Consider the following 44,303-nt stretch of genomic DNA (forward strand, 5'->3'; position numbering starts at 1 on the left):
AGGGCATTGTGCATGCTTTCGGCTGTTTTGTGAAAATGTACCTGCTGAAACGAGGCTTTCTGGACGGTAAGCAGGGCTTTCTGATCGCGCTGCTGTCAGCCCACTCCACCTTTGTGAAATACGCGGATTTGTGGGCCCGGGATAACGACCCACATTACAAACGTTAAAACTATTCGGTGGGATTGGCGCGCCAGCTATTGATCTGCGCCACCACCATGTTGATATCAATCCGCGCCATATCTTCCTGATCCGCTTTTTCTTGCGCCTCTGGCGGGCAGAAGGCGAGATGGCGTCCTGTTGAATTAAGTGGTCGCCAGCGCAGTGGTGTCGCCGAACGTTTCGCCGGGAAAAAGCCCACCGTCGGCACATCAATCGCTGCCGCAATATGCAGCGGCCCGGTGGAACCGGCAACAAACAGTTGGGCACAGGCCAGTGAACAGGCGAAATCCACCAGGCCGTCGTTTTTGTCGTACACCACTGCCCGTCCGCCAAGCTGTTCTACCTGCTGTTGCAACTCCCTCGCTTGCGCTTCTTCACCCGGGCCGGCAGTCAGTATCACTTCATGTTCGCCATCCAGGCCCTGGATCAGTGTGGCGTATTGTTTCAGCGACAGATTATTGGCCGAGCCACCGCTACCGGCGTGGATATAAATCCACGGCAACTTGCCATCCAGTTGCAACTGCTCAGCCAGTTTGCTGCGCTGCGCTTTGATCTGTTCATCACTGAAGCTGAGATACGGCGCAGAAGGTTCAACAATTGGCTGGTCAATATCGCGCAAAAATGCCCGTACCAGATCCAGATTGTACTCATATTCCGGCTTGGCCGATTGCGAACGCTTCTGCTTGATACGGTGGTTGTAAAAGATTTGCGCCAGTTTAGTCGCCGGTGCCAGCCGGTAGGGAATGCCTGCTCTCCAGACCAACATGGCGTTATAGCTGGTAGAGAACAGATTAATTGATGCGTCAAACTGGGCTGCTTTCAGGTTGGCTACTAACGCACGCTGATCCGGCTTACTGCCCTGTTTGGTCGGGTCGATCATCACCTCGTCTATCCAGGGGCATAACTCGGCCAGGGCAACGGTATATTTGGGGACTAAGGCGGTGATGCGACAATCCGGCAGCGAGGCCTTCAGCATCGCAAAGCTGGGCCAGGCCAGCATAAAATCACCAATCTTATCGTTGCGGATAACCAATATATTTTTCATCGTGCTTCCTGGTTAAGGGCATTGTTGCCAATGATACCCACATCAATAGGTAATTGTGAGCCTTTTTGTTACTATTGAACAAGATATAACGCAAGTGGGCCAATTATAGTGAGTAAGAAACGTCTATCCCGGGTGATCTATCCCGGCACTTTTGATCCTATTACCAACGGACATCTGGATATGATCGAGCGTGCCGCCGATATGTTTGACGAAGTGATCATCGCGGTCGCCGCCAGCCCGAGCAAAAACACTATGTTTACCCTGGAAGAACGGGTCTATTTTACTCAGCAGGTGACCAAACATCTGCCTAATGTCAGCTCAAAAGGCTTCAGTGGTCTGATGGTGGATTTTGCCCGTCAGGAGCAGGCCAATGTGCTGATCCGCGGCCTGCGTACCACGGTCGACTTCGAGTATGAATTTGGCCTGACCAACATGTACCGGCGCTTGATGCCCGGCCTGGAAAGCGTCTTTCTGACCCCGGCGGAGGAGTATGCCTTTATCTCCTCCACTATCGTCCGTGAAGTAGCGATCCATGGCGGTGACGTGAGCAATTTTGTCCCGGAAGTGGTCGCGGAAGCGTTAAAGGCCAAAGCCAAGGTCTAAACCTGACACGCCGAACAGAAGAAGGTATTCCGCTGGCCGATTTTCTGTGCCTGGATCGGTTCGCCGCAATTTGGACAGGGCTGACCCGCCTTTCCGTATACCTGCAGTTCCTGAGCAAAGTAGCCTGGCTTACCGTCGGCCTGGGCAAAATCTTTCAGCGTGGTGCCGCCCTGCATAATCGCGGTGGCCAGCACGGCTTTGATTTCGTCCACCAGCTTATGCCACTCGGCAGTCTTTAGTTTCCCCGCCGGACGGGTCGGATTAACGCCGGCACTGAACAGCGCTTCATTGGCGTAAATATTGCCAACGCCCACCACCACTTTATTGTCCATGACAAACTGTTTAATCGCGACCCGTTTACCATTGGCCTGCTGACTCAGATAGTCGGCATTGAACTGCTCAGTCAGCGGTTCCGGCCCCATGTTGCCGAGTAACGGATGCGGCTGACCAGGCTCACACCACAGCCAGGCACCAAAGCGGCGTGGATCGTTGTAGCGCAGCACTTTGCCGTTGGCCAGTTTCAGATCCACATGATCGTGTTTACCCGGCGCAATATCGCCATCCAGTACCCTGAGCGATCCCGACATACCTAAATGCACCAACGCGGCTCCCTGCGAGGTTTCTATCAGCAGATACTTTGCCCGGCGGGAGATCTGCTCTATCACCTGTCCCTCCAGTTGTTTCAGCTCTGGCGGGATCGGCCAGCGTAGTTTGGGAGTACGAACCGTCAATTGCTGGACGGTCTGGCCAATCAGATGCGGCGAAATGCCCATTCGGCTTACTTCAACTTCCGGCAATTCAGGCATAGCAGGGTTCCTTACAACAAACGAGACGAGATGTTAGTGACAGTATACTAGTTAAAGGGGGTTTACTCAGGCATCAGGTAGCCCGCATCGACCGACACCGCAATCCAGCGCTGCTGCCAGTTGCTCATCAGCCAGAACTGCGGAGTTTGGTACAGGGTGATCCGTTGCGGCTCTTCCAGATCCTGATACCAGACTTCAATGGTTTGTGGTTGGTTCAATTTAGGAGACAGTGTCTGGTAGGTCGCCTCATCCACTTCGGTGCCGACAATCTGCTGCCAGCGCCCGGCCAGTTCTTCGGGGGCAATCTGGGTAGCCACACTACTGCGCCAGCGACCCTGGTTTTTCTCTAATGACCACTGTTGAAAGTGCAGCGCCTGCAGCTCTGCATTGGGGTTGAGCAAGCTGGGATAGGCACTGGTTACCGGCTCCGACAGGAAATTTTGCAACACGGTCGGTAGGTTGATTAGTGCGATGAAAGCGATCGTGGCGACGATCAGGACATTATTCCAACGCCGGCGGCGGTTCGGTTGGGCTGACATTACAGCGTCCTTTCAGTTAGTTAGCTAACTGAAGTATAAGGGATAAATCCATCAGTAGCGAGACGGCGACCACCTCAGGCGAGTCGGGCTACGACAACTACCTGGCTACTGTTTGCCAATCACTATGCCCAGATAAAGAAAAACCCGGCTAACAAGCCGGGTTTTATACAATCGTCATTTACACAATTGCTGAAGCGGGATTCAATTACTTGATTTTCGCTTCTTTGTACATAACGTGCTGGCGAACTACAGGATCAAACTTTTTGATCTCGAATTTACCTGGCATGTTACGTTTGTTTTTATCAGTTGTGTAGAAGTGACCAGTACCTGCTGAAGATACCAGACGGATTTTCTCACGAATGCCTTTAGCCATTGCCTAATTCCTCTTAAACGTTTTCGCCACGTGCACGGACATCAGCAAGAACAGCATCGATGCCTTTCTTGTCGATAATACGCATGCCTTTAGCAGATAGACGTAGTTTAACAAAACGTTTTTCGCTCTCTACCCAGAAACGATGAGTTTGTAGGTTCGGCAGAAAACGACGCTTAGTAGCATTTCGTGCGTGTGAACGGTTGTTACCCGTTACTGGACGCTTACCAGTTACTTGGCATACTCGGGACATGAATGTCTTCTCCAAATCGTTTCAGCTCGATATCAACCTTGGTGGCCGAACCTCTCTATTTCTAATCAGAAGTTTGAGGTTAAAAACCGTTATGGAAAATCCATACAAGGCTATCAAAGGTCGCGCATTATACTAACTTGACATGCATTGCTCAAGACCCGAACAGATCCTTTTTACAGGATTTGGTGATCTTTTTTTAAGCAGAGCTGAGTGTAAGTTCAAAAATGTGGACGGATTGTAGCAGAAACTGGCGGGTGAACAACCAAAAAGTTTGCCGTAACAGCATGGCTTTTCTGCTCAACTTGACTTACAAAAATTAGTGCCTGCCGGATCCTGCGCGAATAAAAGTGCAAAAATGGCCATTAGCTTGGCTTAACTCCTTGTAAGCCAAGCGTTTTAACTTCGCTCTTTTGCATTTTGTGCCACGGCAGTTAACTATATTCTTCTCCCGCGGCAAAGCCGTCGCCGCGCTAACCGCTACAGCCAGCCACGCTCCGCAAACGACACCACTTCCCCATCACCGACAACAAAATGATCCAATATCCGAATATCGACCAGTGCCAGCGCGTCCACCAGCCGGCGGGTGATCCTTCGGTCAGCCTGACTCGGCTCTGCCACTCCGCTGGGGTGATTGTGCGCCAGGATCAGGGCTGCCGCATTATAATGCAGCGCACGCTTGACCACCTCTCGCGGATAGACCGAGGCAGCGTCCAGGGTACCTTCAAACAGCACTTCGTCTTCAATCACCCGATGCTGATTGTCGAGAAACAATAAATAGAAGGCTTCCCGCTGCCTGTCCCGTAACATACCGGACAGGTACAGCTTAGTGTGCTCCGGGCTGGTCAGGGCATCACCGCGCTGTAAAGTCTCACTCAGGTAACGGCGGGTCATTTCCAGCACTGCCTGCAACTGAACGTATTTGGCCTGCCCCAACCCCTTATGACTGCAGAACTGCTGCTCACTGCTGGCAAACAGCTGGCGCAAAGAACCAAACTGTTTTAACAGGCGGTCGGCCAGCTCCAGCACATTCATACCCTGCGTACCGGTGCGCAGAAAGATCGCCAGCAATTCCGCATTGGTCAGTGACTGCGGCCCGTGCGACAGTAGTTTTTCTCTCGGCATCGACTCCCGCGGTATCGATTTCATAGTTGCTCTTCTCTGGTCGCTAAGATTTAACCAAGCAAGTTAGCATCTTGCGCCAGTCAGCTATATCGCTGTTTATCCGCTAAGCCGAGTGGCGATATAGAATGCGAGCTCAAAAGCTAGCGGATGTAACTAAGGTGTCGTTTGCCAATGGTGCCACGGGCGTGACCCGACATCCGCTTCACCGGCGGGAATCTTTGAACCACCGCCCTGCCATGCTATCTTAGCCGCAGTAAATTTGAGGGAAAACAACATGCAAACATTGGCTGGAAAAAACATCCTGCTCGGCATCAGCGGCGGAATTGCGGCTTATAAATGTGCGGAGCTGACCCGTCGTCTGATTGAACGAGGCGCTCAGGTACAGGTAGTAATGACCGACGCGGCGAAAGAGTTTATTACCCCGTTAACCATGCAGGCCGTCTCCGGCCGGCCGGTGTCAGTCAGCCTGCTCGATCCTGCCGCCGAAGCGTCCATGGGCCATATCGAGCTGGCCAAATGGGCCGACCTGGTACTGCTGGCTCCCGCCACCGCCGATCTTATCGCGCGCATGGCCGCTGGTATGGGGAATGATTTGCTCACTACCCTGCTGCTGGCCACCGATGCCCCCATCGCGGCAGCGCCGGCAATGAACCAGCAGATGTACTGCAGCCAGGCCACTCAAGAAAACCTGGCCACACTGGCCCGTCGTGGCACTATGCTCTGGGGCCCGGCAGCCGGAGAGCAGGCCTGTGGCGATGTCGGCCCGGGGCGCATGCTGGAGCCGATGGAACTGGTGCAGCAAGTTGAACAGTTTTTTGCCCCTAAACTGCTGGAAGGCCTCACGGTGCTGCTGACTGCAGGGCCTACCCGCGAAGCGATCGACCCGGTACGTTACATCAGCAATCACAGCTCCGGAAAAATGGGTTTTGCCCTGGCACAGGCCGCCCGCCAGCTCGGTGCTGACGTCACCCTGGTCGCCGGTCCTGTCTCGCTGCCGACTCCGGCAGGCGTTAACCGCATTGATGTGCAGAGTGCCCAGGATATGTATCAGGCGGTGATGGCGAATGCCGGACAGCACCAGGTATTTATCGCCTGCGCCGCGGTCGCCGATTATCGCCCGGCCGATATTGCCGAGCAGAAAATCAAGAAAACCGATGACACAGACGCTATGACCGTCACTATGGTGAAAAACCCGGATATCGTCGCCTCGGTGGCCGCGATGGCAAATCAGCGGCCGTTTACCGTCGGCTTTGCCGCCGAAACCCAGGACGTTGCCCACTATGCCAAAGGCAAGCTGGCGAAAAAGAATCTGGATATGATCTGTGCCAATGATGTTTCTGTTGCGGGACAAGGATTTAACAGCGATCAAAATGCCGTGACTGTCTACTGGAAAGATGGTGAGCAATCACTTACTCTAGCTTCCAAGCATGAATTGGCGCTGCAGATTATGACTCTAATTGCAAAACGGCAGCACCAGCAGGCTTAACACTAAAAATTGTCTATTCAGCATTCCTTAAAAAAACTTAAAAACACAAGGAACTCATTCATGGCCGGCACAAGAAAAACCAATCGTCGTGAAGAAATATTACAGGCTCTGGCACAAATGCTGGAGTCGAACGAGGGAACGTCCCGTATCACTACCGCTAAACTGGCCAAACAGGTCGGCGTCTCCGAAGCGGCGCTTTATCGCCACTTCCCGAGCAAAGCACGGATGTTTGAAGGCTTGATCGAATTTATCGAAGAGTCTTTAATGTCGCGCATTAACCGTATTCTGGATGAAGAGAAAGACACCCTGAGCCGTATCCGGCTGGTGTTGCAACTGATCCTGGCATTTTCAGAGCGCAACCCGGGACTGACCCGCATTTTGTCCGGTCATGCGCTAATGTTTGAAAATGAGCGGTTACGTGAACGGATTAACCAGCTGTTCGAGCGTATCGAAACGTCCTTGCGCCAGATACTGCGCGAGCGTAAGTTGCGCGAAGGCAAATCATTCCCGGTTGATGAAACCATCCTGGCGGCACAGCTGCTGGGCCAGGTGGAGGGTAGCCTGAACCGGTTTGTCCGTTCCGATTTTAAATATCAACCTACGGCTAACTTCGACCAGTACTGGGCTCTGTTGAGTGCCCAAATTGAATAATTACTATGAGCAACAAAATCGGTAAACCTGAATTTTCTGTCCGCCTGCTTCACCCGAAATACTGGGGAGTCTGGTTTGGCTTTGGCCTGCTGGCTGCCCTGGTCAATCTGCTGCCCTATGCGGCGTTGTTCCGGCTGGGGCGTGGCCTGGGCAAACTGGGCATGCGGCTGGGTAAATCCCGGGTAAAAATCGCCCGGCGTAACCTTGAGCTGGCATTTCCGGACATGCCGCAGCAGGAAATTGACCACCTGGTGGAAGAGAACTTCAAAAATACCGGCATGGCGCTGATCGAAACCGGCATTACCTGGTTCTGGCCCACCTGGCGTTTTCGCCGCATCCTGATCGATAAAGATACCCGCGCATTGCGTCAGCAGTTAGACAACCAGCGCGGCGTGTTACTCTGCTGCGTCCACGCCCTTAACCTGGAAATCACCGCCCGCGCTTTTGCGGTACTGGGCACCCCAGGTTATGGCGCATACCGTCCACACAGCAATCCGGCCTATGAGTTTGTCCAGTATCGTGGCCGGACCCGCAACGGTAACAAACTGATCTACAGGACGGATCTTAAACAGATGATCCGGGTTCTGCGCCAGGGTCATCCGCTGTTTTATCTGCCAGATCAGGATTACGGCCACAACAAATCGGTATTTGTACCGTTTTTTGCCGTCGAGCAAGCCTGTACTACCACAGGTACCAGTATTCTCGCTTACACCAGTAAATGTGCTATTGTGCCCGGCTCGGGCTTTCGCAACCACGACGGAAAGTATGAAATCATGGCCGACAAAGCCATTGATGACCACTATCCTAAAAAAGACGAAGTGGCCGCTGCAGCCTACATGAACAAGTACGTGGAAGAGATCATTCTGCGCGCACCGGAACAGTGGATGTGGCTGCATAAACGCTTTAAATCTCTGCCCGATAAATCACTCACCAACTCTCGCTATCAGTAATAAAGGTGTGGCGTTCAATGAGCGACAAATCCAACAGCACAGATCAGTATCTGCACAATCCGACCTTTGAATGGTCTTTTCTCCACCCGAAACATTGGGGAACCTGGCTCGGAATTATCTTCGCAGCCCTGTTTGCATTTATTCCCTACCGCTGGCGCGACGCCCTGGCCCGTAAGCTATCGGTGTTTATCGTGCGTAAAAATGGCCGGGTGGTGCGCCGTGCCCGGGTCAACCTGGAATACTGTTTCCCGGAAAAGTCGCCACAGGAGCGCCAGCAGATCCTGGAAGAAACCTTTGTTAAAGCCGCCCAGTACATGCTCGGCTACTCTGAGTTTCTGGTTCGCTCGACCAAGCACAACCAGAATCGCGGTGTCATGCTGGGCGAAGAGAACCTGCTTCCACTGCTGGATGCCGGTGAAAAAGTGATCATCCTGGCGCCGCATGCCTGGGCGGTGGATTATCCCGCGGTGATGCTGGCAGCCAAGGGTTATAAAGTGACCACCATAATGAAGCCGCAACGCAATCCGATCGGTGACTGGCTGATGCACGTGCAGCGAATGCAATACGGCGGCCGTATTTTTGCCCGCGAGGCCGGCGTGAAACCTTTCGTCCGCTCAATTAAAGACGGCTATCTTGGTTACTGGTTACCCGATGAAGATTTCGGCGCCCAGAACTCGGTATTTGTACCCTTCTTTGCCACTGAAAAAGCCACCTTAAAAGGGTTTGGCAAAATGGCCCGCTTGTCCCGCGCTAAAGTGGTGCCTGTGCTACCGGCTTATAATGATAAAACCGGTAAATATGAGGTGCATATCCTGCCGGCGCTGGAAAACTTCCCGACCGGTGATGAAGAAGCCGACGCCCGGGCGATGAACCAGGCCATCGAGCAGCTGGTACGGCCAAGGCCTGAACAGTACATGTGGAACCTGTCGCTGTTGAAAACCCGCCGGGATGGCTCGGCCATTTACGACAACTCCCATAAAGGTGATCAGAGCTAAACCGGACAGCCTAAAAACAACAGCCCAGCAATTTGCTGGGCTTGTTCTTTCTGCAGTTAATATCGACGGTTAGATGCCGTACTCGGCGCGGTAGGCTTTTACCGCCGCCAGGTTTTGCTCATCGTCGCCGCGTTCTTCCAGGTAGCTGACCAGATCGGACAGGCTGATGATGGAAATTACCGCACAGCCAAAATCACGCTCCACTTCCTGGATGGCAGACAGTTCGCCCTTACCTTTTTCCTGGCGGTCAATCGCCACCAGTACACCGGCCAGATCGGCACCGTTGGCCTGGATGATTTGCATCGATTCGCGAATCGCAGTACCTGCAGTGATCACGTCGTCCACCAGCATGATACGGCCTTCTAACGGACTGCCCACCAGATTGCCACCTTCACCGTGATCTTTGGCTTCTTTGCGGTTGAAGCAGTATGGGGTGTCGATGTCATGGTGATCGGCCAGCGCCACTGCCGTGGTCGCGGCGATAGGAATACCTTTGTAAGCCGGACCAAACAACACGTCAAACTGCAGACCAGAGTCCGCCAGTGCCGCAGCGTAAAAACGACCTAAACGGGCCAGATCACGTCCGGTATTAAACAAGCCAGCGTTGAAGAAATACGGGCTTTTTCGACCGGATTTCAAAGTAAATTCACCAAATTTCAGGACTTGTTTTTCTAAGGCAAACTCAATAAATTCGCGCTGGTAGGCTTTCATCACACTCTCTCTTTAACTTACCCGGCCTCATTGCACCGGAGAAAACAGTTGGGTTAACTTACTGCTGCGCAAGGAGTAACCCTGCGCAGGCAAAAAAATAGCTCCCTGCAAAGGAGCTATTGATTAATCACGAATCCGCTAACGCAGATTTTTGCGCAGCGACGATATCGGTAATGCCCTGTTTGGCGACATCCAACAGTGCCAGCAATTGATCGTGTGAGAAGGGTTCGCCTTCGGCGGTCCCCTGCACTTCGATCATGCGACCGTCTTCAGTCATGACCACATTCATATCAGTATCGGCGGCTGAATCTTCCACATATTCCAGGTCACACAGCACATCGTCACCAAGCAGACCAACTGACACGGCGGCAACATGGCCTTTCATCGGGTTAGCTTTCAGCTTGCCGCTATTCAACAGGTACTGGAACGCATCGGCCATCGCCACGCTGGCACCGGTAATCGACGCGGTACGCGTGCCGCCATCGGCCTGAATCACGTCGCAATCGACAGTGATCATGATTTCACCCATGGCTTCCAGATCCACTACCGCACGCAGACTGCGGGCGATCAGGCGCTGAATTTCCATCGTCCGGCCGCCCTGTTTACCATTGCTGGCCTCGCGGCGGGTACGGGAGTGGGTCGCTCGCGGTAACATACCGTATTCTGCCGTCACCCAGCCTTTGCCCTGGCCTTTCAGCCAGCGAGGCACGTTCTCTTCGATAGAGGCATTACACAGCACTTTAGTGTTACCGAACTCAACCAGCACGGAACCTTCAGCATAGGCAGTGTATTGACGGGTGATTTTTATAGGACGAACTTGATTCGCCTGACGATCGTTAGGACGCATTGACAACTACCTTCAGCAATTGGGGACAGATCAGATTGGGGCGGCATTATAACGGATAATCGAATCAGGCGAAAGCAAGCGGCTGAGAGATGGGTTACTCGTAATGACGATGCCATTGGTTATGAGGGAAAGCTTGTGATCCATCTAAAATGCTGCCAATTGCCAACTTTGCTACTTAACCAGCTTGCGATTAATATACCTGCTTCAATGCGCTATAAATTATCCAGCGGACACATAACAAATATTTATCGAACAAAAACAATGAATTGGTGTCCATAGTTATTCAATTGCTTACCTATACATCCCAAGGTCTCATTTTTATGAATGCTGTAAAACGACAGCTCGGTCCCATTTATCCAATAGTTGCCGGCAGTCTGGTTATTCTGGCGCTATTTACGCTATCCCGTCTTGGACTATCTCTGTGGCATGCTGATCGAGTCAGTGATGCCAATGGCTGGCTAAGCGTATTTTTGAGTGGCCTGCGCATTGATATTGCCTCCATCTGTTATCTGTTCATTCTGCCATCGCTACTTTCCAGCCTGCTGTCCGGGGAACATCTGCTCGGTCGCTGCTGGCATCTGTTACTTCGGGTATGGATTACCTCCGGGCTTTGGTTAGTGGTTTTTATGGAAGTCGCCACACCGCCGTTTATTATCGAATACGATTTGCGACCAAACCGTCTGTTCATTGAATATCTCACCTACCCGCAGGAAGTATTCAGCATGCTCTGGGGTGGCTACAAGCTGGAATTGCTGATCGGCAATCTGGTGAGCTTAGCGACGCTAATATTAGGCTGGAAGTGGAGCCGTTCGCTGGTCATTGGGCTCAGTTATCCCAAATGGTATTGGCGCCCCCTGATTGCCCTGCTTGTGGTTGCACTTGGGGTTATGGGCGCACGTTCTACGTTCGGTCACCGGCCGCTAAACCCCGCGATGGTGGCGTTTTCCAGCGATCCGTTGATTAATGACCTGACGCTTAACTCATCTTATTCGGTCATTTTTGCCGCTAAACAGATGAAAAGTGAAGCCAGCGCGTTTCAGTATTATCCGCCGATGGATAAACAGGAGATTATTGAGCAAATACGTGCCTCAATGAACGTCGCGCCGTCAGATTATGTCACCGAGCAGCAACCAAGCCTGGCAAGGCACACTGCCAGCTATCAGGGCAAAGCGAAAAATATCGTCATCCTGCTGCTTGAAAGTCACGGCGCCCGGTATGTGAAAAGTTTAGGGGGGCAGGATCTGTCACCTAATCTGGACAGCTTGATGCAGCAAGGTTGGGCCTTTACCCGAATGTATGCCACCGGCACCCGCTCAGTGCGGGGGATAGAAGCGGTCACCACCGGCTTTTCTCCTACACCGGCCCGCTCCGTGGTAAAACTGGGTAGAAGTCAGCATAATTTCTTTACCATTGCAGGGTTACTGGATCGCAACCAATACCACACCCAGTTCATCTATGGTGGCGAGAGCCATTTTGACAATATGAAGAGCTTCTTTCTGGGCAATGGTTTCAAAGATATCCAGGATTTACCCAAGTTCAGTAATCCAAGCTTTGTCGGCTCTTGGGGCGCATCCGACCAGGACCTGTTCAACAAGGCTGATGAACAGTTTTCTATGCTCTCAGAAAGTGAACAGCCGTTCTTTAGCCTGGTGTTTACTTCTTCAAACCACAGCCCATTTGAATATCCGGACAATGTCATCACACCGTTTAACCAACCGAAGCAAACGGTAGAAAATGCGATTAAGTACGCGGACTTCGCCTTGGGTGAATTTGTCGCCAAAGCCAAACGCTCGCGCTACTGGGATAATACTGTGTTCGCCGTTATCGCCGACCACGATGCTCGCGCTTATGGCACCCTGCCCGTGCCGATAGGCCACTTCAAGATCCCGGCTATTATTTTTGGTGGCGGAATCCAGCCTCGCATGGACGATCGCCTGGTCAGTCAAATCGACCTGGCACCAACCCTGCTCTCGCTGGCAGGTATCGACAGCATCAACCCTATGATAGGACATGATCTCACCCAGCCGTTATCAATAGACAAGCAGCGTGCAATGATGCAGAGAGACAAAAATTTCGGCTGGATGACGGCTGACAATCAAGTCGTGGTGATACGGCCGGAACAAGGTATCAGCAGCTATCGCTACGACGAAAAGAGCGATTCGCTGACTGATGCACAGCTTGATCCTGACATCATTAAACGCGCGCACGCTAATGCCATGTGGGGCAGTTTAGCCTTCGAACAGAACTACTACCGAGCAGAACCGACAGATCCGCTCATTTCCAAATCAGCACAACCCAATTAAGTATTAAGGTAACACTATGAAACCAGGTCGAACCGGCATTACCCGCATTGTTTATGCCACAGGCTATTCATTCAAAGGCTTACGGGCCGCATGGCAACACGAAGCGGCATTTCGCCAGGAGATTGTCTTAACCGCTATCATGACAGCCATTTCATTCTTGCTGCCGGTCACAGCCGTCGAGCAACTGCTGATGATAGGCAGCTTAGTGCCGGTGATTCTGGCTGAACTGATGAACTCCGCCATTGAAGCCGTGGTCGACCGGGTCGGAAGCGAATGGCATGAACTGAGCGGCCGCGCCAAGGATATCGGTTCCGCCGCCGTATTTGTCACTCTGGTCTTTGCTGGCTTCACCTGGCTGACCATTCTGATCTAACCCAAGCGGATGTTCACAAATGCTTACGGCCAAGTCGCCAACCGATGAGCCAATGTGAGTACCTACTGACAATTCAGCGGTCTATGCTAATATGAGCACCGTTTTATTAAATAATTGATCGAGAGCTAAGGAATAACTGATGATTTACAGCATGACGGCGTACGCACGTAAAGAAGTAAAAGGAGACTGGGGCAGCGCAGTGTGGGAAATCCGTTCCGTTAACCAACGCTACCTGGAAACTTACTTCCGCCTGCCAGAGCAGTTCCGCGGGCTGGAACCTCTGCTGCGCGACCGCTTCCGTAAACGTCTGGCTCGCGGCAAAGTAGAATGTGCGCTTCGCTTTGAAGCCAACCCGGCGGCCAGTGCCGAACTCTCGATCAACGAAGCGCTGGCCCATCAGGTGATCAAAGCGGCCAATCAGGTGATGCATATGACCGGTGAACTGAGCCGCATCAATCCGTTCCAGGTAATGCAGTGGCCCGGCGTAATGGAAACACCAGAACAGGATATGGATGCCATCAACCAGGAATTGCTGTCTGCATTTGACGGCGCACTGTCAGAGTTTATTGAAGCGCGTGGCCGTGAAGGCGACAACATGAAAGCACTGATTGAGCAGCGTCTTAGCGCTATTACTGACGAGGTGACCAAAGTGCGCGCCCGAATGCCAGAAGTACTCGAATGGCAACGTGAGCGACTGCTGACTAAGTTTGCTGAAGCCAAACTGGAACTGGACCCTGCCCGGGTCGAACAGGAACTGATCCTGCTGGCCCAGAAATCGGATGTCGCAGAAGAACTGGACCGCCTGGATTCCCACGTGAAAGAAGCGACCAATGTACTTAACAAAGGCGGCTCGGTAGGACGCAGACTCGACTTTATGATGCAGGAGTTTAATCGAGAGTCTAACACTCTGGCGTCTAAGTCCATCAGCACCGACATCACCGCGTCTGGCGTGGAACTGAAAGTGCTGATTGAGCAGATGCGCGAACAGATCCAGAATATCGAGTAACCTTCGTTTAAAACTGCGAATTCAACAAGCCCTGCAAGTCAGGGCTTTTTATTGTTTGCGATTACCAAATAAAAAATGGTTATCTAAAAGTGCTTTATACCTCGCCCTGACAGTCGGGCAATTGAATTGCTGTGACTAACGTGGATAATAAAGCAACTGTAATCATTGGGTTCCATCAGTCAACGTCCGATGTGACCGCCATTTTCAGGCATCAACTGAACGTCTAGATGACACAATAAAGAACTAATATAGCGGCGAGACCATTGCCGGCTATAGAGAAGAATTAAAGGGAAGTTAAGCTTGAAGTTATCGACAGCTAATGAAGTGCATGTTGATCAGAACGCCACTGCGGGGAACCTTGCCACTCAAAGTATCCAGCTCAAGTTGAATCGTATTAGCTGGGCACTACTGTGTTCACTGCCACTGATGACCACGACTGTACAGGCTTCTCCCTGGCTGGAAGCCCGCGATCCGTTTTTGCGTGCTGACTTAGTCCGATTGTCGGATGCCGGACAACTTTCCGCCCCAGTGAATAACTACCCGCTGCGTTGGTCCACCATAGGTGATGACCTGGGCCGGGTGGAACACAGCCAAGATGCCCCGGGTATTCTCCGCGCTTCCCGACACGTCAATTATGCCCTGAATACCGCCCGCTATGGCCGCGGCAATCGCAGTTTTCATGCACTGTATAACAGTGAGCAGCCCAGTGACATCGGCTTTGGTCAATTCAACCGAGATCAATGGGGTACGGCTGCCAGCTACGAACACCTGGCCAACAGCTTTGCATTCCGGCTTTCAACTGGCTACAGCAAATACAACGGCGAAAAAGATTTTACCTGGCAGGACAGTTACTTGTCCCTGAACAGTGGTCGCTGGTTGTTTTCATTTGGTTCTCTGAACCGTTGGTGGGGACAAGGCTGGCAACACAATTTGATTCTTGGCTCCTCGGCTCAGTCAGTCCCAGAACTCAGCGTGAGTTATATGGGTAATAATCGGCTACTGGGCGGTTGGAGTATTGAAGCCTTAGTGGGCAGCCCTGACCAGGCTGTTTTTGATCATCACAGTGCAATACGTCTGGTGGCCAAACCACAGCAGTGGGTTGAATTTGGAATCACCTACCAAACCTGGTTTGACGGCAGTAAAGTCTCCGGCAGCAGTCATCAGTTGGCTCTGGATGGCCGGTTGTCGTTACCTGAGCTGGCGGGGATGCATCATGGCCTATACAGCGAACTGGCTTCCACCCGGAATAGCGGAGAGCTGGGCGCCTACCTGATAGGCTGGTCAGGCCAATTCGACTTTGCTCTGCACAGCTGGCGCCTGGTGTTGGAAAAACTGAACTCCACCGACGCCAAACAAAGCCAGATCGGCTTTCACAACGGCACACAGTGGCCACAAAACAGTTACCCCAGCAGCCATAAACAGGTGCCACGAAATAGCTATCCTATCGACGAAAGCTTGTCAGCGGCGCTGTATTTGCAGTTGGAAAACGATCATAACTTAAGCCTTGTTTACAAAGATTCGATGTATAACAATGACCAATTGATCAGCACCGATGTGACATACCGACTACCTGCATTAGCAGGGATGGTGCATCTGGGCATAGGCTACAGCAACTGGGATTCTACCGGTAAACAGACTAACTTATGGACCGGCTATGAATTCAGGTTTTAATCAAAATAACGACTTTGGTATTGACGGCGAAGGGATGCCGTCAATGTTGACTCATATTCTTATAATTACTGACGTTTAAAAATGTTAACAAAAAAAATAGCAACCTTGTGTATTGCAGTAGTAACCAGTCAGTTGGCCTTTGCAGTTACACCGAGCGCCGAGCAACTGGCACAATTTCAACGTCTTCCGCGTGCGCAACAGGAAATGTTAGCGCAGCAGTATGGATTCGACCTCAGCAGCCTGGACGGTGCCTCCGCACCTGCGCAACGTGAGTCCAGTACGGTCGCCGCACCAGTAAGGGCGACGAAACCGCTGCAACAGCACAGCAACTTAATTGCCCAACCAGATTCTGAAACCAAGCTGAAAAACTTCGGCTATCAGGTTTTGTCCGGTGAGGTGGAGACCAACACCCCGGTCGATAACCTGCCTGTACCGCTAGATTATGTGATGGAGTCCGGCGATGAAATCAGCGTACAAATCTACGGTAAAACCAACAAGCAGCTGGCGCTGAAGATTGACCGCGAAGGCAAAATCAATCTTCCAGAACTCGGACCGATTGCCGTCTCGGGCCAGACCTTTGCCCAGGTACGGGATCAGATCACCCAAATGGTCGAGCGCAAGATTATCGGTGTTGAAGTCGTGGTCTCAATGGCCAATATGCGCACCATGCAGGTCTATGTGGTCGGTGAAGCTAGCAATCCGGGGGCGTATAACGTCAACGGCCTGACAACCATTACTCAGGCGCTGATTGCCAGTGGCGGCATTGAGGAAACCGGCAGCCTGCGGAATATTCAGCTGAAGCGCAAAGGCAAAGTCGTCGCCCGGCTGGATTTATATGACTTACTGCTAAAAGGCGACACCTCAAGTGATGTCCGCCTGCTAGCCGGTGACACCCTGTTCGTCCCCGCCAAAACATCCAACCTGACCATTGATGGTGAAGTACTGCGCCCAGCCATCTACGAATTGCGCGGCAGCACAACGCTGGCCAGCGCGCTGAATATGGCGGGTGGTGCACTGCCAAAAGCGTATCTGTCTAAAGTGAATGTTCGCCGTCACACTGCCAGTGGCATCAAGCAGTTCACTCTGGATATGACCAAATCAGCCGGTCGACAGTTTAAGCTACAGTCTGGCGATGAAGTAAAACTGAACCCGGCATCAGCCAATCTGCGCAACGCGGTCGCTCTACGCGGTGAAGTGGTTCGTCAGGGCGCACAAAGCTTTCAGCCTGGCATGCGCGTCACCGATGTTATCACCTCAATTGAAAACGACCTGAAGTTCAGCGCAGATTTAAACTACGCCCTGTTGGTGCGGGAAGTGGATGATTCGCGCAATATCGAAGTACTGCAGTTCAACCTGGGCAATGCGCTACGCAACCCTCAGTCTGCCGACAACCTGGCGCTGCATGAAAAAGACCAGATTTTCGTCTTTGATAATGGTATCGAGATCGATTACTGGTACGGCAAACAGCAAAACGCCAAGGCCCGCGTAAACCGTTCGGGAGAAGATCTGGCCACTATGATTCAACCAGGCCTGGCCCGAGAGACCGAGTTTGTCGACACTGAAACCGGCGCGACAGTGACCAATGATAACCAGCTGACGCTAAACGTCGAAGGAGTAGAAAAAGTTTCAACCGGCGAAAGCCTGCAGCTGACCAGTCGTGAAGCCCTGTTGAAGCCGATTATTGAACGCTTAAAAGCCCAGGCCACTTTTGACGACCCAGCCCGACTGGTGACTATCTCTGGCGCAGTTAAATTCCCCGGAACCTACCCGCTGACCAAACAGTCTGATATTGCCAAGTTAGTCGCGGCAGCCGGCGGCATGCTGGAAAAAACCTACCTTAAGTCAGCAGAACTGACGCGCAGTACCCGAGACGGTGATCGCTACTCCACCCAGCATTACACTTTCTCTCTGGAAGAGGCGTTAGGTGGTGCGAAAGTGATCAACCTGCGTCCGCTCGACAGCCTGGTGGTGAAAACCATTCCAGACTGGCAGCAGGACATGACCGTTGAATTGCAAGGTGAAGTGGTCTTCCCAGGAACTTACAGTTTCCGCCGCGGCGAAACGCTACAGGACGTAGTAGCGCGTGCGGGTGGCCTGACTCAGTACGCGTACCCTGATGGCGCGGTCTTTAGTCGCGAGCAACTCAAGCGCCAGGAGCAGGAACGTTTGCTACTGCTGAACAATCAGCTCAAGCAGGAGATCGCCAGCTTGTCACTGCGCCGGCAAAACTCCTCTGCCACCTACCCTACCCGCCCGTCGGAAGCATTGGAAATTGTTGACCAACTATCGAACGTGAAACCCGTCGGGCGTCTGGTTATCGATTTGCCGGAAGCACTGGAAGGCAGCAGTTCGGCCAATATCATGCTGGAAAAAGGCGACAAGCTCTATATTCCGGCGGTTAACTCGACCGTCAGCATTATGGGTGAAGTTCAGTTGGCCTCTAATCACACTTTCCAGCCAGGTATGACGGTAGAAGATTATATCTCTGCTGCCGGTGGTACCAAAAAGCAGGCCGATACTGATCGTATCTATGTGGTAAGAGCGAATGGCTCGGTGATGATCCCGAATAATTCTTTCTGGTTCAGCCGTAAAGATAAGCCGCTCGAGCCGGGTGATACCATCGTAGTGCCGATCGATACCGACTACCTGGATGGCTTAAGTACCTTAACGTCCGCCACCCAGATCCTGTATCAAATCGGTGTCGCCTGGAGTGCGGTCAACCGCTAGTTTAAACAGTGAGGCAAGCATTGCTGGTATACGAATGCTTGCCTGACAATCCAAATACGCAATGGGAAGGCTACTCCCCGTGAATGAAGTAACTATGAAACAAGTTCAACTACCACCTAATCAGGGCTACGCGAATTACATGGCACCTGAAGTCAGCCAGGACGATGAAATCGATCTGCGCGAGTTATTTCTCGCCCTGTGGAAAGGCAAGTGGATCATCATACTGACGACGTTGGTATTTTCTGTTGGCGGGGTGCTCTTTGCGCTGTCGCAACCGAATACCTACCAGTCAAAAGCTGTACTGGCACCATCCAGCGATGGCGGTAAAAGCGGTATTGCCAAAATGGCCGGACAATTGGGCGGCCTGGCTTCGCTGGCAGGTATCAGTGTCGGCGGCGGCGAAACCGATCAAAAAGCCGTCACCCTGGCTACGCTGCAGTCACGCCTGTTTATCAATACCTTTATCAGCAAGCACGATCTGCTGGTGCCTTTGCTTGCAGCGGAGAAATGGAATCCGGACAGTGGCGAACTGCTCCTTGACCCTGAACTCTATGACAGCCAGAGCCAGCAATGGGTGCGGGAAGTCAAACCCGGTAAATCTGTGGTTCCGACCGACTGGGAAGCTTATAAAGAGTTTAAGGAGCTGCTGTCCGTTTCCGAAGCCAAAGATACCGGCCTGGTTGACATCTCCATTACCCATTACTCGCCTGTCATCGCCCAGCAGTGGGTTGAGCTACTGGTTCAGGATCTCAACGCCTGGATGAAAGACAAATCACTGACAGAAACCCGCCGTAATATCAGTTACCTGGAGCAACAACTGGATAAAACCGTGGTCGCCGATATGCGCTCAGTGTTTTACCAGTTAATTGAAGAGCAGACCAAAAACCTGATGCTGGCGGAAGTGGAAAGTGAATACGCTTTTAAAACCATCGACCCACCCGTCATCGCTGAAGAGAAAGCTGGCCCCAAACGCGCCCTGATATGCGTACTGGCGGCGCTACTCGGTGGCATGCTGGGTGTCGCAATTGTCCTGATCCGGTTTGCGTTCAGAAAGCCCGAGCAAAACGACTAACCAATTACCGTTATATTTCAAAGGCCCTGTTTAACAGGGCCTTTTTTGCATTACCTGCGTATTGCTCACAGTCAATGACTCTACTTCTGTTAAACACACCTTCCGTCAACAAACACGACTTACCCTTGTGAAGATCCTATGGATCATGATACTCTTCGGCTCCATTTTTCTGGCCTAAATTTCACCAGTTATGCTATCTGGTCCCGGTCAGTGCTATCTTTTAATCAGGTGTGGCAGTGTGCGGCACCTTTATCACAGCGGAACAGTACAGATGGGTAAAGGTACCTTATATATCGTTTCTGCCCCGAGCGGCGCAGGTAAATCGAGCTTAATTTCAGCGATGTTGGAAACCAATCCAACCTACGCGATGAAAGTGTCTGTTTCGCATACCACCCGTGCCGTACGCCCTGGCGAACAGGATGGCGTGCACTACCACTTTGTCAGCAAAGAGCACTTCGAGCAGTTGATCGGCAGAAGTGAATTCCTCGAGTATGCTGAAGTGTTTGGTAATTACTACGGTACCTCGCGAGTCTGGATCGAACAGAATCTGGATAAAGGCATCGATGTCTTCCTTGATATCGACTGGCAGGGCGCACGCCAAATCCGTGAGCAAATGCCTGAGTGCAAGAGCATTTTCATTCTGCCACCATCCAACGGTGAACTGGAACGCCGGCTGAACGCCCGCGGCCAGGACAGCGACGAAGTGATCGCAAAACGTATGGCGGAAGCCAAGTCCGAAATCTCGCACTACCAGGAATACGATTACGTGATCGTCAACGACGATTTCGATACCGCTCTGATGGACTTCAAAGCCATCATCCGCGCAGAAAGATTGAAGCAGGATAAACAAGCTGCTAAATATAAAGGCATGTTGAATGCCCTACTGGCTGAATAATTCAGCGTTATTTAAGAGTACCGCCGTGCGTAACGCTAGAATAAGCACACGTTAGGCTGTATAATTTCTCGTCATTCAAAATATTAGTTAACTAATTGGAGTCCTCATGGCACGCGTAACAGTTCAAGACGCTGTTGAAAAAGTTGGCAACCGTTTCGACCTAGTTCTGATTGCGGCTCGCCGCGCTCGTCAAATGCAAACTGGCGGTAAAGATTCACTTGTGCCAGAAGAGAACGATAAACCGACCGTTATCGCTCTGCGCGAAATCGAAGAAGGTCTGATTACCAAAGAAGTGCTGGATGCGCGTGAGCGTCAGGAACAGCAGGAACAAGAAGCCGCTGAATTGGCCGCAGTGAGCAGCATTGCCCACAACCGTTAATTCTGGTTTTTCATTGATTTACACTCCGGGCCCTTAATTTGTATCTATTCGATAGCCTCAAAGACGTCGCCCAAGAATACCTAACAGAGCCTCAAATTGAGGCTCTGCGTCAATCTTATGTGGTCGCACGCGATGCCCACGAAGGGCAAACCCGTTCCAGCGGTGAGCCTTACATCATCCACCCGGTTGCTGTATCCCGTATCCTGGCTGAAATGCGCCTGGATCTGGAAACGCTGCAGGCGGCGCTGCTGCATGATGTGATTGAAGATTGCGACGTCACCAAGGAAGATTTAGAAGCGCAATTTGGTAGCGCTGTGGCTGAATTGGTCGATGGTGTTTCTAAGCTGGACAAGCTGAAATTCCGTGACCGCAAAGAAGCTCAGGCAGAAAACTTCCGTAAAATGGTCCTGGCCATGGTGCAGGATATTCGCGTAATCCTGATCAAACTGGCCGATCGTACCCACAACATGCGCACGCTGGGTGCCCTGCGTCCGGATAAACGCCGCCGAATCGCGCGTGAAACTCTGGAGATTTACGCACCACTGGCTCACCGTCTCGGTATCCACAATATTAAAACCGAACTGGAAGAGCTGGGGTTTGAAGCCCTCTATCCTAACCGCTATCGGGTACTGAAAGAGGTCGTCAGAGCCGCTCGCGGCAATCGTAAAGAGATGATCCAGCGCATTCACAGCGAAATTGAAGGCCGACTTGAAGATTTCGGCCTCAGCGCACGCGTGCTGGGGCGTGAAAAAAACCTGTTCTCCATCTATAACAAGATGAAATCCAAAGAGCAGCGTTTTCACACCATCATGGACATCTACGCCTTCCGCGTGGTGGTCGACACCGCCGATAGCTGTTATCGGGTGCTCGGACAGGTCCACAGCCTGTTTAAACCGCGTCCGGGTCGGATGAAAGATTATATCGCGGTGCCGAAAGCCAACGGCTATCAATCCCTGCATACTTCAATGGTTGGCCCTCACGGGGTACCGGTGGAAGTCCAGATCCGTACCGAAGACATGGATCAGATGGCAGATAAAGGGGTTGCAGCCCACTGGTCTTACAAAGACAAGGGTGATAAATCCGGCACTACGGCTCAGATCAAAGCCCAGCGTTGGATGCAAAGCCTGTTGGAACTGCAGCAAAGCGCCGGTAACTCGTTCGAATTTATCGAAAACGTTAAGTCGGATCTGTTCCCGGATGAGATTTACGTCTTTACCCCGAAAGGCCGTATCGTCGAACTGCCGGTTGGCGCCACCGCGGTCGACTTTGCCTATGCGGTGCACACCGATGTCGGTAATACCTGTGTCGGCGCCCGGGTAGACCGTAACCCTTACCCGCTCAGCAAATCGCTGAAGAACGGCCAGACTATCGAAATCATCAGTGCACCGGGCGCAAGACCTAACGCCGCCTGGCTGAACTATGTGGTGACTTCGCGGGCCCGGACCAAGATTCGTCAGGTGCTGAAAACCATGCGCCGGGAAGAGTCGATCACCCTCGGCCGCCGTTTGCTGAATCACGCCCTCGGAGACTTGTCGCTGTCCGACATCAGTGAAGAGAACATCCAGCATGTTCTGACCGATCTGAAACTGGCTAAGATGGACGATCTGCTGGCGGCTATTGGTCTGGGTGAAAAAATGAGTATCGTCGTCGCGCGCCGATTGCTGGGCAGCGCCGATGAACTGACCGAAGTGCTGGGCAAAGACGGCCAGCCGAAGAAAAAGCTGCCGATCCGCGGTGCTGAAGGCATTCTGCTGACCTTCGCCAACTGCTGTCACCCGATCCCGGACGACCATATTATCGCTCACGTGTCTCCAGGTCGTGGTCTGGTGGTACACCGGGAAACTTGCCCGAACGTGCGTGGCTACCAGAAAGAACCGGATAAATACATGGCGGTGGCCTGGTCGGACGATTACGAGCAGGAGTTTATTGCCGAGCTGCGTATCGATATGCACAACCATCAGGGGGCGCTGGCAGAACTGACCAATGTGATCTCGAAAACCGGATCCAACATTCACGGTCTGTCGACCGAAGAGCGTGATGGCCGTTTGTACACAGTGACCGTGCTGCTCACCACCAAAGATCGGGTGCACTTGGCCAGCATCATGAAGCGTATTCGGGTGATGCCACATGCGCTGCGCGTCCGGCGCAGAAAATTCTGATCACAAGCTCAACCTAAACTGCCCGGTACCAATGACCGGGCAGTCTGTTATCTGGATTCCATCATGAACCTCGAACGTTACCAACGCATTCAACAGGTGCTGAAAGCGCGCCAACCTGACCTGACGCTCTGCCTGGAAGAAGTGCATAAACCCAACAATGTCTCGGCGGTCATCCGCACCGCAGATGCGACTGGGGTACATAAAATTCACGCCGTGTGGCCCAATCAACAGATGCGCACCCTGAGCCACACTTCGGCTGGCGCACGTAACTGGGTGGAGCTGGATACCCACGACACCATTGGCGCCGCGGTTAACGAGCTGAAAGCACAGAATATGCAGGTACTGGTGACTAACCTGTCGGACAGCGCGGTGGATTTCCGTGACATCGACTACACCCGCCCGACCGCGATCATACTCGGTAGCGAAAAAGTCGGCGCATCGGAGCAGGCCAAACAGCTGGCCGATCAGGATATCATCGTGCCGATGATCGGTATGGTGCAGTCACTGAATGTCTCCGTCGCCAGTGCGGTCATTTTGTATGAAGCGCAGCGACAGCGACAGCTGGCCGGCATGTATCAACGTGAAACCAGCGCCCTACCCGCAGAAACCATTCATCGCATCCTGTTTGAGCGCGGCCATCCGGTACTGGCCAAAGTGGCGAAACGGAAAAAACTACCTTATCCGCCACTGGATGAACAGGGCCAAATCATCGCCGATCCCGAGTGGTGGCAGGAGATGCAGCGCCGCTAAGCCGCGCTGTTTTGAGCTGATTACCAGTCCAATTAATCCTGTACAAAAACACAGCCTGATGGTTAACTATCGCTAATTGATTGAAACTATTACGAGACTGCCATGGCCCAACTCTTGTCCGCTGTTTCCCTGACCTCGCTCACCGGTGTCGGTGCCAAAGTCGCTGACAAGCTGGCCAAAATTGGGCTCCATTCGGTGCAGGATCTGCTGTTTCACCTGCCATTACGTTACGAAGACCGTACCCGGGTTTACCCTATCATCAAGCTACATCCGGGCATCTGGGCCGCAGTGCAGGGAAAAGTGATGGCGGTCGACACCATTTTTGGCCGGCGCAAAATGCTGACGGTCAAAATCAGCGACGGCAACGGCACCCTGACGCTGCGCTTTTTCAACTTTACCGCCGCAATGAAAAACAATTTTGCCGAAGGCAGACAAGTGCATGCCTACGGCGAAATCAAACGTGGCCAGATAGGGCTGGAAATCATCCACCCGGATTACAAGTTCTTCCAGGGCCAGCAACCGTCAGACAGCGACCCATCCCTGACTCCGGTTTACCCCACCACGGACGGACTGCGCCAAATCACTCTGCGTAACCTGACTGATCAGGCGCTGGAGCTGCTGGATAAAATGGCGGTGCAGGAACTGCTGCCAAACGGCCTATACCCGCAGCAAATTACCCTGGCCGACGCGCTGCATACCATCCACCGGCCCAAACCCGATATTGATTTAAGCCTGTTTGATGAAGGCCGCCACCCGGCCCAGCTGCGCCTGATCATGGAAGAGCTGCTGGCACAAAATCTGTCGATGCTGGCGGTGCGCAGCCAGGGCCAGCAAGACATCGCCCTGCCACTGGCGCCCTGTGACACGCTCAAACAGCAATTGCTCGACCAACTGCCGTTCAAACCCACCGGGGCCCAGCAGCGGGTGGTAGCGGAAATTGAGCAGGATCTGGCCAAGCCCCACCCTATGATGCGCCTGGTGCAGGGCGATGTTGGTTCAGGTAAAACCCTGGTAGCGGCACTGGCGGCCCTACGCGCGATCGAAAACGGCTACCAGGTGGCACTGATGGCACCGACCGAACTGCTGGCAGAGCAGCACGCCGCTAATTTCAGCCAATGGCTGGCACCGATGGGGATTGAAGTCGGCTGGCTGGCGGGAAAACTGAAAGGCAAAGCCAAACAGGCTCAGCTGGATAATATCGCCAGTGGCGTGGCCAAAATGGTAGTCGGCACCCACGCGCTGTTTCAGGAGCAGGTGGCGTTCTCCCACCTGGCGCTGGTGATCATAGACGAACAGCACAGGTTTGGTGTCCACCAGCGGTTAGGGCTACGGGAAAAAGGCGCCAAACAGGGGGCTTATCCGCATCAGCTGATCATGACCGCCACGCCGATCCCACGCACCCTGGCGATGACTGCCTATGCTGACCTGGAAACCTCCGTGATCGACGAACTGCCGCCCGGACGGACACCGATCCAGACCGTCGCCATTGCCGACACAAAACGCGATGACATCATTGAGCGGATCCGCCATGCCTGTGTCGAACAGGGCAAACAGGCTTACTGGGTCTGTACCCTGATTGATGAGTCGGAAGTGCTGGAAGCGCAGGCGGCGGCCGACGCGGCTCAAGATCTGCGCCAGCGACTGCCCGAAGTCAACATCGGCCTGGTGCACGGCCGGATGAAGCCGGCAGAAAAACAAACGGTGATGCAGCAGTTTAAAGACAATCAGCTGCAGCTGCTGGTCGCCACCACCGTGATTGAAGTCGGCGTGGATGTGCCCAACGCCAGCCTGATGATCATCGAAAACCCGGAACGGTTGGGGCTGGCGCAGCTGCACCAGTTGCGAGGCCGGGTTGGCCGGGGGTCGGTCGCCAGCCACTGTGTGCTGCTCTATCACGCACCGCTATCGAAAACCGCCCAGAAGCGGCTCGGCGTACTGCGCGAAAGTAACGATGGATTTGTCATCGCCCAGCGCGACCTGGAAATCCGCGGACCGGGTGAACTGCTCGGCACCAAACAGACTGGCCTGGCGGACTTTAAAATCGCCGATCTGGTACGCGATCAACGGCTGATCCCGGAAGTTCAGCGTATTGCCCGTCATATTCACGACCAGTACCCGGACAACGCCAAGGCGATCATCGACCGCTGGCTGGGTGACCGGGATCTGTACGCCAAAGCCTGACCGACGATAACTTACGCACGGTTGCGAGCTGACCTAACTTTTACCCTGTACCGGAAAACTGATCTGCGCTTTCAGGCCGCCTTCACTCCGGTTGGTCACCGAGACGGAGCCGTGATGCTGGCTGGCAATCCGTTTTACAATAGCCAGGCCAAGGCCGGTCCCTTCACTGCCGCGGGCGGTATCACCGCGGGCGAAAGGTTCAAATAAGCGTGCCACCTGGCTCATATCTATCCCCGGGCCGTTGTCCTCAACACAGACCCAGACCAGCTTGCGATCCGCGGTGATACCGGTACTGATTTTCACCCAGCCGTTGCCGTAACGAATCGCGTTGACCACCAGGTTGGTGACCGCGCGCTTAATAGCAATCGGGCTGCCCAGCGCCTCTTTACCAGCCTGAAGATCGGTGTCGATACGGTGCTCATAACCGCCTTCGGCGACCGCTACTTCATTGGCAATCTCGTTCAGCTCGACCGGGACAAAATCCTGTTGGTCGAGCGGTTTCAGGTAATCCATAAACTGGCTGATGATTTCATTACACTCTTCGATATCACCGATAATGCCTTCCGCCAGGTAGCTGTCCTCCGGCGACATCATCTCCGTCGCCAGACGGATGCGGGTCAGCGGCGTACGCAGGTCATGGCTGATGCCGGCCATCAGCAGCGCCCGGTCATCTTCCAGCGCCTCAATGCCCTTAGCCATCTGATTAAACGCTTTGGTCACCGAGCGGATTTCTGTCGCGCCTTTTACCGGCAGCGGCGGCGGTATCTCGCCCCGCCCGACTTCTTTGGCCGCTTTGGCCAGCGTGATCAACGGCCGGTTTTGCAAGCGGATAAACAGCCAGCCACCGATGATGATCAGCAACGCGGCGACTAAGCTGTTACGAAACAGCGGCGCAAAGTCTTCTTCCTGCAACTCAGAGAGCGGAATGCGCAGCAGCGAGCCGGGAAGAGAATCTATCTTCATCCACAGCACATAACTCTCTTCCCCCAGCATCAGGCGTACTTCGGTATTGACCCCCAGCTCCTGGGTCATTTCCTCGCTCATCAGGTCGATCGGCACCGCATGGCGATATTCGTCTGCCGTCGGACTCTGCTCGCCGTGGATGGTCACCCCAAGCAGTTCCAGTACCCGGCGACGCATCGGTGCGTCGATCACCAGTTCAGAATCGATCGGGTAGTCGTCTTCCAGCATCAGGCTGATTTCATGGCCGAGGATCTTGTTGAACTGCTGCAGGCTGGGCAACAGGGCGTAGTTGAATACCGCGTAGTAAGAATAGATCTGGCTGCCGATCAACAGGGTGAAAAACAGCAGAATGGTTTGAGTAAAGGAGCTGCGAAAACGCATGTGAAGGCCTCGGGTTGCAAGCTTCTGTGACTGATTATGTTACGCCCGGGCGTGAAACACAAAAGCCGGCAACCGTGGTATGAAATGAGCAGTTAAACTTGTTTTCCGTCTGGAACAAACACGTAGCCCAGTCCCCAGACGGTCTGAATATAGCGGGGCTTGCTTGGGTCGACTTCCAGCATCCGGCGCAGACGGGAGATCTGCACATCAATAGAGCGTTCCATCGCCGAATATTCCCGGCCACGGGCCATGTTCATCAGTTTGTCACGGGACAACGGCTCACGGGCGTTGGTCACCAGGGCTTTCAGTACCGCGAACTCACCAGACGTCAGCGGCATCGCTTCATCGCCACGGAACATCTCGCGGGTGCCCAGGTTAAGACGAAATTCGCCGAATTCCACTACCGACTCTTCCGAGCTCGGTGCACCCGGCAGCTCGATCGACTGACGGCGCAGCACCGCTTTGATTCGCGCCAGCAGCTCACGCGGGTTAAACGGTTTCGGCAGGTAATCGTCGGCGCCCACTTCCAGGCCGACAATGCGATCCACTTCGTCACCTTTGGCGGTCAGCATCAGGATCGGCAGCATATTGTTGGCATTGCGCAAGCGGCGACAGATAGACAAGCCATCTTCGCCCGGCAACATCAGGTCCAGCACCATCAGGTGGAAATTCTCCCGCGTCAGCAGGCGATCCATCTGTTCACTGTTGGCGACGCTGCGCACCTGGAAGCCCTGCTCCGACAGGTAACGCTCAAGCAATGCACGCAGACGGGCATCGTCATCTACTACTAAAATCTTAAAGTTCTCTTGCATTTACTGGCTCCGCCTAACTGTTGTGCCTATCGAAAAACTCACAGGCTAAATGTAACATCAACCAACGAGAAGTGATCGAAAGAATTGTTAAGGTTTGTTGCCCAAAGTCTAGCGGATTTAGCACAAAAAGGCAGAGTCAGAACAAGGTGTTGTGGCGGCGGGCAGGTTAGCGAGGACGTTTTTTGGCGTAGCGATAGTTGATGATGTCTTCGATCAGTCGCTGCTCTTTGCGGTTTTTTTCGTAGTCACGTTTGGCCTGCCAGCGCTGCATAACCGATTCAATCCCCTGTACTCTGGCGTGCTGGCGCTGCAGCTGTTTTTCTACCGAGTGACACTGGGCCTGCATCACCGCCTGCTCCTGTTGCTGGTGAGCCAGCAGACGTTGCAGCAGGGTATCGACCATGGTCATGTTCATCAGGCTGGTGCTGTTCAGCGCCTGATCAGCGGAAGGTTTACTGACCGATTTGAGCAGCGCTAACTGCTCAAGCTGCTGCTGGACATAGCGATGATTCTGACGCATCTGATCCAGCTGCTGACCGACCCGGTCGCAGCTGCGCTGCTCCATCTGCTGCAGTTTGCCAACCGCGCGGATTTTTTCTTCTATCATCCTGCCGCCCCGGCTGGTTGAAACAGTTGCGCCAGTTCACTTAGGCTGGCCGGATAATCAACACTTTGCTGGGCCGTGCTGCTGCAGGTAGCGCTGCAGTTGAGGATAGAGGGCAACCGAGCGGTCCAGCTCAGGATCTTGCCCCGGCTGATAGCCGCCCAGCGGCAGCAGCTCTTTCACCTGCAGATAGTTGGCGTACATCTGGCGGAACTGGTTGGCCAGCGTGACCTGCGCATCCTGACTACAGGCATTCATGCATCGGCTGATGGAGGCATTGATGTCGATGGCTGGATAGTGGCCCTGCTCGGCCAGCTGGCGCGACAGTACCACGTGGCCATCGAGAATCGCCCGGGCAGAATCAACCACCGGATCCTGCTGGTCATCGCCTTCCGCCAGCACGGTATAAATCGCTGTCAGACTGCCATCGGGGTGGTCACTGTTACCGGCCCGCTCCAGTAGCTGGGGCAGAATACCAAACACCGACGGCGGATAGCCACGGGTCGCCGGTGGCTCGCCCAGAGCCAGGGCAATTTCCCGCTGCGCCATGGCGTAACGGGTTAACGAATCCATCATCAGCAACACATCTTTGCCCCGGTCGCGGAAGTACTCCGCCACCCGGTGGCACAACAGCGTGGCCCGCAAGCGCATCAAGGGGGATTCGTCCGCCGGTGCGGCGATCACGATTGCCCGTTTGCGCGCTTCGTCACTGAGATTGCGTTCAATAAATTCCCGCACCTCACGGCCCCGTTCACCGATCAGACCGACCACGATCACTTCCGCTTCGGTATTCTGGCTGATCATACCCATCAGGATACTCTTACCAACGCCACTGCCGGCCATCAGGCCGATGCGTTGTCCTTTACCTATGGTCAGCAGGCCATTAATGGCACGAACGCCGACATCCAGAGGTGTGTCGACCGGACGGCGTTTCAGCGGGTTGATCGGCGTAGCTTCCAGTGACACCCGCTCGCCGCCTTTCAGCGCCGGGCCATCGTCGAGCGCTTCTCCCAGGCCGTTGACCACCCGGCCGAGCCACTGCTCGCTGATGCTGACCAGGCTGTCGCCGTCCAGCGGGATCACTTTCGCGCCGGCGAACAGACCACCCAGCCGGCGGACCGGCATCAGATAGGCGACGGTATGGTCAAAGCCCACCACCTGGGCCTCAATCATGTCCCCTTCGGCAGTTTCCACCAGGCAGCGCTGCTCCAGCTTAAAGCGGCAACCGACCGCCTGCAGCATCATGCCATTCACTTTCACCAGCCGCCCGGTAACCCGCGCAACCGGCACCGAATCGAGCGAGGCCAGCGCCTCGCTGAGTCGTTCGTTCAAAACGGCCGAAGAGCGTGAACTAGTCATTCAGGCTCACTTCCTTGCTGGTAACACTCTCTTCCAGCATGTGCTGTTTCACGTTGTCCATACAGGCTTCCAGACGAGAATCGCAACTGGCGTCCGCTTCGGCATCTTCTGTCACCAGGTGACAACCGCCGACCGGCAGTTCGCTGTCCGCCACCAGTTTCCACTGCTGCGGCAGATCCGCGTTGATATCGTGGATACGCTGCAAATCCTGCGGATTGAGATGAATGGTGACCTGTTCGGCTTTGCCAGGCATCGCCCCCAGGGTTTCATCCACCAGTGCCAGGATCTGCTGCGGCACCAGGGTCAGTTCAGCCCGGATTACCTGCTGGGCAACTTTCTGCACCAGCTCACAGATGATCTGTCGCTGCTGCTGCTCGCGGTCAGCCTGCCAGCGCGATAAGTGCTGGTAGAGTTCATTGACTGGCTTGATCGCTTCCAGAAAAGTCTGCTTACCCGACTGTTCACCGGAGACAAAGCCCTGCTGAAAACCTTCTTTCTGACCTTCCAGCAGGCCCTGCTGTTTACCCTGCTGCAGCCCCTGACGCAGACCTTCTTCGTGGCCCTGCTCCAGCCCCTGCTGAAAGCCCTGTTCCAGCTGCTGCTGGATATCGACCGGACTGCCCGACCATTGTTCGTCGGCGAGTAAATCTTCGTCCACCACCGGCTGAGCCAGTGGCGGGAAACGGTGCAACCGGTAACCGCTCGGTGGCAGACGCATCACTTTGTTTGCCTTCATCGCTTACTCCACGGTGGCTTCTTCGTACAACAGCAGTTCCACTTCGCCGCTTTCCGACAGGTCGCGCACCAGTTCCATAATTTCCTGTCTGGCGCGTTCTACCCGGCTGATCGGCACCGCACCACGTAATTGCATGTCGTCTTCCAGCGACTGACGCATCCGCAGCGGCATCGAATCTTTGATCGCCTGCTGCAGGCGGACATCGGCACCTTTCAGTGCCACAGACCACAACTCCATCGGGATCTGCTGTACCAGGCGGTCCATGGTCTCTTCGCGCTGACGAGCCAGTACCAGGAAGTCGAACATGTTCTGTTCGATTTCGCCCACCACTTCTTCGTCGTGCAGGCGCAGCATCTCCATCAGCGAGGCGCGGTCGCCCTCGAAGCGGTTGATGATGTCGGCCACCTGTTTAACACCAGACAACGGTGCACTCTGGCTGACCGATACCTGTTCAATACAGCGCTCGATCAGTTCGTTAAGGTCATTGGCCACCTGCAGATCGATGTCCTGCAGCCGGACAATCCGGTACAGCAGCTCATCGTGGCAGTCTTCCGGCAGGTGTTTCAGCACCGCCGAGGAGGTTTCTGCCGGCAGATAGGCCAGGAAGATCGCCTGCATCTGCGGGTGTTCGCGGCTGATCAGGCGGGCCAGGATCTCTTCGTCCACCCACTGCAGTCGCAGCATGTTGTTGCGAATTTCGTCGCCATACAGGTTGTTGAGCAGCCCTTTGGCCAGATCGTTCCCCAGTGCTTTGCGCAGGGTATTGGACAGGTACTCTTTCGAGGCACCGCGAATGCCACTGTGCTGGCGGAAATCTTCAAAGAAATCGCTGATCACCTTGTGGGCACTGATACTTTTGATGCCACTCAGTTTGGCCATCGCCCGGGTTACCCGTTGAGTCTCATCGCGGCTGAAATGCTGCAGCACCTTGGCTGCGGCATCTTCGCCCATTCCCAGCAGAACCAGAGCGGTCTGCTCAACCTCGCTAAGCGCGGCTTTCGGCGCTGACTGTGCTGTGTTCATTTCCATTTACCCATTGTTTTAGTACTTCGGCGACACGTTCTGGTTCTTCGTTAGCGATCAACTGCAGATGTTTAAGCTGGATTTCCAGCGGCGATCCCGGCGGTGGCAGCATGTCACTGGTGACATTGAGCCCTTCCGAGGCGCCGGTCAGGCCTTTCTCCAGCAGACGGCGGTTAAGCGCTTCTTCATGCTCACGCTCGGCGCTGGTCTGCAGATTGTCATACAGGCTGTCGTCTTCCGCTTCGGCAAACTCCAGTTCCTCGGCGCGACGGTCGGCACCGGTCAGGTGCATGATCAAAGGTCGCAGGACAAAGAAAATCATCGCCAGTCCCAGCATTCCGCCGATAACGTAACGCAGCGGCTGCTGGACAGTCGGGTCCTGCCACCACGGAATTTCTGCCGGCGCTTCAATTTCCACCGGGGTGAAGTTAAAGCTCATCAGGCTCATGTTGTCGCCGCGCGCGGCGGAAATGCCCACGGCATCGGCAATCATGGTGGAAATTTCGCTCTTCTCGGCATCCGTCCAGGCTTCGCCGTTCGGCGCGGCGGCGCTGTTGAGCAGCACCGATACGCTCAGTTTGGAGATCTGACCCTGCTGATACTGGGTGCGACGGACGCTGCTGCCAACCGCATACTGACGGTTCACTTCTGAACGGGCATTGGTATTCTGGCTGTCCTCGGTCGGCTGTTCACCGGTTACCGGAGGCTGGTTGCTCAGCGAACCCGGTACACCAAGGGCGATCTGGTCGACTGAGTTGTTGTGAATGGTATGCTCGTTGCGCACCACAGGTTGCGAATCGAGGATCTCCTGGGTTTCTTCTACCCGGCTGAAGTCCATGTCGGCCGCCACCTGAACCCGGAAGTTACTCGGGCCGAGGATTGGCGTCAGCATGTCAGAAGCGCGCTGGATGATCTGCTTCTCGACGTTCTTTTGGTAATCAAGGAACTTAGCGTTGACTTTACCGGTTTCGGTCGAGGCCACTTCCGCACTGAGTAACCGCCCGTATTGATCCACCACCGACACATTTTCCGCTTTCATTCCGGTGACACTGCCGATCACTAGGTTAATGATCGCTTCCACCTGCTCCGGTTTCAGGTCTTCCCCGGCGCGCAGCTCCAGCATCACTGAAGCGGATGGCGCTTCTGCATTCTGACGCACAAACAGGGTCTGGCGCGGAATCGCCAGATGGACCCGGGCGTTGTTGACCGCATTAAGGGAAATAATGGTGCGAACCAGTTCACCTTCCAGACCGTGACGGTAACGCGCGGTCTCCATAAACTGGCTGGTACCGAGCGAACTGTCATCTTTCAGCGCATCCAGACCGGTCGGCAGCTGGGCTTTAACCCCTTTTGCCGCCAGCAGCATGCGCACTTTGGCCACCTGACCTTCCGGAACCAGTACCTGGCCGTTCTGCTCCTGTAGACGGTAGTTGAAACCTTCCGACTCCAGTACCTGGACGATTTCACCGGTATCAAATCTTTCCTGCTGGCCATACAGCGGACGATAGCTTTGCGAAGAACTCCACAAGGCGACGACGATAATCGCGGCCACGATCGCAGCCAGTACCGCAGACAGCACCAGGTTGCGCTGGCTGCTGGACCAAAGCTGCTTAAGTTTGCTGCCCACCTCTTCAATCCCGGTATTAGCTGCTGTGGGGTTGAGGGTGGTCGCCGGCGCTGCACCGGCCATCTGAGTAGTTAATTCTGACATGGGTTACACCGGCATCTTCATGATGTCATCAAACGAGGTCACCAGCTTGTTACGCACTTGCATCAAGGCATCGAACGACAGGCTGGCTTTCTGACTGGCGATCATCGCGCCGACCAGGTCATCGCTCTGACCGGTTTCCACTGCGGTCACTTTCTGGCTGGCGATCGCTTGGTGCTGGTTTACGCTGTCCAGTACCTGCTGCATGCTGGATGCAAACGACAGCGGCGGATTGAGCGACTGACCGTCGAGCGGGTTAGCACTGACGACAAAATCGGGCTGAGCCCGCACCTGCATAGATTCCATTTTGGCCAGCAACAGTTGCTCGGCACTGAACGCTTGATTAATGGTTGGGTTAGCCATCGTTTCACCTCCTTTATGCAGCCGAGCCTAGCGCCGACTGTAAATCAATTCCCTGTTCCCGCATTGCCGCCAGCTTGTAGCGCAGTGCCCGCGTGGACACACCGAGCGCGTCGGCGGTCTTGGTCCGGTTACCGCCAAACTGGCGCAGCTTGTCGAGAATATATTGAAATTCAGCCTGCTTTTTCGCTTCAACATGGCCAAAATTCTGTTGTGGTTGGGCCGCCGTATCGTTCAGCTCGATCGGCAGCATCAAATCCTGTGCGGTAATAAAATCGCCATGGCGCATCACCAGCGCCCGCTGGATGACGTTCTCCAGTTCACGGATATTGCCCGGCCAGTGGTACTGGCTGAGCGCTGCCACGGCGTCATGGGACAAGTGACAACGGCTGTTGTCCTGATATTTTTCAATGAAAAACTGGCTGATGGGCAGAATGTCTTCCTGGCGCTCACGCAGTGGTGGCCAGTGCAACGGCAGTACGTCAAGACGATAGTAGAGATCTTCCCGGAAGGTGCCTTGTTGCACTTCCAGGCGCAAATCTTTGTTGGTGGCGGCGATCACCCGGATATCAAGCTGAATCGCTTTATGGCTGCCGACCCGCTCCACTTCGCGCTCTTGCAGCACCCGCAGTAGCTTAGCCTGCACTGCCGGCGACATTTCGCCGATTTCGTCCAGTAAAATGGTGCCGCCGTTGGCTTCTTCGAATTTGCCGCTCTGGGAGTTAGTGGCGCCGGTAAACGCCCCTTTGACGTGACCAAACAGCACCGCTTCCAGCATGGATTCCGGAATGGCGGCGCAGTTCACCGCAATAAACGGCCCCGCCGCGCGAGGCGACTGCTCATGGACATAGCGCGCCAGCACTTCTTTACCGGTGCCCGATTCGCCGGTGATCAGCACGCTGGCGTGGGTACAGGCAGCGCGGTGCGCCAGTTGCAATACTTGTTTGCTGCGCCAGGAGTGAGCAACGATGTTGGCCATCGGTTTGCCCAACGCTTCGACCCGCTGCAGCAGATTGAGTAACTGATTAGACTCAAACGGGCGCAACAGGTAATCGGTCGCGCCGGCTCGCATCGCCTCGGCCGCCAACAGCCCCTGGTCCTGTTCAACGATCGCTATCGCTATCCCGGCTCCACGTTGCTTCTGGTGGCAGGCGACCCATTCGCGCACGCTGATATCCGGCAGATTGGAACTGACCAGGGTGATGCCAGCAGCCGGTTCCAGCAGCGCACTGCGGCCGGTACGCACCAGCCTGACCTGATAGCCGGCTTCAGTCAGCATTTCCTGCATCGGCTGAGCGATCTGCTCATTGGGCTCAACCAACAAAATATCCATTTTTGTCATTACTGAACCTCAGTCTTAAGTTTTCCCGGGCGGCCTTGGGCGGCGGCCACGGCCTGTTCACTGCGGATCAGACGGACCGTCACGCGGCGATTTTTCGCCTGCCCCTGCTTGGTGCGGTTGCTGGCCACCGGATAGCGGTCACCATGGGCGCGCACTTCCAGCTTGGCCACCGGCAATCCCAGTTCCACCAAGACGCTGGCGACATCGTCTGCCCGCACCCGGGCAATTTGCAGGTTGGCAATCGCATTGCCGACGTTGTCGGTATGGCCGTCGATCAGCACCTTATTGACCTCGCTATCCACCCGGACATAACTGGCCAGGGCTTGCAACTGTTGTCGCTGCGCCGCGCTCACCACCCGCTGACCAAAATTGAACTGCAACACCAGGTCTCTGGCTTCGGTGAAAGCCATCTGGGGCAATTTGGCCCGGCACTGATTGAACCGGGCTACGGCACTCTGGATTCGGGTGCTGGGAATTTGTACCGACTGCTGATGCCCTGCCTGAGTCGAATCCAGTTCCAGTCTTATCCAGGATCCCGACGCTAATCCGCTCAGCAGTGTCTCAACGCCGGACTCAAAATGTACCAGACCGTCACGGTTAACCTTGCCCAGGCCAAAGCTCTGGCTGGTAAGTGATGTTTTCTGCCAGGGGGCGGCTTGTTGGAACAGCTCCGCGTTGGACCAGTTTGATTGCGCTTGTGGGTTCACCAACTGCAGTGACAAAGGGCGGTTAGGGCGAGCGGCAAAACGTAATGTGCCCAGCGGAGAAACCGGCTGACTCAGATTGCACTGAAACGCATCGCCACTATATTTCCATGAAACCAGATCCATCGGAATAGTCATTGTCTGGCCGGCAAAGCCAGTGAGAGGAAAAAAGGACAAAAGAAGAGTGAAACCGATAGAATATATACTCAACCTGGTTGGTAATTGGTATTTCTTACACAGGCATGACTTTGTCAAGTTTGTAAAATATTCGTAACTTTCTATTTTCCATCCATAGGTAATCATGTCGTAACCTTATATTCGTGTGTTACAAGCAAGGCATAAAAAGACAAAAACGCCCTCAACCATCTTTTATAAAAATAAAAAATAGCCCTTAAAAAACATCATCTTATATCTTCAATTTACTCGATAAGGCGTTAATCGCCTCTTTTCTAGGAAATCAGATTAAAATTTAAACAGTGAGCGTTTTTTAATTAACCATTATTGTGGGAATTATTTATAGAGAAAACTAACCGAGTTGAATATTTAATTGAAGCCCCTAAATTAAGTTAAAATCAACATGTGAACTAAAGTCACAAAGTTAAAAAAGTAAGCTAAAAAGTTATAAAAATTTCAGAGTAGACTGTCGCCGACCATTTAAATCTGATGGAACGTTACCGGGTGGAAATTACAGATGGAAACAGTGAACCAATCGTCTACTCACGCACCCCAACCGCTCAATGTTGAGCTGCTGGGTAAACCGATTCACATCATTCGCGACAAGCTGCACGAGTTATTGGCGGCCTCCAGCCATACCCTGACCAATGAACTGCAGAACTGGCTTGGCAGCCAGCAGGTCGCGGTGAAGTTAGCCACACTGGAACTGCACAACCTCGACAGCAACAGTCTGGATAAATCTCTCACCAGCTGTTTTCGCCATCAACAGCAAGGCTTGCTCTACCTGCAGTGTGATTCCGCGATGCTGATTAAGCTGGCAGACCGTTTCTACGGCGCCAGCATCGAACGGGAAGACTGTGACATCACCAGCAGTGACCTGCGGCTGCAGCGGCGGATGGCCAAACTGCTGGCGCAATGTATTGCCCCGGAAGAAATGTGGCAGAGCTGCGAATTTGAATTCAGCCAGGGGGTAGGCCTGTATGCCACCCTGCAACTGCAGCTTGCCGATCAGCAGGCCAGCCTGGCGTTGGCGCTGGACAGTCAGCTGGTCAATACCCTGATTAACGAGCTTGAGCTGACGCCACCGGCTGATCTGGCAGAGCGTTTTCAGCGTTCACTGACCAGTACCCCGGTGCGGCTCAATGCCTTACTGAGCAGAAAAACTCTGCCACTGAGCCAGGTGCTCAGCCTGCAACCCAACGACATCATCCCGATTGAGATGCTGGCCTCCGTCCCGGTCAGTATCGGCAACCAACGACTATTCAACGGCCGGGTCGCCGAACAGGACGACCAACTCGTTTTGATCATTAACTCGGACAAGGAATCCTAATCATGAGCGAAGCAGCAGAAAACAGCGTACTAGACGGTGAAGAACTCAATTTCGACGATTTCCATCTGGAAGATCTGGAGCCGTCTTCCGAACCTGCGTTTACCCCGGTGGCAGAACGCGACCTGAGTTTTTTCAAAAATATTCCAGTCACCGTTACCCTGGAAGTGGCCAGCAAAGATATCGCCCTGGGCGAACTGATGAAAGCCGGCGAAGGCAGCGTGATTGAGCTGGACAAACTCAACGGTGAACCGCTGGATGTGAAAGTGAACGGCGCTCTGCTCGGCCACGCCGAAGTGGTAGTAGTCAACGATAAATACGGCCTGCGCCTGATTGACGTACTGGATTCCGCCCTGCATCAAATGGAGCCGTAACGTGCCATTTCGCAAACCTGCCATTGCCCGTATTGCAGTCAGAGCACGTCCATGGCTGATGCTGTTGGCGGGTTTGCTGCTGGTCCCGCTCGCTCAGGCAGATAACGGCCTGACCCTGTTTACCGTCAACGACGGCGCCAGCCAGCAGGAATACAGCGTCAAACTGCAGATCCTGCTGTTGATGACCGCGCTCAGTTTTATCCCCGCCTTTGTGCTGATGGCCACCAGCTTTACCCGCATCATCGTCGTACTGGCCATCCTGCGCCAGGCACTCGGCCTGCAGCAGAGCCCGCCCAACCGGGTGCTGGTCGGCATAGCGCTGGCGCTGAGTATCCTGATCATGCGGCCGGTCTGGTCCAATATTTATGATGAGGCTTTCGTTCCCTACGACCAGGGCGAAATCACCCTGATGCAGGCATTTTCGGTGGCAGAAAAACCACTGCGCGAATTTATGCTGGCACAAACCCAGCAGAATTCCCTGGAGCAGATGCTGCGCATTGCCAATGAACCGCTCGACCAGAAAGCCGAAGATATTTCCTTTGCCGTGGTGTTGCCGGCGTTTGTCATCAGTGAGCTGAAAACCGCGTTCCAGATCGGCTTTATGCTGTTTATCCCGTTTCTGATCATCGACCTGGTGGTCGCCAGCGTGTTGATGGCGATGGGGATGATGATGTTGTCGCCACTGATCATCTCGCTGCCGTTTAAACTGGTGGTGTTCGTGCTGGTCGACGGCTGGGCGATGACGGTCGGCACCCTTTCGGCCAGCTTTGGTTAGCGGAGGATGCCATGACACCCGAATTAACCGTCACTCTGTTTTCCAACGCCGTCTGGATGGTGATCACCATCGTCGCGGTGCTGATCGTGCCCGGCTTAATCGTCGGGCTCGGCATCGCGGTCTTTCAGGCCGCCACCCAGATTAACGAACAGACCCTGAGCTTTCTGCCCCGTTTGCTGACCACCCTGCTGATGGTGATTTTTGCCGGCCACTGGATGCTGCGCAAAATCATGGAACTGTTTGATTACCTGTTCCACAACATTCCCGGGATGATCGGCTGATGGCGCTGACATTTGCCGAGCTGTCGGCCTGGCTGGGCCAGCTATGGTGGCCATTTTTCCGGGTCGGCGCGGTATTTCTGTCGATGCCGTTTTTCGGCGATGCGCTAATCCCGGTCTGGCTGCGCAGCCTGCTGGCCCTTTCCATCGTGGTGATCACCGCCCCGCTGATGCCCGCCATGCCGGCGGTCGAACTGTTTTCTGTTACCTCGCTGGTGCTGGCCATCGAACAGACCTTGTGGGGGCTGTTTTTCGGCCTGATCCTGCACCTGCTGTTTACCGTGTTTACCATGCTGGGCCAAATCGTCTCGATGCAGATGGGGCTGGGTATGGCGGTGATGAACGACCCGGTCAACGGCCTGTCGGTGGCTATTCTCGGCCGGATATTTTTGCTGCTCTGCACCCTGCTGTTTCTGGCGCTGGAAGGTCACCTGCTGGTGATTGACATCCTGATCCAGAGTTTTTACATCTGGCCGGTCGGTTCTGGCCTGAGCATGATTTCACTGCAAAAAGTGGTCACCCTGTTTGGCTGGACGTTTGCTTCCGCGCTGGCACTGGCACTGCCGGCCATCGCCGCCATGCTGCTGGCCAACATCAGTTTCGGTGTGATGAACCGGGCGGCGCCCAGCCTGAACGTTTACGCGCTCGGTTTTCCGATGACCATGCTGCTGGGGCTGTTCAGCGTGTTGATCTCGGTCAGCGGCGTGCCAAGCCGTTATACCGCGCTGGTGCATGAAACCCTCAGCGCGCTGAATTACTACCTGACGGGGGGCGCATGAGTCAGTCATCCTCGCAGGACAAAACCGAAAAAGCCTCACCGCAGAAAGTTAAAAAAGCGCGCGAACAGGGGCAGATCCCCCGCGCCAAAGAGTTTACCGCCGCGCTGATTTTTCTCGCGGTGGCGATCTTTTTTTACGCCCAGTTGCCGCGCATCTGGCAACACATCAGCGGGGTATTTCGTTTCAACATGTCGCTGAACAAAGGCGACCTGGAGCGGCCGGAGCAGCTGCTGGAACATCTGGCAGAAAGCCTCGGCCTGCTGATTGACCTGCTGCTGCCGCTGTTTGTGGTCATTCTGGTGGTGGCGGTTGCCAGCAGCCAGATCCTGGGAGGCTGGCTGTTCCGCCCGGCCAACCTGATGCCCAAGCTGAGCAAACTCAGCCCGCTCAGCGGTATCAAACGGATGTTTTCCACCCGCTCGCTGGCAGAACTGGTCAAATCGACCCTGAAAGTAGCGGTTATTTTCGCCCTACTGTATGTCTATCTCAACGACCATCTGCAACCGCTGATGGCGATGCAGCGGCTGCCGCTGACCCAGGGGGTGAGCCTGATCATGTCCATCTTGTTCGACGGCCTGCTGCTGATGGGCTTTGCGCTGCTGGTATATGGCGTGCTGGACATCCCCTATCAGCGCTGGGAGCACCTGAAAGAGCTGAAGATGACCAAGCAGGAGCTGAAGGAAGAGTACAAGAACAACGAAGGCCGGCCGGAAGTGAAACAGCGTATCCGCCAGATCCAGCAGCAGTTCGCCCGGCGGCGCATCGACAAAATGGTTCCGACCGCCGACGTGGTGATCGTCAACCCGACCCACTACGCCGTGGCACTCAAGTATGACCCCGGGCTGTCCGATGCACCGTTCGTGGTCGCCAAAGGCATCGACGAAACTGCGATGCACATTCAGCGCATCGCACGGGAAAACCAGGTCGAGATTGTTCACTCTCCGCCGCTGACCCGTTCGATTTACCACACCACCGCGATTGAGCAGGCGGTTCCCAGCCAGCTCTATATCGCGGTGGCGCATATTTTAACTTACGTGCTGCAACTGAAATCGTTTCGCAGCGGCAAAGGCGCCCAGCCCATGCCGTTGCCGCCGTTTTCAATTCCCACTCACTTGCAGCACTAACCGGCACGATTTCAAGGAAATGACACCATGCTGAACTGGTTAAAACACTTACAGACATCATCAAAAGGTTATCTGGGGATACCCTTCGTTCTACTGATGATCCTGGCGATGGTTATCCTGCCACTGCCGCCGCTGCTGCTGGATGCACTGTTCACGTTTAACATAGTGCTGGCGATCCTGGTGCTGCTGGTCAGCACCACCGCCAAGCGGCCGCTGGATTTCTCCATCTTCCCGACCATTCTGCTGGTCGCCACCCTGATGCGGTTGACCCTGAACGTGGCCTCAACCCGGGTAGTGCTGCTGGAAGGCCATAACGGCGGCGATGCGGCCGGTAAAGTCATCCAGGCATTTGGTGAAGTGGTGATCGGCGGCAACTATGTGGTCGGTATGGTGATTTTCGTCATCCTGATGATCATCAACTTTGTGGTGATCACCAAAGGTGGCGAACGGATTTCCGAAGTGTCGGCGCGCTTTACCCTCGATGCCCTGCCCGGTAAGCAGATGGCCATCGATGCCGACCTCAACGCCGGCCTGATCGACCAGGAAGCCGCAAGGCTGCGCCGCCGCGAAGTGGCCAATGAAGCCGACTTCCACGGTTCGATGGACGGTGCGTCGAAATTTGTCCGCGGTGACGCCATCGCCGGTTTGCTGATCCTGTTTATCAATATCATCGGTGGTATCAGCATCGGCGTATTCGAATACGGTCTGCCGGCGTCAGAAGCGTTCAAGACCTATGCCCTGCTGACCATAGGTGACGGTCTGGTCGCCCAGATCCCGTCTCTGCTGCTGGCCACCGCCGCGGCGATCATCGTCACCCGGATCAACGACAGCGACAACGATATGTCGCAGACGATGAAATCCCAGCTGCTGGCCACGCCGGCCACCCTGTTTACCGTCGCCGGTATCATGCTGGTGATCGGTTTGGTGCCGGGCATGCCCCACCTGGCGTTTTTCACCTTTGCCGCCGTGGTCGGTTTCGCCGGCTGGCGTTAGCGCAAAAATCCCGACCATGATCAGCAGCTTCAGGAAGTGGAAGCCCTGTCGCAGTCGATGCAGCAGCAGGATGAAGCGCCGCTCTCCTGGCAGGATATTCCCCATGTGCACAGCCTGTCACTGGCACTGGGTTACCGGCTGGTCCACCTGGTTAACAAAGACCAGGGCGCGCCGCTGACCCAGCGTATCCGCGGGGTCCGGCGTAATCTGTCTGAGCAGGTCGGTTTCCTGCTGCCGGAAGTGCGCATTCGTGACAACCTGAGCCTGAAACCCAACCAGTACACTTTATCGCTGAACGGTGAAGTGCTGGAGCAGGGCTTTATCGAACCAGACCGGTTGATGGCCATCGCGGTGGGGGAAACCTTCGGTGAAATCGACGGTATTCTCGGCAGCGACCCGGCCTATCAGTTGCCTGCGGTGTGGATCAGCCACCAGGACAAAGCGCGCGCGCTGAACATGGGCTATCAGGTGGTGGACGATGCCACCGTGATCGCCACCCATATCAGTAAAGTGATCAAATCCAACCTGGCTGACCTGTTTAACCACGATGACGTGGAAGCGATGCACCAGCGCCTCGCGGCCCAGGCGCCCAAGCTGGCCGAAGCGCTGGCGGCAGCGCTCAATCCGGCCCAGCAGCTGAAAGTATTCCGCCAGTTGCTGCTCGATCAGGTACCGCTGAAAGACATTCGCACCATCGCCAACAGCATGCTGGAAGCATCGGAAAACAGCAAAGACCCGATTCTGCTGGCGGCGGATGTCCGTTGCAGCCTGCGCCGCACCCTGGTCAATCTGGTGGCCGGTGGCAAAAATGAACTCAATGTCTACGCGTTATCGGATGAGCTGGAGCAGATGCTGCTGACCTCACTGCAGCAGGCCCAGGCAAGTGGCAGCGTGATGCTCGACAGCTTCCCGATCGAACCGAATATTCTTGGTCAGTTCCAGCAGAACCTGCCACTGATCAAACAACAACTCAAACAGCAGGGCTTCGCACCGATCTTGCTGGTGATGCCGCAACTGCGGCCTCTTATTGCCCGTTATGCACGTAGCTTCTCTCAGGGGCTGGCGGTACTGTCGTATAACGAAATCCCTGAAAACAAACAGATAAATGTGGTAGGTAACCTTGGATAGTTTTACTTCTCTCCGCAGCATCGAGCGGCAGATCAGCCGCCTGATGCTCAAACAGGTCACCAGCGACGATGACAAGCTGGTGTATGACGCTTTCTGTGCCAACGATATCCGTCAGGCCTCTCAGGCGATCCGCAGCGCCAAAAACGGTGATGTGGTTTACCAGCATCTCAGCCTGCGCTTTGGCGGTAATGGCGAGCAGAGCGTGTTCGAATTTGACCTTTCAGAGCCGATGCGCAGCTGCCTGGACCTGTTCAGCCTCTATCTGGCCCTGCGCCAGGTCCATTTTCAGCTGGAAACTTTTCATCCGGATCTGATCAGTGAACTGGTGGTGCCGCTGCATATCAATGCGGTTCAGTGGCCGGACGCCAGTCGCTTGTGGCGCCAAATCCTGCGTCAGCACCGCAAAGAACTGGTGCACCTGATCCCGTCGATTCAGTTTAACCCCGGTGAATCGCCCCAGGATCTGCATAGCAGCCTGGCCCCGCTACGGGAGCTGACCCATGCGCTGTGGTACGAAATCCGTTCCCCCGAGCAGGTGCTGGAGCCACTGGCAACCGACAAACCGGACGCGATCAAACTCTCCCTCAGTCTGGAGACCAAACACGACCGCGAAGCGCTGCTGCCAGTGCTGAAATTTCTCCGCCGGCATAAATTAACCTGGGTGGCGGCGCGGGTCGGCTGTCAGAATGAACTGAACCAGTTCAAGATGCTGGGCGCAACTTATTATTTCGGTTACTTCAGTGACATCCCGGTGCTGCAGGGATTCAAATCACTTAATCAACCGGTCGACAACAGCTGGCTGGATGCCAGTAGCGACTCAATCCACTGATTCGGTGGAATCAAGATCACCAAAGCAGCACAAAAAAGCCATCTTAGCGATAATTTTTAAATTTCAGATTAATACTCGCGGTCAGGTGTCCGCCTCTAGTCTCTGAGCAAGGAAATTCCCTGCGCCAGACAACAGTGACAATCAAGGAGAACTGAGATGGCTTTATCAATGCACACTAACTACGCGTCGCTAGTAACTCAAAACACGCTAAGCAAAACTAACAACCTGCTGACCACCGCTATGGAGCGTCTGAGCACAGGTTACCGCATCAACTCTGCAGCGGACGACGCGGCCGGTCTGCAAATCTCTAACCGCCTGGAAATGCAAACTCGCGGTATGTCAGTTGCAATGCGCAACGCTCAGGACGGCATCTCTATGCTGCAAACGGCTGAAGGCGCGTTCGACGAAGCAACCAACATCCTGTACCGTATGAACGACCTGGCCACTCAGTCTGCTAACGGTACCAACACTGCGGCT

Annotated in this window: 40 protein-coding genes and 4 pseudogenes; 26 read left to right on the forward strand and 18 right to left on the reverse strand. The window is 54.4% G+C overall.

Going from position 1 to position 44,303, the window contains the following annotated elements:
- A pseudogene (locus tag ACQY6F_RS08760) lies at nucleotides 1–167 on the forward strand (glycosyltransferase family 2 protein); the annotation flags it as partial.
- 2 nt (nucleotides 168–169) lie between these two features.
- Here the strand turns inward: ACQY6F_RS08760 and ACQY6F_RS08765 are convergent.
- Complete coding sequence (locus ACQY6F_RS08765) at nucleotides 170–1,204, reverse strand: glycosyltransferase family 9 protein (protein WP_428773712.1); 1,035 nt, start codon at nucleotides 1,202–1,204, stop codon at nucleotides 170–172.
- A gap of 108 nt (nucleotides 1,205–1,312) precedes the next feature.
- On the opposite strand from ACQY6F_RS08765, the gene coaD reads away from it, so the two are divergent.
- On the forward strand, nucleotides 1,313–1,807 hold the full coding sequence (coaD, locus tag ACQY6F_RS08770; protein WP_428773713.1) for a pantetheine-phosphate adenylyltransferase: 495 nt from the start codon (nucleotides 1,313–1,315) through the stop codon (nucleotides 1,805–1,807).
- On the opposite strand, the gene mutM is transcribed toward coaD, so the two are convergent.
- The 5 genes from mutM to radC form a co-directional block, all read right to left on the reverse strand.
- A complete protein-coding gene (mutM, locus tag ACQY6F_RS08775; RefSeq protein WP_428773715.1) occupies nucleotides 1,804–2,613 on the reverse strand; it encodes a bifunctional DNA-formamidopyrimidine glycosylase/DNA-(apurinic or apyrimidinic site) lyase in 810 nt (269 codons plus the stop codon). The two genes, coaD and mutM, sit on opposite strands and share 4 nt — an antisense overlap.
- 62 nt (nucleotides 2,614–2,675) lie before the next feature.
- Nucleotides 2,676–3,152 (reverse strand): hypothetical protein, encoded by a 477-nt coding sequence (locus tag ACQY6F_RS08780; protein ID WP_428773716.1) that lies wholly within the window; start codon nucleotides 3,150–3,152, stop codon nucleotides 2,676–2,678.
- A 205-nt stretch (nucleotides 3,153–3,357) separates the two neighbouring features.
- On the reverse strand, nucleotides 3,358–3,525 hold the full coding sequence (gene rpmG / locus ACQY6F_RS08785) for a 50S ribosomal protein L33 (RefSeq protein WP_002535344.1): 168 nt from the start codon (nucleotides 3,523–3,525) through the stop codon (nucleotides 3,358–3,360).
- A 13-nt stretch (nucleotides 3,526–3,538) separates the two neighbouring features.
- The gene (gene rpmB, locus ACQY6F_RS08790; RefSeq protein ID WP_428773717.1) at nucleotides 3,539–3,775 is read right to left on the reverse strand and encodes a 50S ribosomal protein L28; all 237 of its coding nucleotides are present in this window, start codon (nucleotides 3,773–3,775) and stop codon (nucleotides 3,539–3,541) included.
- A gap of 477 nt (nucleotides 3,776–4,252) precedes the next feature.
- Nucleotides 4,253–4,921 carry a RadC family protein gene (radC, locus tag ACQY6F_RS08795; RefSeq protein WP_428773719.1) on the reverse strand — a complete coding sequence of 223 codons (669 nt, stop codon included), beginning with the start codon at nucleotides 4,919–4,921 and terminating at the stop codon, nucleotides 4,253–4,255.
- A 250-nt stretch (nucleotides 4,922–5,171) separates the two neighbouring features.
- Between radC and coaBC the strand changes: the two genes are divergently transcribed.
- From coaBC to lpxM, 4 genes are read left to right on the forward strand one after another with little or no spacing between them, the layout of a single operon-like run.
- Nucleotides 5,172–6,383, forward strand: coding sequence for a bifunctional phosphopantothenoylcysteine decarboxylase/phosphopantothenate--cysteine ligase CoaBC (coaBC, locus tag ACQY6F_RS08800; RefSeq protein ID WP_428773721.1), 1,212 nt, complete (start codon nucleotides 5,172–5,174; stop codon nucleotides 6,381–6,383).
- Between the two features lie 60 nt (nucleotides 6,384–6,443).
- Nucleotides 6,444–7,034, forward strand: a complete 591-nt coding sequence (slmA, locus tag ACQY6F_RS08805; RefSeq protein ID WP_428773722.1) for a nucleoid occlusion factor SlmA — start codon at nucleotides 6,444–6,446, stop codon at nucleotides 7,032–7,034.
- Nucleotides 7,035–7,039: 5 nt separating this feature from the next.
- Entirely contained in the window at nucleotides 7,040–7,984 is a 945-nt protein-coding gene (locus ACQY6F_RS08810) for a Kdo(2)-lipid IV(A) acyltransferase (protein ID WP_428773724.1), read from the forward strand.
- A 17-nt stretch (nucleotides 7,985–8,001) separates the two neighbouring features.
- Entirely contained in the window at nucleotides 8,002–8,979 is a 978-nt protein-coding gene (lpxM, locus tag ACQY6F_RS08815; RefSeq protein WP_428773725.1) for a lauroyl-Kdo(2)-lipid IV(A) myristoyltransferase, read from the forward strand.
- A 69-nt stretch (nucleotides 8,980–9,048) separates the two neighbouring features.
- Here lpxM and pyrE read toward each other — a convergent pair whose 3' ends face one another.
- Together pyrE and rph are read right to left on the reverse strand one after the other, a co-directional pair.
- The gene (gene pyrE, locus ACQY6F_RS08820; RefSeq protein ID WP_428773726.1) at nucleotides 9,049–9,690 is read right to left on the reverse strand and encodes an orotate phosphoribosyltransferase; all 642 of its coding nucleotides are present in this window, start codon (nucleotides 9,688–9,690) and stop codon (nucleotides 9,049–9,051) included.
- A gap of 127 nt (nucleotides 9,691–9,817) precedes the next feature.
- Entirely contained in the window at nucleotides 9,818–10,537 is a 720-nt protein-coding gene (gene rph, locus ACQY6F_RS08825) for a ribonuclease PH (RefSeq protein WP_428773728.1), read from the reverse strand.
- Nucleotides 10,538–10,857: 320 nt separating this feature from the next.
- Here rph and ACQY6F_RS08830 point away from each other — a divergent pair, with 320 nt between their 5' ends.
- From ACQY6F_RS08830 to recG, 11 genes are all read left to right on the forward strand, one after another.
- Nucleotides 10,858–12,840 (forward strand): LTA synthase family protein, encoded by a 1,983-nt coding sequence (locus ACQY6F_RS08830; protein ID WP_428773730.1) that lies wholly within the window; start codon nucleotides 10,858–10,860, stop codon nucleotides 12,838–12,840.
- A 16-nt stretch (nucleotides 12,841–12,856) separates the two neighbouring features.
- Nucleotides 12,857–13,213 carry a diacylglycerol kinase gene (locus ACQY6F_RS08835; RefSeq protein ID WP_428773732.1) on the forward strand — a complete coding sequence of 119 codons (357 nt, stop codon included), beginning with the start codon at nucleotides 12,857–12,859 and terminating at the stop codon, nucleotides 13,211–13,213.
- 139 nt (nucleotides 13,214–13,352) lie between these two features.
- Nucleotides 13,353–14,219: a YicC/YloC family endoribonuclease gene (locus tag ACQY6F_RS08840; RefSeq protein ID WP_428773733.1), complete on the forward strand. Its 867-nt coding sequence runs from the start codon at nucleotides 13,353–13,355 to the stop codon at nucleotides 14,217–14,219.
- A gap of 300 nt (nucleotides 14,220–14,519) precedes the next feature.
- Complete coding sequence (locus ACQY6F_RS08845; RefSeq protein ID WP_428773735.1) at nucleotides 14,520–15,890, forward strand: capsule assembly Wzi family protein; 1,371 nt, start codon at nucleotides 14,520–14,522, stop codon at nucleotides 15,888–15,890.
- 81 nt (nucleotides 15,891–15,971) lie between these two features.
- The gene (locus tag ACQY6F_RS08850) at nucleotides 15,972–18,617 is read left to right on the forward strand and encodes an SLBB domain-containing protein (protein ID WP_428773736.1); all 2,646 of its coding nucleotides are present in this window, start codon (nucleotides 15,972–15,974) and stop codon (nucleotides 18,615–18,617) included.
- 139 nt (nucleotides 18,618–18,756) lie between these two features.
- Nucleotides 18,757–19,689, forward strand: coding sequence for a Wzz/FepE/Etk N-terminal domain-containing protein (locus ACQY6F_RS08855; protein ID WP_428773764.1), 933 nt, complete (start codon nucleotides 18,757–18,759; stop codon nucleotides 19,687–19,689).
- Between the two features lie 271 nt (nucleotides 19,690–19,960).
- Nucleotides 19,961–20,584 carry a guanylate kinase gene (gene gmk, locus ACQY6F_RS08860; protein ID WP_428773738.1) on the forward strand — a complete coding sequence of 208 codons (624 nt, stop codon included), beginning with the start codon at nucleotides 19,961–19,963 and terminating at the stop codon, nucleotides 20,582–20,584.
- A 106-nt stretch (nucleotides 20,585–20,690) separates the two neighbouring features.
- A complete protein-coding gene (gene rpoZ / locus ACQY6F_RS08865; protein WP_047049053.1) occupies nucleotides 20,691–20,963 on the forward strand; it encodes a DNA-directed RNA polymerase subunit omega in 273 nt (90 codons plus the stop codon).
- A gap of 38 nt (nucleotides 20,964–21,001) precedes the next feature.
- The gene (gene spoT / locus ACQY6F_RS08870; RefSeq protein WP_428773740.1) at nucleotides 21,002–23,122 is read left to right on the forward strand and encodes a bifunctional GTP diphosphokinase/guanosine-3',5'-bis pyrophosphate 3'-pyrophosphohydrolase; all 2,121 of its coding nucleotides are present in this window, start codon (nucleotides 21,002–21,004) and stop codon (nucleotides 23,120–23,122) included.
- A 63-nt stretch (nucleotides 23,123–23,185) separates the two neighbouring features.
- A complete protein-coding gene (trmH, locus tag ACQY6F_RS08875) occupies nucleotides 23,186–23,872 on the forward strand; it encodes a tRNA (guanosine(18)-2'-O)-methyltransferase TrmH (protein WP_428773742.1) in 687 nt (228 codons plus the stop codon).
- Nucleotides 23,873–23,974: 102 nt separating this feature from the next.
- Nucleotides 23,975–26,053: an ATP-dependent DNA helicase RecG gene (gene recG, locus ACQY6F_RS08880; protein WP_428773743.1), complete on the forward strand. Its 2,079-nt coding sequence runs from the start codon at nucleotides 23,975–23,977 to the stop codon at nucleotides 26,051–26,053.
- 33 nt (nucleotides 26,054–26,086) lie between these two features.
- Here the strand turns inward: recG and envZ are convergent, their stop codons facing one another.
- The 10 genes and pseudogenes from envZ to ACQY6F_RS08930 all read right to left on the reverse strand — a co-directional run bounded on the left by envZ (nucleotide 26,087) and on the right by ACQY6F_RS08930 (nucleotide 36,183).
- Nucleotides 26,087–27,397, reverse strand: coding sequence for a two-component system sensor histidine kinase EnvZ (gene envZ / locus ACQY6F_RS08885; RefSeq protein WP_428773745.1), 1,311 nt, complete (start codon nucleotides 27,395–27,397; stop codon nucleotides 26,087–26,089).
- A 92-nt stretch (nucleotides 27,398–27,489) separates the two neighbouring features.
- The gene (gene ompR, locus ACQY6F_RS08890; protein WP_428773746.1) at nucleotides 27,490–28,209 is read right to left on the reverse strand and encodes a two-component system response regulator OmpR; all 720 of its coding nucleotides are present in this window, start codon (nucleotides 28,207–28,209) and stop codon (nucleotides 27,490–27,492) included.
- A gap of 166 nt (nucleotides 28,210–28,375) precedes the next feature.
- A complete protein-coding gene (fliJ, locus tag ACQY6F_RS08895; RefSeq protein ID WP_428773766.1) occupies nucleotides 28,376–28,813 on the reverse strand; it encodes a flagellar export protein FliJ in 438 nt (145 codons plus the stop codon).
- Nucleotides 28,813–30,172 (reverse strand): annotated as a pseudogene (gene fliI / locus ACQY6F_RS08900) (flagellar protein export ATPase FliI). The gene fliJ and the pseudogene fliI overlap by 1 nt, the downstream one beginning before the upstream one ends.
- The gene (gene fliH / locus ACQY6F_RS08905; protein ID WP_428773748.1) at nucleotides 30,165–30,908 is read right to left on the reverse strand and encodes a flagellar assembly protein FliH; all 744 of its coding nucleotides are present in this window, start codon (nucleotides 30,906–30,908) and stop codon (nucleotides 30,165–30,167) included. The pseudogene fliI and the gene fliH overlap by 8 nt, the downstream one beginning before the upstream one ends.
- A 3-nt stretch (nucleotides 30,909–30,911) precedes the next feature.
- Nucleotides 30,912–31,931: a flagellar motor switch protein FliG gene (locus ACQY6F_RS08910; protein ID WP_428773749.1), complete on the reverse strand. Its 1,020-nt coding sequence runs from the start codon at nucleotides 31,929–31,931 to the stop codon at nucleotides 30,912–30,914.
- Complete coding sequence (fliF, locus tag ACQY6F_RS08915; protein ID WP_428773750.1) at nucleotides 31,894–33,642, reverse strand: flagellar basal-body MS-ring/collar protein FliF; 1,749 nt, start codon at nucleotides 33,640–33,642, stop codon at nucleotides 31,894–31,896. Before fliF ends, ACQY6F_RS08910 begins: the two co-directional genes overlap by 38 nt.
- Before the next feature lie 3 nt (nucleotides 33,643–33,645).
- The gene (fliE, locus tag ACQY6F_RS08920; protein WP_428773751.1) at nucleotides 33,646–34,002 is read right to left on the reverse strand and encodes a flagellar hook-basal body complex protein FliE; all 357 of its coding nucleotides are present in this window, start codon (nucleotides 34,000–34,002) and stop codon (nucleotides 33,646–33,648) included.
- A gap of 13 nt (nucleotides 34,003–34,015) precedes the next feature.
- A complete protein-coding gene (locus ACQY6F_RS08925) occupies nucleotides 34,016–35,341 on the reverse strand; it encodes a sigma-54-dependent transcriptional regulator (RefSeq protein ID WP_428773752.1) in 1,326 nt (441 codons plus the stop codon).
- Complete coding sequence (locus tag ACQY6F_RS08930) at nucleotides 35,341–36,183, reverse strand: OmpA family protein (RefSeq protein WP_428773754.1); 843 nt, start codon at nucleotides 36,181–36,183, stop codon at nucleotides 35,341–35,343. Before ACQY6F_RS08930 ends, ACQY6F_RS08925 begins: the two co-directional genes overlap by 1 nt.
- Nucleotides 36,184–36,736: 553 nt before the next feature.
- Between ACQY6F_RS08930 and ACQY6F_RS08935 the strand changes: the two genes are divergently transcribed.
- The 9 genes and pseudogenes from ACQY6F_RS08935 to ACQY6F_RS08975 all read left to right on the forward strand — a co-directional run.
- Nucleotides 36,737–37,549: a FliM/FliN family flagellar motor switch protein gene (locus ACQY6F_RS08935; RefSeq protein ID WP_428773755.1), complete on the forward strand. Its 813-nt coding sequence runs from the start codon at nucleotides 36,737–36,739 to the stop codon at nucleotides 37,547–37,549.
- Nucleotides 37,550–37,551: 2 nt separating this feature from the next.
- A complete protein-coding gene (gene fliN, locus ACQY6F_RS08940) occupies nucleotides 37,552–37,920 on the forward strand; it encodes a flagellar motor switch protein FliN (RefSeq protein WP_428773757.1) in 369 nt (122 codons plus the stop codon).
- A 58-nt stretch (nucleotides 37,921–37,978) separates the two neighbouring features.
- Nucleotides 37,979–38,695 carry a flagellar type III secretion system pore protein FliP gene (fliP, locus tag ACQY6F_RS08945; protein ID WP_428773768.1) on the forward strand — a complete coding sequence of 239 codons (717 nt, stop codon included), beginning with the start codon at nucleotides 37,979–37,981 and terminating at the stop codon, nucleotides 38,693–38,695.
- Nucleotides 38,696–38,706: 11 nt separating this feature from the next.
- Nucleotides 38,707–38,976 carry a flagellar biosynthesis protein FliQ gene (fliQ, locus tag ACQY6F_RS08950; protein WP_428773758.1) on the forward strand — a complete coding sequence of 90 codons (270 nt, stop codon included), beginning with the start codon at nucleotides 38,707–38,709 and terminating at the stop codon, nucleotides 38,974–38,976.
- Nucleotides 38,976–39,752: a flagellar biosynthetic protein FliR gene (gene fliR / locus ACQY6F_RS08955; protein ID WP_428773759.1), complete on the forward strand. Its 777-nt coding sequence runs from the start codon at nucleotides 38,976–38,978 to the stop codon at nucleotides 39,750–39,752. Before fliQ ends, fliR begins: the two co-directional genes overlap by 1 nt.
- Nucleotides 39,749–40,876, forward strand: a complete 1,128-nt coding sequence (flhB, locus tag ACQY6F_RS08960; protein ID WP_428773761.1) for a flagellar biosynthesis protein FlhB — start codon at nucleotides 39,749–39,751, stop codon at nucleotides 40,874–40,876. Before fliR ends, flhB begins: the two co-directional genes overlap by 4 nt.
- Before the next feature lie 27 nt (nucleotides 40,877–40,903).
- Nucleotides 40,904–42,997 (forward strand): annotated as a pseudogene (gene flhA, locus ACQY6F_RS08965) (flagellar biosynthesis protein FlhA).
- Nucleotides 42,990–43,826 carry a diguanylate phosphodiesterase gene (locus ACQY6F_RS08970; RefSeq protein ID WP_428773762.1) on the forward strand — a complete coding sequence of 279 codons (837 nt, stop codon included), beginning with the start codon at nucleotides 42,990–42,992 and terminating at the stop codon, nucleotides 43,824–43,826. Before flhA ends, ACQY6F_RS08970 begins: the two are co-directional and overlap by 8 nt.
- Nucleotides 43,827–43,982: 156 nt before the next feature.
- Nucleotides 43,983–44,303 (forward strand): annotated as a pseudogene (locus ACQY6F_RS08975) (Lateral flagellin); the annotation flags it as partial.

This window comes from Vibrio sp. (assembly GCF_050299255.1).
Taxonomy (GTDB): Bacteria; Pseudomonadota; Gammaproteobacteria; order Enterobacterales; family Vibrionaceae; genus Vibrio.

Coding starts and splice junctions, on each gene's coding strand:
- ACQY6F_RS08765 (WP_428773712.1), bottom strand. CDS start 1,204: ATGAAAAATATATTGGTTATCCGCAACGATAAGATTGGTGATTTTATG.
- mutM (WP_428773715.1), bottom strand. CDS start 2,613: ATGCCTGAATTGCCGGAAGTTGAAGTAAGCCGAATGGGCATTTCGCCG.
- ACQY6F_RS08780 (WP_428773716.1), bottom strand. CDS start 3,152: ATGTCAGCCCAACCGAACCGCCGCCGGCGTTGGAATAATGTCCTGATC.
- rpmG (WP_002535344.1), bottom strand. CDS start 3,525: ATGGCTAAAGGCATTCGTGAGAAAATCCGTCTGGTATCTTCAGCAGGT.
- rpmB (WP_428773717.1), bottom strand. CDS start 3,775: ATGTCCCGAGTATGCCAAGTAACTGGTAAGCGTCCAGTAACGGGTAAC.
- radC (WP_428773719.1), bottom strand. CDS start 4,921: ATGAAATCGATACCGCGGGAGTCGATGCCGAGAGAAAAACTACTGTCG.
- coaBC (WP_428773721.1), top strand. CDS start 5,172: ATGCAAACATTGGCTGGAAAAAACATCCTGCTCGGCATCAGCGGCGGA.
- slmA (WP_428773722.1), top strand. CDS start 6,444: ATGGCCGGCACAAGAAAAACCAATCGTCGTGAAGAAATATTACAGGCT.
- ACQY6F_RS08810 (WP_428773724.1), top strand. CDS start 7,040: ATGAGCAACAAAATCGGTAAACCTGAATTTTCTGTCCGCCTGCTTCAC.
- lpxM (WP_428773725.1), top strand. CDS start 8,002: ATGAGCGACAAATCCAACAGCACAGATCAGTATCTGCACAATCCGACC.
- pyrE (WP_428773726.1), bottom strand. CDS start 9,690: ATGAAAGCCTACCAGCGCGAATTTATTGAGTTTGCCTTAGAAAAACAA.
- rph (WP_428773728.1), bottom strand. CDS start 10,537: ATGCGTCCTAACGATCGTCAGGCGAATCAAGTTCGTCCTATAAAAATC.
- ACQY6F_RS08830 (WP_428773730.1), top strand. CDS start 10,858: ATGAATGCTGTAAAACGACAGCTCGGTCCCATTTATCCAATAGTTGCC.
- ACQY6F_RS08835 (WP_428773732.1), top strand. CDS start 12,857: ATGAAACCAGGTCGAACCGGCATTACCCGCATTGTTTATGCCACAGGC.
- ACQY6F_RS08840 (WP_428773733.1), top strand. CDS start 13,353: ATGATTTACAGCATGACGGCGTACGCACGTAAAGAAGTAAAAGGAGAC.
- ACQY6F_RS08850 (WP_428773736.1), top strand. CDS start 15,972: ATGTTAACAAAAAAAATAGCAACCTTGTGTATTGCAGTAGTAACCAGT.
- ACQY6F_RS08855 (WP_428773764.1), top strand. CDS start 18,757: ATGGCACCTGAAGTCAGCCAGGACGATGAAATCGATCTGCGCGAGTTA.
- gmk (WP_428773738.1), top strand. CDS start 19,961: ATGGGTAAAGGTACCTTATATATCGTTTCTGCCCCGAGCGGCGCAGGT.
- rpoZ (WP_047049053.1), top strand. CDS start 20,691: ATGGCACGCGTAACAGTTCAAGACGCTGTTGAAAAAGTTGGCAACCGT.
- trmH (WP_428773742.1), top strand. CDS start 23,186: ATGAACCTCGAACGTTACCAACGCATTCAACAGGTGCTGAAAGCGCGC.
- recG (WP_428773743.1), top strand. CDS start 23,975: ATGGCCCAACTCTTGTCCGCTGTTTCCCTGACCTCGCTCACCGGTGTC.
- envZ (WP_428773745.1), bottom strand. CDS start 27,397: ATGCGTTTTCGCAGCTCCTTTACTCAAACCATTCTGCTGTTTTTCACC.
- ompR (WP_428773746.1), bottom strand. CDS start 28,209: ATGCAAGAGAACTTTAAGATTTTAGTAGTAGATGACGATGCCCGTCTG.
- fliH (WP_428773748.1), bottom strand. CDS start 30,908: ATGAAGGCAAACAAAGTGATGCGTCTGCCACCGAGCGGTTACCGGTTG.
- ACQY6F_RS08910 (WP_428773749.1), bottom strand. CDS start 31,931: ATGAACACAGCACAGTCAGCGCCGAAAGCCGCGCTTAGCGAGGTTGAG.
- fliF (WP_428773750.1), bottom strand. CDS start 33,642: ATGTCAGAATTAACTACTCAGATGGCCGGTGCAGCGCCGGCGACCACC.
- fliE (WP_428773751.1), bottom strand. CDS start 34,002: ATGGCTAACCCAACCATTAATCAAGCGTTCAGTGCCGAGCAACTGTTG.
- ACQY6F_RS08925 (WP_428773752.1), bottom strand. CDS start 35,341: ATGACAAAAATGGATATTTTGTTGGTTGAGCCCAATGAGCAGATCGCT.
- ACQY6F_RS08930 (WP_428773754.1), bottom strand. CDS start 36,183: ATGACTATTCCGATGGATCTGGTTTCATGGAAATATAGTGGCGATGCG.
- ACQY6F_RS08935 (WP_428773755.1), top strand. CDS start 36,737: ATGGAAACAGTGAACCAATCGTCTACTCACGCACCCCAACCGCTCAAT.
- fliN (WP_428773757.1), top strand. CDS start 37,552: ATGAGCGAAGCAGCAGAAAACAGCGTACTAGACGGTGAAGAACTCAAT.
- fliP (WP_428773768.1), top strand. CDS start 37,979: ATGCTGTTGGCGGGTTTGCTGCTGGTCCCGCTCGCTCAGGCAGATAAC.
- fliQ (WP_428773758.1), top strand. CDS start 38,707: ATGACACCCGAATTAACCGTCACTCTGTTTTCCAACGCCGTCTGGATG.
- fliR (WP_428773759.1), top strand. CDS start 38,976: ATGGCGCTGACATTTGCCGAGCTGTCGGCCTGGCTGGGCCAGCTATGG.
- flhB (WP_428773761.1), top strand. CDS start 39,749: ATGAGTCAGTCATCCTCGCAGGACAAAACCGAAAAAGCCTCACCGCAG.